A 57,671-nucleotide genomic window follows, 5' to 3' on the forward strand; every position below is an offset into this window, starting at 1 on the left:
GCCCGAGCGATACAGGCGCGCGCCGGCAGGGCCGAACGGATCGGCTACGAAGCGCTCGGCCGTGAGCGCGGGCCGATTCAGGTAGCCGCGCGCCACGCCCGCGCCGCCGATGCAGATTTCGCCGGGCGTGCCGATCGGCACAGGCTTAAGCCGCGCATCGAGCAGATGGATTTGCGTGTTGTCGATGGGCGTGCCGATGGATAGCGCGTGGGCGCCGGCCATGGGTGCGCTCATCGACGCGAGTACGGTGGCCTCGGTGGGGCCGTAGGCGTTGATCATGCAGCGGCCGCGATGCCAGCGCTCGACCAGTGCGGGCGAGACGGCTTCGCCGGCGACGATCAGATAACGCACGCCGGCCAGGCTCTCTTCGGGCATGACGGCGAGCACGGCAGGCGGCAGGGTCAGATGAGTGATGCGCTCGCGCGCGAGCAGGGCGGCCAAAGGCGTGCCGGGCACGAGTTCGTCGGCGCTGGCCATGACCGAGGTGGCGCCGGACAACAGCGGGCGCAGCAGCTCGGAGAGGGCGGCATCGAAGCTGGGCGAAGCGAATTGCAAGACGCGGCAGCCGGGACCGAGCTGGCAGCGGCGCATGTGGGTGGCGACCAAGTGCGGCACGCCGCGGTGGGTCACGATCACGCCCTTGGGCCGCCCGGTGGAGCCGGAGGTATAGATCAGATAAGCCGCGTGCGCGGGCGCGATGGCCAAGCCGGGATCGCGAACGGGCAGGTGCTGCAGATGCTGCGTGGCGAGCCGATCGAGTGCGATGCACGGCAGCCGGGCGGGCGAAAGAGGCAGGCCGGCGCGGGAGGCCTCCGTGCACAGCAGCAACTTGGGCTGGGCATCGTCGAGCATGAGCGCGATGCGCTCGGCGGGGTAGTTCGGATCGACGGGCAGATAGACGGCGCCGGCCTTGAAGATGGCGAGCATGGCGATGGGCAGCTCGATGCATCGGTGCAAGGCGACGGCGATGCGATCTTCTGGCTGCACGCCGAGGCCGAGCAAATGGTGCGCGAGCTGGTTGGCGCGGGCATTGAGCTGAGCGTACGTGAGACATTGCTCGCCGAACACGAGCGCGACGGCATCCGGCTGCTGCGCTACGCGCTGCTCGAACAGCGCGGCGATCGACCGCTCCGGTATCGGTTGCGGCCCCGCCTCGTCGGAACCTGGCTCGAGCAGCGGCTCCTTAGCACCGGTCATCGGAAATGCCCCCGTGACCCGAAACGGCGATTGCATCGAGGATGCGATCGGCGCATGCCATCGCGTCGTGGCCGGCCGTGTCGATCTGCAACGCTCCCTCGAGCGGCGGCTCGTAAGGATCCGTCACACCGGTCATCGCCGGCACCTGCCCGGCGCTTGCCCGCCGATAGAGGCCTTTGGGATCTCGCGCCTGGCAGACGTGCAACGGCGTCGAAACCCAGACTTCGTGCATGGCATCGGCTGCGATGATTTCGCGAGCCAACGCCCGATCGGCCCGGTAGGGCGAGACGAGGGCGACGATTGCGATCACGCCGGCCTCGTTCAACATCCGCGCGACGTAAGCCACCCGGCGAACCTGCTCGCTGCGGTCCGCACGGTCGAAGCCGAGATCGCGGCTCAGGCCGTTGCGCAGGACATCGCCGTCGAGCACGTAACAGGCACGGTCCTGCTCTCGCAAGCGGCGCTCGAGTTGCTCGGCCACGGTCGACTTGCCGGCCCCGGAGAGCCCTGTCAGCCAGATCGTGAAGGGCCGCCAGGCAGTCGCGGCCACGGGTTCGGCGCAATTCCGAATGCTTGTAATGTCTGGTTTAGATGCGCACATGTTGGGTGGCGTGCTGGCTGGATAGGGCGATCGATCGCTGGCCGGAACTGGCCAATCGATTCAGGCCAAGTCGGCCGCTTCGACGTCGCTCGTATCGCGGTCGACGTCTTGCGCGGCGGACCCGATCGCGAGCGGCGCCATATCGTGGCGGTCGCCGGTCGTACCGCCGCCTGGGCCCACGAGGACGCTGGCTTCGCTATAGCCGGGTTGGCGCCAGAAGTTCATTCGTGCGAGCCGGTCGTGCAAATCCGGGGGCAGCACGGTTCGACGAGCGGCGGCCTGCACCGACGGTTTGACGCGATGCAAGCCAGGCGTCGCGATGCCCGCATCGAAACCGGGCTCGTCGTATTGAAGGCTATCGAGACGATGGTCGAAGGCCGGTTCCCCGAGGAACCGATAGATGACCTGCAGGGTTTGCGCCGGGGCGCGGACGAGATGGTCATAGTCGACGACCAGCAACGAGCGCGCGTACTCGCCGTAGAACGCTTCCTTGAGCGAAGCCAGGGCATAGCCGATCGTCCGGTGCGGTAACAGCAAGGCTTCGGCACGCGAGTAGACGGTTGCCCGTTCTTGCTCATCGAGAAACAGGGCCGATCTCTCCAAGGCGTTGCGGCGCACGAGAATCTCGAAACTGTCCATCACGCTTGCGACGTCGCGCACCATGCAGATCATCTTGACTTCGCCGAACAGTTCCGTCAGCAGCGGCAGCCGCGTGCCCCACCCCCGGTTGGTGTCGAAGATGACTTCCCGGGTCCGTCCTTCTTCCGCGTAATAGCTGTCGAACAGGCCGCGCAGCACGCAGCGCCGCTTATCCGCGGAAACGAGCGGCGCATCCTCGCCCGCCATTTCGGCGAGCGTCGCGCCCACGATGCGCGACAGCGGGCTGCTCATCCTCGCGTGGAATCGCGGGTTTTGCCGCAGCAACGCAGCGAGCAATGTCGAGCCGGAGCGCGGCAAGCCGGCGATAAAGTGAAACTTCATAGTTAGGCATCGCGTGAATGGCAGATCGACGGTTGATCCGTGCGTCAGGCCCGGATCAGCGTCTTTGCGCCAATTTCCATTGGATCGGTGCGCCCGATGAGGGTTGCCCTAAGCTTCTCGCGTTTGCCGCGAGCGACCGGGCGACGGCAGCGCAACTTCGTCGCCGCCGGCGAAACGACCGCCGGCCCGAGCGTTGCGCGACCGTCGATCGATGGGCCTAACTATGACGCGTGGGGGTAGATGAGGCGATTGAGCAAATCGCGTACGACGGGCGCCAATTCGCCGGCGGTCAGCCCTGCCGGGCCGCGACCGCAGGCAGTCAACGTGTCGGCAGCCCAGCCATGCAAGTAAACGCCGGCCAAAGCGGCCTCGTAGCTCGGCAGGCGCTCGGCCAACAGTGCGCCGACGATGCCGCCGAGCACATCGCCCGTGCCGCCTGTCGCGAGCGCCGCATTGCCCGTCGGATTGACGGCCGCGCGCCCATCGGGCGAAGCAATGACCGTACCGGCGCCTTTCAGCACGACTACCGCACAAAAGCGCGCCGCCAACGCGCGGGCCGTGCCGATGCGCTCGCGCTGCACGCGGGCGGCGTCGCACCCCATCAGCCGGGCCGCTTCCAGGGGATGCGGTGTCAAGACACAGGTACGGGCTACGCCGACGGTCTCGAGTTCGGGCTCGCCGTTGCCGTCGGCGCGCGATGCGCCGCGTGCGGCAAGCGCATCGGCTAGCGACGTCTCGCGAGCGAGCAAGTTGAGCGCATCGGCATCGAGCAGCAGGGGGAGTTCGGATGCGAGCGCCTGCTCTAGCGACGACACGGCGCGCGGCCCATGCCCCATGCCGCACCCGATCGCCAGCGCATCCATGGCCTCCAGGCCGAATCCGAGCGTGCCGGGCGGATGCAGCATGAGTTCGGGGAAGGGCGGATCGTAGGGCGGTGCGCCTTCGCCGATGAAGGCGACGTGGACCTTGCCCGCGCCCGTTTGCAAGGCCGCGCGCGCCGCTAGGATCGGTGCCCCGCACATGCCCGTATCGCCGCCGACCACCGCCAGGCTGCCGAAGGTCCCCTTATGCGAGGCGAACGAGCGCTGCGGGAAGTGCCCGGCAAACAGGGATGGCGCATTGAGCCGAACAACGTCGTGCGCAACGGGCAGATCGACCCCGAGCGGCGCGACCGCGACACTGCCGGCCAAGTCGCGACCGTGCGTCATATAAAGGCCCGGCTTGGCGCCGAGGAACGTCACGGTGTCGGTGGCACGCACCGCCGCACCGCCTTGCACGACATTGCCGGTATCGCTGTCGAGCCCGCTCGGAACGTCGAGCGCGAGTACGCGTCCGTGGGTGTCCGCGCGCCGGCTCATGCGCTGCGCCAACTCGGCAAAAATCCCTTCGAGCGGTCGAGCCAACCCGATGCCGAATAGGCCGTCGACGATCCACCCGTAGCCGTCGAGCGACGCCGGCGGCACATGCGAGATCGGCACGCCCGCGGCGCGCGCTTCGGAAAGCGCCCAGCGTGCGTCGTCGGACTTGGCCTCGATCGGCATGCAGATTTCGACGGCAATGCCGGCTTGCCTAAGGCGGGCGGCGGCAACGAGCGCGTCGCCGCCATTGTTGCCGGGCCCCGCGGCGATCCAGACGGGATGTGCGCCGAGCGAGCCGTCGTGGGCCGCCCGCTCGACGAGATACTGCGCACATGCGGCACCCGCGCGAGCCATCAGCGTGTGCTCCGGCAAACCGGCGGCGCCGATTGCTTCGAGCCTGCGCAACTGCGCAACGGTGAACAGCGGCAAGGGCCGATCTGCCGGCGAGACGAGCAGCGGCGCAGGGGAGGGCGAGGAGGCGGTATCGGTCATAGCGAGCGCTTTCAAGGGCCATCTCGAGCAGTCGGGAACCACTGGACCTGACGCCTGAAGCACGCCGATGGCGCACAAGCGCGGCGCGGCCTTTCGCCGCTCGACGGCGCTCGATGCACGGTAGCCCGCTTTCGCCGAGCGACTGAACTCAGCTCGAGAAGCGCTCGGCGCGCAACGCGGACAGCGTATCGGGCGGCACGCTCGGCGTCTCGCCCGAGATCAGATCCGCGATCACTTTAGCAGAGCCGCAGGCGAGCCCCCAACCGGCGGGGCCGTGCCCGCAATTGACGAACAGCCGCGGGTGCACGGCATTGCCTACCACGGGCAAGCCGTCGGGCGAGAGCAAGCGCCGTCCTTCCCAGGCGTGAGCGGCCGAAATTTTCGCCGCGCCGGGAATCCAATCGTGCGTCGATTGCGCCAAGAGGGCCGTGCCCGCCTCCACCACCGGCTCGGCCAGCGGTTTGGCCAACTCGCGCTCCGGTTGCAGCACGGCCGCCCCCGCCACGCGAATACGCTGGTTCATGCGCGTCATCGAAATGCGCCGCACCGAATCGACCACGGTCAGATGCGGTGCGCATTCCTCGTACGCGATCGGCGCTGTCAGCGATAGCATGCGAATCGGGTGCAGCGGCAGCGTCAAGCCCAGTCGTTCGAGCAGCGGCAGGCTGCCGGCGCCGGCCGCGACGACGATCGCATCGCATGAGACGACGTCGACTTCGCGCGCGCTCTTGCGTTCGCCTTCCACGGGCGCCAGCTCGACGGCCGCGCGCTGGTTTTCGAGTCGGATCGCCTCGACGGCGCGCCCGAACAGGAATTGGACGCCGCCTTGCTCGTCGAGCGCCTGTTTGACGAGCTTCGTGAACAGCGGGCAGTTCGCTGTGCGCTCCTGCGGGAACAAGACCCCGCCCGCAAACGCGGGATCCGTGGGGATCGAGCGCTCGGCCTCGGCGCATTCGGCCGACGACAGCACGTTGTGCTGCATCTCGAATTCACCGAGCAGGTCGAGCGCCGCTTGCGCCTGGCCCCATTCGCGCGGATCGCGCGTCACGTGCAGCACGCCTTCGCGCTGCTCGAATTCCAGATGGAACCCGGCTTCGATCGATGCGATCGTTTCACGCGAGAGATCGACGAGCGGGCGCAGCCGCTGCCATTGCGCGCGAAAGGCGTCGGGCGCCTGCAGCGCGGCGAGCTGCCGGGCAAAGCGGCGCGCGCTCGAATTCAGGCCCGGCCGATAGACGATGCCACGGCGGGTGCCGAGGAACGTGGGACCGAACCAGGCGTCGAGCGGCGTCGGCAGCACGATGCCGCCATGGCCGTAGGTCGCGCCTTGCGCGACCGTCGCGTGGCGTTCGACAACGCACACGCGGTGGCCGGCAGCACGAAGCTGGTAGGCGGTGGCGACGCCGACGATTCCGCCGCCGATGACGATGACATCCATGAATTTGCGTGGTGAGGCCAGACGATGCACTGCGAACAGCCACGGCGCGTGACGCGGCAAGCGCCGTGCCGAGTGCTGCCCGAGTGCCGCGCGCAACGGCTCAGGCCGCCGCGCTCCGCTTGCCGCTCGTTTGCCGGCGCGACGCCGCACCGGCGAGGCAAACCGCGCATGATAGCGCCAAACGGATCCGGATGGATTGCGAAAATGTGCAAAATCGAGACCCCGCGCCGGGCGCCTCGGCCCGGATGGCCGCAAGGCCGATTGATCGAGGCCGATTCATCGAGGCTGACTCGTGCCGCGCACGAGAACCGGCGTGGGCGCCTATCGGGGACCGAGTTCCGGGTATAATCTCGGTCTTCCTTTCGCCTCACGTCGTGGCATGCGCGCGCGAACCGCGCGATGCGCGACTCATCGACGCCTACGTCCTTTCATGGCCCACTTCTCGTGCTTCCCCGGTGCTTCGGCGCTTTCCGACTTCCGTCAAACCCGCCTGCTCGAAACGCTTGCCCGCATCGACGCCAACATCGTCGGCGTGCGTGGCCAGTACCTGCACTTCGTCAATGCGCTCACCCCGCTCTCGGCGCAGGATAACGAGCGCATCGAAGCGCTGTTGCACTACGGTGAGCCGTTCGCGGCCGGCGAGGCGCGCGGCGCCCAAGAAACGTTCCTGGTGGTGCCGCGCATCGGCACCGTCTCGCCCTGGGCGAGCAAGGCGACCGACATCGCCCATCACTGCGGGCTCGCGCATCTGCGGCGCATCGAGCGCGGCATCGAATTCACGGTCACGCTGAAAACGGGGCTGACGGGCTTGCTGGGCGCCAAAAAGGTACTCTCCGAGCAAACGCGTGCGCTCGTCGCCGCCGCGCTGCACGATCGGATGACCGAAAGCGTCGTGGCCTCGCGCGACGAGGCGTTGCATTTGTTCGACGAATTGCCGGCCAAGCCGCTGGCGAGCGTCGACGTACGCGCACATGGCCGCGCGGCGCTCGAGCGCGCGAACGGCGAACTCGGATTGGCCCTGGCCGATGACGAAATCGACTACCTCGTCGATGCGTTCACGAAGCTCGGCCGCAATCCGACCGACGTCGAACTCATGATGTTCGCGCAGGCGAACAGCGAGCACTGCCGCCATAAGATCTTCAACGCGCAGTGGACGATCGACGGCCAGCCGCAAGACGTCTCGCTGTTCCAAATGATCAAGAACACCGAGAAGTTGCATCCGCAAGGCACGATCGTCGCCTATTCGGACAACTCCGCGATCATGGAAGGCGGCCCGGCGGAGCGGTGGTTCCCGCGCCAGGCCCAAGCGGGCGAGAGCGGCGCGCTCGATGAACGCTACGGCCGTCACGTCGAACTCACGCACACGCTGATGAAGGTGGAAACGCATAACCACCCGACAGCGATTTCGCCGTTCGCCGGCGCGGCCACGGGAGCGGGCGGCGAAATCCGCGACGAAGGCGCGACGGGCCGCGGGGCGCGTCCCAAGGCGGGCCTGACAGGCTTCACGGTGTCGAACCTCGAACTGCCCGGCGCCGTGCAGCCTTGGGAAAACGCGCGCGACGCGGCTCAGCCCGTGTCCCTGCGCAACCCGAACGAGCCGTATGGCCCCTACGGCCGTCCGGACCGGATCGCTTCGCCGCTGCAAATCATGATCGACGGCCCGCTCGGCGGCGCCGCGTTCAACAACGAATTCGGCCGGCCGAACCTGGGCGGCTATTTCCGCGTCTACGAGCAAAACGTCGGCGGACAAGTGCGCGGCTATCACAAGCCGATCATGATCGCGGGCGGCATCGGCAATATCTCCGATGCGCACACGCACAAGCACGATCTGCCGGCCGGCACGCTGCTGATCCAAATCGGCGGCCCCGGCATGCGCATCGGCATGGGCGGCGGCGCGGCCAGCTCGATGGCGACGGGGGCGAACACGGCCGAACTCGATTTCGACTCGGTGCAGCGGGGTAACCCGGAGATCGAGCGGCGCGCGCAGGAAGTCGTCAACGCGTGCTGGCAGCTCGGCGAGAAGAACCCGATTCTGAGCATTCACGACGTCGGCGCGGGCGGTCTGTCGAATGCCTTCCCCGAACTCGTCGACGGTGCCAATAAAGGCGCGCGCTTCGAATTGCGCCAAGTCCAGCTCGAGGAAAGCGGGCTCTCCCCGCGCGAGATCTGGTCGAACGAAGCGCAAGAGCGCTACGTGCTGGCGATCGCCCCGGCCGATTTGCCGGCGTTCGAGGCGATCTGCTCGCGCGAACGTTGCCCGGTTGCCGTCGTGGGCGTGGCGACGCAAGAGCGCCAGCTTCAATTGATCGATGCGCACGCCGAAGGCGAGGCGGCCTATCCGGTGGACATGCCGATGGACGTGCTGCTCGGCAAGCCGCCGCGCATGCACCGCAACGTCGAGCGCGTATCGGCCGAACGCGCGAGCGTCGACGTCACGGGGCTGTCGCTATCGGAGGTCGCTGTGTCGGTGCTCAAGCATCCGACGGTGGCGAGCAAATCGTTCCTGATCACGATCGGCGACCGCTCCGTGGGCGGCACGAGCGTTCGCGACCAGCTCGTCGGCCCGTGGCAAGTGCCGGTGGCCGACTGCGCGATCACGGCCGCCGATTACGCCGGTTTCCGCGGCGAAGCGATGACGATGGCCGAGCGTACGCCGCTCGCCGTGATCGATGCGCCGGCATCGGGCCGCATGGCGGTGGGCGAAGCAATCACGAACATCGCCAGCGCACCGATCGCCTCGCTCGACAAGCTGAAGTTGTCGGCGAACTGGATGGCCGCCTGCGGCACGGCCGGCGAGGACGCGGCGCTGTTCGACACGGTCAAGGCGATCGGCATGGAGCTGTGTCCGGCGCTGGGCATCAGCATCCCGGTCGGCAAAGACTCCTTGTCGATGAAGACGAAGTGGGACGAGCGCGGCGTGGCTAAGGAAGTCGTTGCACCCGTTTCGCTGATCATTTCCGCGTTTGCGCCCGTCGAAGACGTGCGTCGGCATTTGACGCCCCAACTGCGCCGCCACGAAGAAGCCGGCGATTCGGTGCTGATCGCGATCGACCTCGGCCGCGGCAAGCATCGTCTCGGCGGCAGCATCCTCGCGCAAGTCACGCAGCAGGTCGGCGACAGCGTGCCGGACGTCGACGATCCGGAAGATCTGAAGCGCTTTTTCGCGGCGATCCAAGCGCTCAATGCAGCGGGGCAGTTGCTGGCCTACCACGACCGCTCGGACGGCGGGCTGTGGGCGACCGTTTGCGAGATGGCGTTCGCGGGCCGCGTGGGCGTCTCGCTGAACGTCGATATGCTCGCGCTCGACGCCGCACATGAGTCGGATTACGGCGATGCGAAAGACTGGGCCAAGCAAACGAGCGGCCGCCGCGACGACCGCACGTTGCGGGCGCTGTTTTCGGAAGAACTGGGCGCGGTGGTCCAAGTGCGCGCGGCCGAGCGCGACACGGTGCTCGGCGCGCTGCGCGAGCACGGCCTCGGTGCGTGCTCGCACGTTATCGGCAAGCTCAACGAGCGCGACGTCGTCGAGATCTATCGCGATGCGAAGAAGATCTACGAGGCCCCGCGCGCGGAGCTGCAGCGCGCCTGGAGCGAGGTGAGCTGGCGTATCGCGCGCCTGCGCGACAACCCGGCTTGCGCCGACGCCGAGTACGACATGTTGCTCGACGCGCAAGATCCTGGCATTTCGCCGCATCTGACGTTCGATCCGAACGAGGATGTCGCCGCGCCGTTCTTGAACGTGGGTGCGCGTCCTCGCGTGGCGATCTTGCGCGAGCAGGGCGTGAACTCGCATCTGGAAACGGCTTACGCCTTCGATCGGGCGGGCTTCGAGGCCTACGACGTCCATATGAGCGATTTGCTGGCGGGCCGCGCGACGCTGGCGGACTTCAAAGGCGCCGTGGCGTGCGGCGGCTTCTCGTACGGCGACGTGCTCGGGGCCGGAGAGGGCTGGGCCAAGACGATCCGTTTCAACCCGCAGCTCGCCGATATGTTCGCGGCGTTCTTCGGCCGCGCCGATACGTTCGCGCTTGGCATCTGCAACGGCTGCCAGATGATGAGCAGCTTGGCGTCGATGATTCCCGGCGCCGATGCGTGGCCGAAGTTCACGCGTAACAAGTCGGAAAAGTTCGAGGCCCGCTTCTCGTTCGTGCGTATCGAATCCTCGCCGTCGATCTTCTTCGCCGGCATGGAGGGCTCGCGCATTCCGGTGGCGATTGCGCACGGCGAAGGCTATGCCGATTTCTCGCAGCAGGGCGACGCCTCGCGCGTGGCGGTGTCCATGCGCTATGTCGATCACCACGGCGAAGCGACGGAGCGCTATCCGTTCAACCCGAACGGCTCGCCGGCCGGGATTACGTCGGTGACCACGCCCGACGGCCGCTTCTCGGTGCTCATGCCGCACATGGAGCGCGTGCATCGCACCGTCACGATGAGCTGGCACCCCGAAGGCTGGGGTGAGGCGAGCCCGTGGATGCGCGTGTTCCGCAATGCACGGCGCTGGCTGGGGTAAGCCCACAAGCCCGTAAGCCGATAAGCCGATAAGCCGGCTTATCACTTAATCGCTTAGCCTAGAAACGACAATGCCGCCCGAGGGCGGCATTGTTATTCGGTTCGAAGCCAGTCGATTGCCGAGCCAGCGCCGAGCGGCGCCGGGCGGGCTTTACTGAATCTTGGCCTTCGCGCGCAAGCTTTGTTCGAACGCTTGCACCTTTTCCTGCTGGATCTGCTGGACGATCTGCGCTTTCACTTGTTCGAGCGGCGGCGGCGCGATGTTGCGGATGTCGTCGACACGGATGATGTGCCAGCCGAATTGCGTATGCACCGGCGTGTCCGTCATCTGGCCTTTTTGCAGCTTCTCGGCGGCTGCGGCGAATTCGGGCACGTAGGTGTGCGGGTTCGCCCAGTCCAGGTCGCCGCCGTTCTTGCCCGATCCCGGATCCTTCGAGTACTGCTTAGCCAGATCCTCGAACTTCGCGCCGGCCTTGATCTTCGCGATCAGATCCTTCGCTTGCTGCTCGTTGTCGACGAGGATGTGGTGCAGGTGGTATTCCTTACCGCCCGCTTGCTTGACGAGTTCGTCGTAACGCGCCTTCACTTCGGCGTCGGTCGGCTTGCTCTTGTTCGCGTAGTCTTCGATCAGCGCATGCAGCACGACGCTTTGCTGCGCTACCGCGATCTGCGCCTTCACGTCCGCGCGGTTCGGGATGCCTTCACGCACCGCTTCTTGCATCAAGATTTCGCGGTTGATGAGTTCGTCCTTCACGGCTTGGTGCAGTTGCGGCGAATCTTGCTGGCCCTGCTTGACGAGCTGGGCGACGAGCGCATCGGCACGCGATTTCGGAATGGCCGTACCGTTGACGACGGCGATGTTCTGCGCGAAGGCCGGGGCAGCCGCGAATGCGGCCAGCATCACCCAAAGACGGGGCATTTTATGGATCATCGGAAGTTCCTAGCGTTCCTGTCGAAGTGGATCGGTTCAGTCGGCGCGCCCGACTTGCCGTTTGGCGAGATTATCGGAACGGCAAGGGCACTCGAGGTTCAACCTTTGGAGACGTCGGCGACGATGCGAAATTCAAGCGCCAGGCAGCCGAGCGAATTCCTCGGGCGTGTAGGCGACGATCGCCAGCGCATGGATCCCACGTTGCATCACGTCGGCCAGCGCATCATACACTAGGCGATGCCGCGCCACGCGTGGCTTGCCCGCGAACGCACCTGCCACGATCGTGACCGTATAGTGGCCGCCCGCGGCGGCGCCCGCATGGCCCGCATGCTGCGCGCTATCGTCGCGCACCGCGATGGACTGCGGTGCGAGCGCCGAGGCGAGCCTCGACTCGATGAAGGCGATGCGCGCATCGGGGGATGCATCGAAAAAATCGAAGGAATCGCTCATCGCTCACTCTTCCTTCATATACTTCGCCAGCCACAGGCTTTGCACGACGATGAAGACGACCATCGCGCCCGTCGTTCCAAATAGCTTGAAGTTGACCCACTGCGCCTCGGTAAAGTTTCCGACGACATAGAGATTCGCGATGCCGAGCGCGACGAAGAACAGCGCCCATGCGACGTTGAGCTTGTCCCAAATGGCGTGCGGCAACGTCAGTTGCTTGCCCATCATCGATTCGATCACGTTCTTGCGGAACCCGTAGCGAGCCACCATCAGGCCGACGGCGAACAGCCAGTACAACGCCGTGGGCTTCCATTGGATGAATTTTTGGTTGTGCAGCACGAGCGTGGCCCCGCCGAATACGACGATGACGCCCAAGCTGACCCACAGCATCGGATCGACCTTCCGATGGCGAAAGGCCACCCACGCAACCTGCACGAGCGTCGCTGCGATGGCGACGGCCGTGGCCGTGAAGATGCCCCATAGCTTGAATGCAACGAAAAACAGAATGATCGGGAACAGATCGAAAAGAAATTTCATGAAGGCCGAAGAGTCCGAAAGCGTCGATAGGCGGGGCGCGCCTGGCGCGGTAAGGCTCTTCGGTCGCCGCGCCAGGCGGCGACCGAGTGCTTACTTGGGCTCGAATTGTAGCGCAGCCGAATTGATGCAGTAGCGTAGGCCCGTCGGCGCGGGACCGTCCTCGAAGACGTGCCCCAGATGCGCGCCGCACTGCTTGCAGCGCACTTCGATGCGCAGCATGCCGTGCGAGCGGTCGGTCTTCTCTTCGATCACTTCGCCGTCGATCGGCTTGAAATAGCTCGGCCAACCGCAGCCGGCGTCGAATTTGGTCGACGATTCGAACAGCGGTGTGCCGCAGCAGACGCAATCGTAAATACCGCCTTCCCAATGATCCCAGTAGCGCCCGGTGAAGGGACGTTCGGTCGCGGCGTGGCGGGTGACCTGGTATTCGATGTCGGATAGCTGTTCGCGCCAAGCTTCGTCGCTTTTTTTAACCTCGTAGGTCTCGCGCGAAGCATCGGAGGAATCGGAAGAATCGGGCAAACCGGTGGTGCGTTCGTTCATGTCATGCGTCTCCGTGAAGCGGCGCGGCTTGCGGCGCGCCGGTTGATTGGCGTCGGTTGCGATCGGCAAGGCGTGCGAGGCGTCTCGTTGCTCGCCGCACGCATGCAGGCCGGACTGGCTGACCCACGACCCGTCATGCTCGATACGTCTCGATCGACCGATCGGATGCACGGCACGAAAGCACGAGTCGAACCGATAGAATCGGACGAATCGGACGAACCGATAGCACGAGCCGACGGGGCCAACGAGGACGGCGCGCGGGTCACGACGAGCAACTGACCTCGAGCGTGCCGGCCCAATCGGGCGGTAGCGCCGCGTAGGATTCGTGCTCGGGTTGTTCGTCGAACGGGCGGCGCAGCACGCTAGCGAGCCGTTCGACCTCGGAGAAATCCTTCTCCTTGGCGTGCCGTATCGCCGTCTCGGCGAGATGGTTGCGCAGCACGAATTTCGGATTGACGCGGTTCATCGCGGCACGGCGCGCGGCATCGTCGATCGGTTCGGCGGCAAGGCGGGCGCGATAATCGGCCAGCCAGCCGTCGATGCCCGGCAAATCGAGGAACAGGTCGCGCACCGCCGCGTCGCCGCTCGCGTCTTGCTTGGATACGCTCGCGAGGCCCCGGAACGTCAACGTGAAATCGGCGCGGCTCGCGTGCATGAGTGCGAGCAAGCGGTCGGCCAGCGCCGCATCGCCCTCACGCAGCTCGCCCAGGCCGAGCTTGGCTTGGAAGCGAGCTTCGAGCGCCGGGCCGAAGTGGCCCTTGAAGCGTTCGAGCACGCCTTGCGCGTCGGCGACCGCGCGTTCGGCACGCGTCGCTTCGTCGTAGCGTTCGCCGAAGAGCGGCAGCAGTGCCTGCGCGAGACAAAAGCAATTCCAGTACGCAATCTGCGGTTGCATCCGATAGGCGTAACGGCCTTGCGTATCGGAATGATTGCAGATGTGCCCGGCATCGAAACCGTCGACGAAACCGAACGGGCCGTAATCGATCGTGAGCCCGAGAATCGACATGTTGTCGGTATTCATCACGCCATGGCAAAAACCCACCGCTTGCCATTGCGCGACGAGCTGCGCCGTGCGTTCGACCACGATGTCGAGCAGGGCGAGATACGGATCGTCGGCTTCGCGGCAGCTCGGATAAAAGCGCTCGATGACGTGCTCGGCCAGCGCGCGCAGTTCGGCCGGTCGATCCGCCGCGTAAAAGTGCTCGAAGTGCCCGAAGCGCACGAAGCTCGGCGCCACACGCGTCACGACGGCAGCGGTCTCGATCTCTTCGCGGCGCACGCTCTGGTCTGAGCCGACGACGGTCAAGGCGCGAGTTGTGGGAATGCCCAGATGGTGCATCGCTTCGGAACAGAGAAATTCGCGAATAGACGAACGCAGGACCGCACGGCCGTCGCCCATGCGCGAGTAGGGCGTGCGCCCGCTGCCTTTGAGCTGCAACTCGAAACGCGCCGAGCCGTGCTCGAGTTCGCCGAGCGATAGCGCGCGGCCGTCGCCGAGCTGTCCCGCCCAGACGCCGAATTGGTGCCCGGAATAGACAGACGCGTACGGCAACGCCTCGCTCGGCCACTCGCGAGTGGCGTTACCAGCGAACAACTCGGCGAATCCCGGCTCCGATACGATCGCGGGATCGAGCCCGAGCATGCGGGCCGCGTCGACGCTGAAGCCAACGACATAGGGCGCGGGCAGCGGGGCGGCCGGCAGGCGGGTATAGAAGGCGCTGCCTAGGCCGCCGAAGCTCTTTTGGCGGGGGGCGGACAGCGCGTCGGTCAACGACGAAATACGGGCGGAACGTTCGGCGACGCCTGGGGAAAACGACATATTGAGGGCCTCAAAGTTACCCGATATTGTAAGACGCCGCTTCGCGGCGCGCTGAGCGCGGCCTCATCCCCGCGCGAACACGAGACGGGCCGTGCCTGCCGGGCGCCGGCCGTCCCCACATTGGGCGAGGAGACCGCCGTTATGCCAAAGCCGTTGCTGGGTCGAATGATGGACGTGCCGCTGAACGTGTCGACGCTGCTCACGCACGCGGCCCGATACGCGGCGGATACGGAGATCGTGTCGCGTCGGATCGAAGGCGACATTCATCGCTACACCTACCGCGACTGCGAGCGACGCGCGAAGCAGCTCGCGCAAGCGTTGATCCACCTCGGCGTCGTACCCGGAGATCGTATCGGTACGCTCGCATGGAACGGCTATCGGCATCTCGAAGCGTATTACGGGACGACCGGCTTCGGCGCCGTCTGCCACACGATCAATCCGCGGCTCTTTCCCGAGCAGATTGCCTACATCGTCAATCACGCCGACGACCGCTACGTCTTGTTCGATACGACGTTCGCGCCGCTCGTCGCCACGCTCGCGCCGCAATGCCCGAATGTGAAAGCCTGGATCGCGCTGGCCGACGAAGCCGATGTCCCCGCGCTCGATGCGCCGCTGCTCGGCTACGAGGCATTGGTGCGCGCGCAAGACGGCGATTTCGAGTGGCCCGTGCTCGACGAACGGCTCGCCTCCTACCTTTGCTACACCTCGGGCACGACGGGGCATCCGAAGGGCGCTCTCTATTCGCACCGCTCTGTCTATTTACATGCGATGGGCGCGGCGTTGCCCGATGCGATGGGCTTTTCCGCGCACGATTCGGTTCTTCCCGTCGTGCCGATGTTCCATGTCAACGCGTGGGGCATCCCGCACGCCGCGCCGCTCGCGGGCGCCAAACTCGTGTTTCCGGGTAAAGACCTCGACGGCCAATCGTTGTTCGAACTCATGCAAGCCGAGCGGGTGACGTTCTCCGCCGGCGTGCCGACGGTATGGATGAGCCTGCTGGCCCATGTGAAATCGATCGGCGCGCGGTTCTCATCGCTCGAGCGGACGGTCATCGGCGGCTCGTGCTGCCCGCCGTCGATGCTGGAAACATTCGAAGACGAGTACGGCGTGCGCGTCATTCATGCCTGGGGCATGACGGAAATGTCGCCGCTCGGCACGCTGGCTCGGCTCAATTGGGAGCAATCGCAGCGCCCGCTCGGCGAACGCCGTCACCTGTTGCAAAAGCAAGGCACGGTCATTTGCGGAATCGACATGAAGATCGTCGGCCAAGATGGGCGCGAGCTGCCGCGCGACGGCGTCGCATTCGGGGATCTGCACGTGCGCGGGCCTTGGGTCATCGACCGGTACTTTTCGGGCGACGAATCGCGGGACGAGGGTTCGCCGCTCGTCGACGGCTGGTTCCCGACGGGCGATGTGGCCACCATCGATCGGGACGGCTTCTTGCAGATCACCGACCGCAGCAAGGACGTCATCAAGTCGGGCGGCGAATGGATCAGCTCGAGCGAACTCGAAAACGTCGCCGTCGCGCATCCCGCGGTGGCCGAGGCGGCGTGTATCGCTTGCCGTCATCCGAAATGGGACGAACGGCCGTTGCTCGTCGTGGTCAAACGGCCGGGTGCCACGGTGACGCGCGAGGCGCTGCTCGCGTTCTACGAAGGCAAGGTAGCCAAATGGTGGGTTCCCGACGATGTGGTGTTCGTCGACGAACTGCCGCATACGGCGACCGGCAAGCTGCTGAAGCTTAAGCTGCGCGAGCTGTTTCGCGATCATGTCCTGCCGACGGCGGGCGAGGGTGCCTCATCGGCTTGAGGCCCGCCCATCGCATCGCGCCCATCGTGCCCGTCGCGCTTGCCGACCGGATACGGATGCACGAGCACGAGGTTCGCGGCTAATTCGCCTAATAGGAGGCACGCCGATGGTAGACCAGCACATACCTGAGAGCCACGCGTCGCAGTATGTGCGCGACGCCACGCGCAAGGCGGGCGACATCGCGGACGTGCCGCCCGACACGCCGCTGCGTCCAATCGCCCGCGTGGCCGTGATCGGTGCCGGCACGATGGGCGGCGGTATCGCGATGAACTTCATCAAGGCGGCGATTCCCGTCACGCTCGTCGAAACGAATGCGCAAGCGCTCGAGCGCGGCCTCGCCACGATCCGGCGCAACTACGACATCTCCATCGGAAAGGGTAAGCTGACCGAGGCCGAGCGCGATGTGCGCCTGGCTCGCCTCGCGCCGACGCTCGCCTATGAGGCGATCGTCGATGCCGACCTCGTCATCGAAGCCGTATTCGAAGAGATGAGCGTGAAAGAAGCGGTGTTTCATCGCATCGACGCGCTCGCCAAACCGGGGGCGATTCTCGCTTCGAACACCTCCACGCTCGACTTGAACCGCATCGCCGGTTTCACGAAGCGTGCGCCGGACGTCGTCGGCTTGCATTTCTTCAGCCCGGCCAATGTGATGAAGCTGCTCGAAGTCGTACGCGGCGAAGCGACCGCGCACGATGTGCTCGCCACCGTCATGCAGGTAGCCAAGACGATCGGCAAAACAGCCGTCGTATCCGGCGTGTGCGACGGCTTCATCGGTAACCGCATGATCGAGCAATACTTCCGGCAGGCGTTGTTCATGCTGGAAAAGGGGGCGCTGCCCGAACAAATCGACGGGGCCATCGAGCGTTTCGGCTTTGCGATGGGGCCGTTCAGAATGAGCGACCTGGCCGGCAACGACATCAGCTGGGCGATCCGCAAGCGGCGCTATGTCGAACGGCCGTCGTTGCATTACCCGCGCGTGGCCGATCGCCTCTGCGAAGCGGGCCGGTTCGGCCAAAAGACGGGCGCCGGCTGGTACGACTATGAAAGCGGCCAGCGCGAGCCGCACGTGTCACGCGTCGTCACCGACATGATCGTGGCGCATTCGGCGAGCATCGGGTGTGTGCGGCGCCGCGTCGATGACGACGAGATTGTCGAACGGCTGGTCTACTCGCTCGTCAACGAAGGCGCGAATATTCTGGCCGAGGGCATTGCGGCGAAGGCGTCGGACATCGACGTCGTCTATCTGAACGGCTATGGCTTCCCGGCAGCACGCGGCGGCCCGATGTACTACGCGGATACGGTGGGGCTCGCCCGCGTTGCGCAGGCCATTCGCCGATATGCCTCCCAAGCGAACGGCGATGGGTGGGAAATCGCGCCGCGGCTCGTCGAATTGGCGCAAGCCGGGCGACGCTTTACCGAATAATCGAGCCGGCCGATGCACGTTGCGTGCAGGCCGAACGAAGCGAGGCGAACGATGATGAAGGGCCCCCACGACGTCCTGCTGGTGGTGGACGTGCAAAACGATTTCATGCCCGGCGGCGCCCTGGCGGTGCCGCGAGGCGACGAAATCGTACCTGTCGTCAACCGGCTGGCTGCCGCGTTCGAGCATGTGGTGTTGACGCAAGATTGGCATCCGCGCGAGCACCTTTCGTTCGCCGCCAATCATGCGGGCCGGCAGCCGTTCGAGACGATCGCGCTGCCCTACGGCGAGCAGGTGCTGTGGCCCGTCCATTGCGTGCAGGACACAAGCGGCGCGGCGTTGCACGCCGGGCTCGAGGCAGCGCATGCGCGGCTCGTGATTCGCAAAGGCTGCCGGCGCGAGGTCGACAGTTACTCGGCATTCGTGGAAGCCGATCGACGCACCGGCACGGGGCTCACGGGCTACTTGCGCGAACATGGCGTGACGCGAGTGTGGTGCTGCGGACTCGCCACCGACTGCTGCGTGGCATGGTCGGCGCTCGATGCGCGTGCGGCCGGCTTCGATGTGGTCGTGATCGAGGACGCGTGTAGGGCGATCGATCTCGACGGCTCGCTCGAACGGGCACGCGCGCAGCTCGATGCGGCGGACGTTTTGACGATGAACGCCGCAGAGGTTTTGGCTCAGGGCTAGCGGGCGCGCGATCCGTGCGACCGAGTTCGGCGCGACGCAGCCGATTCGCGGGAGCTTGGCGGGCGGTTTGTTGTCCAAGCGCAGGACCGTCGCGACGCCCACTGCGCCGCGACCTTCGTCCGCCCCCCTCAGGAGGATCCACCCCGTGAACTATTTCACCGAACATCGATATGTCGAGCGGCGCGATTTCACCTCCGCCAAAACGCCCGAGCGCTATGGCGCGGTGGTCGGCACCGCCATCCTCGCCACCGAGCACGAAATCACCGGCCGCGACGGCGAGCACTGGCAGTTCTACGTCGATACAGGCAACGGCGTCCGGTACCAGGTGGACGTCAACATTCAATCGAGCAACGGCCAGCCGATCGACATGTACGCGGGTGCCGAGCCGCTCGATCCCACCGGCGTGACGCCCGACGAGCCGTTCGGATCGCCGCAATACGGCCTATTTCCGGCTTCGTTGAGTTATGCGGGAATCGGCCTGAGCGACGCCATGTTCGAGCCTGTCGATTCCGTGCGCATCTATCAGCAACTGCGAGCCGCTCTCGCGCAATCGACCTTCGTTGCCGTGTACGGCTTCGTATTCGACGATGGCGGCCCGAACGGCAAAGGTATTCACGAGACGCATTTGAACGCGGGGCGCACCGCGCAAGACGGCGCGCTCGCCGTCTATAGCCAAGATGCGAACGGCAACCCGCGGCGCACCTGGTTCTTCTTCAAATTCGCCGAGGATCGTATCGCGGCGCGTTAGGCCTGTCTTGAAGCCCCTGCAGCGCGCGTCGACTCGGCTCGTCTCTCATTAACAATCGGTAACAACATCGTCGTCTCTCGCCATTTTCGAGACGATTACAGTTCCTCGCTCGATCCGCGGCGCTTGGCCCATGGGCACGGCGCCGCGCACTTCACCGTCGTTCATCGCCTGTCACCCGCAGCCTGCCGTTGCGGAGGAATGGGCGGAGCGATGTCCGCTGGCTGCGGCACCTACCCACGCATGATCAAACAACGATATCGCCGGCTGCTGGCCGGCACGAGCGCGGTCCTCGCATTGACGGGCGCGATTGCCGGGTACCGTTACTTCGGGGCGGGCGAGACGCCTCCCTATCTCACCGCGCGCGTCGAGCGTGCCGATCTCGAAGATGCCGTTCTGGCGGCCGGAACGCTCTATGCGCATCGCCAGGTCGATGTCGGCGCGCAAGTCTCGGGGCAGATCAAGGCATTGAAAGTGGCGCTCGGCGATCAGGTGAAGCAGGGGCAACTGCTCGCCGAGATCGATCCCACCTTGCTCGACCACGCGCTGGGGCAAGCACAGGCGCAAGAACAGTCGCTTCGTGCGCAACGCGCCGCGACGCAGGCGCGCTTGCGGCGTGCGTCGCTCGTGGCGGCGCGCGAGCGGCAGCTTTGGGAACGAGAGGCGACGTCTCGCGATGCGCTCGAGCGAGCGCAGGCGGATTGGGACATCGAACGCGCCAATCTCGACGATATCGAAGCGAACTGGAAACGTGCTCGCATCGAAGTCGACAAGGCGCGAGCCAACGCCGGATACACGCGCATCCTCGCGCCGATGTCGGGCGAAGTCGTCGCTATCGTCACGCGCCAGGGTCAAACGGTCATCGCCGAGCAGCAAGCCCCGGTCATCCTCAAATTGGCCGATCTCGACACGATGACCGTCAAGGCGCAGGTCTCCGAAGCCGACGTGCTGCGCGTCGTTCCGGGGCAGCGCGTCCATTTCACCGTGCTCGGCGATCCCGATACGCATTACGAAGGCAAGGTCCGCGCGATCGAGCCGGCGCCGCCCGAATTCACCGATCCGTCAGGGGCGGGCGCGGGGATCTCCGGGGGCGGCTCGTCGCGAGGCGGGGCTGCGGTGTTTTATAACGCGTTGTTCGAAGTGCCGAATCCGGGGCATCGCCTTCGCATTTCGATGACCGCGCAAGTCTCGATCGTCCAGGGTACGGCGAAGGGGACACTCGTCGTGCCGTCGTCCGCGCTCGGGGCGAAGTCCGCCGACGGCACGTTTGCGGTGCGCGTGCTGGCCGACAAAGGCCAGGTTCAATCGCGCCAAGTGCGCGTGGGGATGAACAACCAAGTCAAAGCACAAGTGCTGTCGGGTTTGCGCGAGGGCGAGCGCGTGATCGTCGGCGAAGGGGCGGCCGACGGGGACGCGAACAAGACGCGCGTGGAGGTGTGATCGATGAGCGAACCGCTGTTGGCGCTCGAAGGCGTATCGCGCCGCTACCGCTGTGGCGACAAAGAGATCGAAGTGCTTCGCGATATCGATCTGACGATCGAGACGGGGGAATTCGTGGCGATCATGGGCGCGTCCGGGTCGGGAAAATCGACCTTGATGAACGTGCTCGGTTGCCTCGATCGTCCGAGCGCGGGCCGTTTTCGCGTGAGCGGCGTCGATGTCGGCGAGTTGCCGCCCGATGCGCTCGCGCGGCTGCGGCGCGAACGCTTCGGCTTCGTTTTCCAGCGCTATCACTTGCTGCCGCATCTCAGTGCGCTCGACAACGTCCAAGTGCCTTCCATTTATGCGGGTATCGCCAAGCCCGCTCGCGTCCCGCGCGCGCACACGCTGCTCGCGCAACTCGGTTTGGCCGAGCGGGCGGGGCATCGCCCGAACCAGCTTTCCGGTGGGCAGCAGCAGCGCGTCAGTATCGCGCGTGCATTGATGAACGACGCCGACGTGATCTTGGCCGACGAGCCCACGGGGGCGCTCGACAGCCATAGCGGGCGCGAAGTCATGCGCATTCTCGGCGAACTGCACGCGGCAGGGCGCACGGTCGTGCTTGTCACGCACGACGAGCATGTGGCCGCGCACGCCGATCGCATCGTCGAGATGCGAGACGGCGCGATTGTCGGCGATCGCCTTCGAATCCAGCGATCGGATCGGCCCGCCGCCGGCGGGGCGTCGTATGCGACGGCACGCGCGGCCGCCATGTCGTCGCACCGTCTTGCGCGAGCATGGGCCCAAGCGATGCAAGCGCTCGCAAGCGCCTGGGCGGCGTTGTTGGCGCATCGGCTGCGCACCGGGCTGACGATGCTCGGGATCGTTATCGGCATCATGGCGGTCGTGTCGATCGTCGCCATCGGCGAAGGCGCGAAGCGCTACATGCTCGATGAAATCAGCGCGATGGGAACCAATACCATCGACATTTACCCCGGCCGAGACTGGGGCGACAGCGACGCCGACCAAATCAAGACGCTCGTTGCGGCCGATGTACAGGCGCTCGTGAACGAGCCTTATGTCGATAGCGTCACCCCGGGCGTCTACCGCTCGGCCACGGTCCGGCACGGCAACGTCGACGTGCGGGCGGCGGTGAGCGGCGTGGGCGAACGCTTTTTTCAAGTGCGCGGCGTGACCTTGGCGCAGGGCATCGCGTTCGACGCCGACGCCGTCCGTCGCCACGCGCAGGTTGCCGTGCTCGATGCCAATGCGCGTCGCAAGCTGTTCGGGGCGCACACGGATCCGATCGGACAAACGATCCTCGTGGGCAACGTACCGTGCATCGTGATCGGTGTCGCCGCCGAAAAGGACACCCGATGGGGCGGCGGCATGTCGGACTTGTCGGTCTGGGTGCCGTACACCACGGCCGGCGCGAGACTATTCGGCGGGCGCCGGCTCGATGGCATTACCGTGCGGATCAAGGCAGGGCAGCCGGGCGAGGCCGCCGAACGCGGCATCGTCGAATTGCTGACGCGCCGCCACGGCCGAAAGGACTTTTTCACATACAACATGGACAGCGTCGTTAAAACGGTCCGCTCGACAGGCCGAGCGCTCACGCTGCTGCTTTCGTTGGTCGCGGTAGTCTCGCTCATCGTCGGCGGCATCGGCGTGATGAACATCATGCTCGTCTCCGTCACGGAGCGCACGCGCGAAATCGGCATTCGGATGGCCGTCGGCGCTCGGCGGGCAGACGTGATGCTGCAGTTTCTCGTCGAAGCCGTCCTAGTCTGCCTCATGGGCGGCGCGATCGGCATCGCGTTGTCGTTCGGCGCCGGTGCCGTGTTTTCGGCGTTCGTTCATCAATGGAGCATGGTGTTTTCAATGGGGTCGGTCGTCTTCGCGGTGGCCTGTTCGACGGCGATCGGTGTCGCGTTCGGATTCATCCCGGCTCGCAATGCGGCACGTCTCGATCCAGTCGAAGCGCTGGCACGCGATTGAACCGGAGATCGTGTTGAATCCATTTATTCGTTTCTCGCGCGCGGTCGCGACGCCCGCGGTGGCCGCAATAGCGGCGGCATTGACGACATCGCTAACGGGCTGCGTCTCGTCGGCGCGGCATGCGGCGCTGCCTTCGCCGGAAATCCCGGCACGGTGGGTGACAGCGCCCGAGTCGGATGGCGAGGTCCTAGGGTCGCCGCGCTCGGAACAATCCGACGCCGCGCCGGACGAAGCCGCCCTCGCGCCTTCGTTCGATGCGCCTGCCGCTCCGTGGTGGCATGCGTTTAACGACGGTGCGTTAAACGCACTCGTGGAGACAGCGTTGAGGAACAATGCAGACCTGGCTGTGGCGGCGATTCGTGTTCGTCGGGCACAGTTGGAGGCGGGGCTGGTCGGTGCCCGAACGGGGCCGCAAGCGAGCCTGACGGCCGCTGCCGATGCTGCCCGAGCGTTCGATGCCGATCGTGCGCGCGTATCGACCGGTGTCGATGCCACGTTGTCGTTCGAGGTCGACTTGTGGGGCAAACTTGCGGCCCGGAGAGACGAAGCCGCTTGGCGCACGCAGGCCACTAGCGCCGAGCGCGAGGCCGCCGCGCTTCTTTTGATCGGGACAACCGCGAAGCTCTATTGGCGCATCGGCTACTTGAACGAAGCGATCGCATTGGGCGACGCGTCGATTGCCGACGCAGGGCGCACGGTGGACCTGGTTCAAGCTCGCGTTGCGGCGGGCGCCGCCACGCCGGTCGATGCCGCGCAAGCGCGCCAGCAACTCGCCGCGCTGCGAGCGGAGCAAGCCAATTGGCGGATCGAGCGCCAAGCGAAGCGTAACGCGCTGACACGGCTGTTGAACCGGCCGCCCGAAGCGAGCGGCGCGGAACCGCAAGGCGTATCCGGCGCTCGGATACCGGCGGTTCGCGCGGGGCTGCCGGCGCGGGTGCTGGCGCGCCGGCCGGACGTGCGGGCAGCGCAATCGCGGTTGCGAGCGCGCTTGGCGAACGTCGACTTCGCACGTGCCGCGATGTATCCCGACCTCTCGCTGACGGCTGAGCTAGGCACCCGCAGCGAGATGCTCATCCGCACGCTGCAGAACCCCGTGGCGTCCATCGGTGCGGCAATCGCGCTGCCGTTCATTCAGTGGAACGCCGTGCGGCTGAAGGCGGCGCTATCGGAAAACGAATTCGAGGAAGCCACGGTCGACTTCCGTCAGACGCTCTACGGCGCATTGGCCGACGTCGAGACCGCACTGGCCGGCAAGGCGCAACTCGACGCCGAGGCCGAGCACCGCGCGCACGCGTTGGATGACGCCGCGCTCGCCGCACGGTTGGCGCGCACGCGTTTCGAATGGGGCGCCACCGATGCGGCGCCATGGCTCGATGCGCAGCGTGCGCAGCGCTCGGCCCAGCTCGATCGCGTGACGAACCGACTGGCGCGACTCGAAAACCGCATCGATCTGTTCCTCGCGCTCGGAGGCGGTTAGCGCGCTGCCGTTAGCCGTTCGGCGGTCGGTCGGCTTCGAGGAAAAGAGTATCATCCGACGCTACCGCCGAAGTTGCGGTCATCCATGCATCGAGGAGCTACGCAAGTGATTCGTCACATCGTCATGTGGAAGTTGAAGGAGCGTGCCGAAGGCGCCACCCGCGCTGAAAACGCAGTGAAGCTGAAGGAGAAGCTCGAAGGCTGCCGCGATATCGTGCCCGGTATCTTGCACCTGGAAGTGGGCATTGCCGCGCCCGGGCTCGAATCGACGTACGACGTCGTGCTCGTGTCCGACTTCGCCGATAAAGCCGCACTCGATGCATACCAAGTGCATCCCACGCACGAAGCGCTGAAGCAGTTCGTCGTTGCCGTGCGCGAGTCGCGCGAATGCGTCGATTACATCGTTTGACGCGCGTCGCATTGCAAACGAAGAGCATGAGCCTATGACGTCCGAGCGACAGATGCCGCCCCCCGCGCAAACGTCGCGAGCGGCCGAACACGAACGCACGATCGAAAGCCCGTTCGTCGATCATCTCGGCGTGCGCTTGATTTCGGCCGAGAACGGCGAGAGCGAAGTGGCGCTGACGCTGGTCGACACGCAACTGAACACCTGGCAGGTCGCCCATGGCGGCGTGACCATGACGCTGGCCGACGTGGCGCTGGCTACCGCGGCGCGCAGCTTGGCGGCTGACGGCGTAGGCGTCGTCACGGTCGAGATGAAGGTGAACTTCATGCAGCCGGGCCGCGGCGAGTTGCGTGCCTTCGGCCGGGTGTTGCACCGCTCCACCACGATGGCGTACTGCGAAGGCGAGGTACGCGACGACAGCGGCCACTTCGTCGCCAAAGCGCTCGGTACGTTCAAATACATGCGACGGCTGGCGGTGGGGCGCGAAGTCGTCGAGCAAAGAAGACGCCAAGCGCCCGGCGCCAAACCCGGTCCGAGCGACGGCTGAGCGCTCGGGCACCGCGTGTTTTCGTCGCCGTTTTCCCGTCCATTCGCGAATCGGAGAGAAAAATCGCCATGAGCCCAATCAATCGCCGCATCGTTCTGGCGTCGCGCCCGCAAGGCGCCGTCACCGCCGATCATTTCCGGCTCGAGCAAGCACCGCTTGCCGGCCTGGCCGAAGGACGGATCCGCGTCCGCAACCTTTATCTGTCGATCGACCCGTACATGCGTGGCCGGATGAACGACGCCAAGTCGTATGCCCAACCGGTCGCGCTCGGCGATGTGATGATCGGCGCCACGGTGGGCGAGGTCGTCGAATCGAAGCATCCGAACTTCGCTGTCGGCGACAAAGTAACGGGCATGTTCGGCTGGCAAGACTACGGCACGTCCGACGGCGCCGGCGTGCGCAAGCTCGACGACACGAACGTGCCGCTAACAGCCTACCTCGGCGCGGCGGGTATGCCCGGGGTCACCGCGTGGTACGGGTTGAACAAGATTATTGCGCCGCGCTCCGGCCAGACCGTCGTGGTCAGCGCGGCCAGCGGCGCCGTAGGCAGCGTAGTCGGCCAGTTGGCTAAGCTGGCGGGCTGCCGCGCCGTGGGTATCGCGGGCGGCACGGAAAAGTGCCGCTACGTGGTGGAAGAACTTGGCTTCGACGCCTGCGTCGATTACAAGGCCGGCAACTTGTTCGGCGATTTGAAGGCGGCGACGCCCGACGGCGTCGACGGGTATTTCGAGAACGTCGGCGGCGAAGTACTCGATGCGACGCTCTCGCGGATGAACCCGTTTGGCCGCATTGCCCTGTGCGGGATGATTGCGAGTTATGACGGACAACCGCTCCCGCTCAAGCAGCCGTCGATCCTCTTGACGATGCGTTTGCTCGTGCAAGGTTTCATCGTCAGCGAGCATCTCGAGTATTGGCCCGAAGCGCTCGGCACGCTCGCCACGTTGGTCGCGGGCGGGACATTGCGCTACCGGGAGAGCATCGTCGATGGTCTAGAGCACGCGCCCGATGCGCTCATCGGGTTGCTGCACGGCAAGAATTTCGGCAAACAACTCGTCAAGATCGGCTGATTCGGCCGCGCATTGGCCGCAGTCGCATTGGCTGCAGCCGCATTGGCTGATTGCGCACCGCGTTCGTTCGCCCACTACGCTGGCGGCGAGCGCCATCATCTCGCTAGGGGAGGACGCATGGAACGATTCGACGGCAAAGTGGCCGTCATTACCGGTGCCGCGAGTGGATTCGGCCGCGCATTCGCGCAAAAAGGCGCTCGACTGGGGATGAAGCTCGTACTCGCCGATATCGACGGCGATGCGCTCGGCGACGTCGTCGAGACGCTCACCGCGGCGGGTGCGGACGCGATCGCCGTGCCGACCGACGTTTCCGATGGCGGGGCGCTCGAGGCACTCGCGCAGCGGACGCTCGATGCATACGGCAAGGTGCATCTGCTGTTCAACAATGCCGGGGTCGGTGCGAGCGGCTTCGTCTGGGAGATGAGCGCGAGCGACTGGTCGTGGGTGTTCGGCGTGAACGTGATGGGCGTCGCTCACGGCGTGCGCGTTTTCACGCCCATCATGCTGCGGCAGGACGAACCCGCGCATATCGTCAATACCGCATCCGTTGCGGGGCTCATATCGCCACCTGCGATGGGCGTGTACAACGCGTCCAAGCACGCCGTCGTCGCGCTGACCGAAACGCTTTATCACGATCTGCGTCGTGTGAGCGGGCAGGTCGGTTGCTCGCTGCTGTGTCCGGCGTTCGTCCCCACCGGGATCGCCGAGGGCGAGCGGGCGCGCCCTGCGCGCTGGCGCAACGAGGCGCCGCCGTCGGCATCGCAATTGCTGGCTGCAAGAGAGCTGCGCAAGGCCGTGCGTTCCGGCAAGCTCAGCGCGGCCGACATTGCAGAAGCAACGTTCGACGCCGTCCGCGAGAATCGGTTTTACGTCGTCACCCATCCGGCCATCATGGCGAGCGTGCGAGTACGCCATGAGGATATCGAGTACATGCGCGCACCGAGCGATCCTTCGGTGCCGCCGGACAGTGCCGGGTGAGCGTCTACGAGGGCGATGCGCCTTGCGCCCATGGCCCCGGTTCCGAGGTGTCGGCGTCCGACGTCGAGGCCGGTCGGGATCGAGTGAAACGGGAGGGATGATGGCGATGCAGGACGTAACCGTCGAATCGGGCGACTGGCATGGGCTTGGCACGGATGCCGCACGCGTGCGCGAGGCCGTTTTTATCCAAGAGCTTGGCATCGCCGCGCCGCTCGTGTCGGATGACGCGGATCTCGATGCCGTGCATGTGGTGGCGTATCGCCGGGGCGATGCGGTCGCGGCGGCGCGCTTGCTGCCCGACGGCGCGATCGGCCGGCTCGCCGTGCTCTCCGATGCGCGCCGCATGGGTGTCGGATCGTTGGTATTGCATGCGCTGATTGCCCATGCGTCGCGGCGAGGCGATCGCTTCGTCCGGCTTTATGCGCAACGCGATGCCGTCCCGTTTTATCTTCGGCACGCATTTTCTCTCGTGGGGGAGCCGTTTTACGAGGCCGGCGTCGAGCACGTGGAGATGGAACGCCGGCTGCATGCCGGGTAGCCATCAGCGGGTACCGCGCAGAGGGTCGAGCGCACTTCACGCGCGGCCAACGCTCTCGTTTGCCCCCCGCGGCAGGGGAAAATCCGGCCGTTAGCGCGCGTGCCGCTGTGCCAATCGAACAGTCAGGCGCTTTTAGGCGCCGGGCAGTGCCGTCGGCAAAGCGAGCACGTCGATCGTCTTCGCGACGAGCGCCGCGAGTTCGTCCGCTTGCGGGGTCTTGGAAAGGTGCACGCGATCGACAATGTCCTCCCTCAGGTGGTCGCAAAACACATAGGGCATGTCGATCCGATCGCGAAACTCGTAAAGAAGGACCACGCTCCATCCCGTTCTCGGGTCCGGAATGAAACTCGCGCGGTGTATTTCCGGTGCCTCCTGCACATAGCCCTCTCCGGCGTTGAGCACCTCGATCGGTAACGGCGCCAATGCCACGCGGTGAGAGCGAACGATCGGCGGCTCGTCTTTCGACCGGCGCGACTTATCCTTGATGCGATAGGCCCATGTCGTGCCGCCTGCGTCGCTCAACACCATCCGCTGATTGATTACGATGCCTTCGAGCGGAACCGATAGGTAGTCGTAAGTATGGTGGTGGTAGAAAAAGGGCGTCTGCCAATCCGTATGAATGACGTGCCGCTTGCCTGGCGGGACGACGTAAATGCGAAGCTGCAAGCAGGGATCGTCGTATAGAACCAGCTTATGCATGCCAACGATATTGACGTTGAAGCGCGATTTCGCTGTCAGCGTATCGGAGTTCGTTCGTAGCAGCCGGATGACCGACGCTCTCGCACCGCTGAGATTGCCGATCGAGATCGGACTGAGTGCCCTGTTGACCGAGGGCGTTTGCTCCGCAAATCGCGGCCGATAGTTTCCACCGTACATCTGGCAAGCCAGGTCGCGCCACGGCTTGCCCTCGAACAATGCGCCGTCATCGAGATCCGCGGGTATTGCCATCTCGCCGTCCTCCTGTTCGCCATGCACCCATTTGCGCCGAGCGGGATCGATTCGACCTCGATTCGACCTTGCCACCCCATTCGGTGGAAACGATTATCCCTCGCGCGAGGTTGGTGGAACGAGGCGTGTCGAGACGTGGCGACACAACGGTGAGCGCGGTCTCACATGGTGAGCGAATGAAGGATCGACGCGGGGCCGCGCATGGCGGCAATCCCTCGTATTTCACGCCGGAATGCGGCTAGGCGGTGGCATCGACGCGATATCGAACATGAACCGGCGCTCGTAGCCGCCCGGGCGGACGATGCGGTGAGAACCGTCGTCGTCGCTGCGTTCGGCAATGTCGACGCTCAGCATCGAACCGGTCGTCTCGACGCGAAGGGCCGTCGTGCCGCGCGTGCCGTATTCGGGCGTTTCGATGAATGCGGCCGACAACGCCCGCTCGCGTTCGAGCCCGATACCGGTCGAAGGCAGTTCGTCGTCCGGCGCGATGCGCGGATCACGCATCAGTTCGATCAGCGCATCGAGGGCGGGGGCGCGCTCGCGCTGCACCAACGCGCCGATTTCCGCGCGCTTTCGCGCGAGTTTAGGCCACGGCGTGTCGAGCACGGCGTTCGATATCCCGTGGACACCCGCGGGTAGCAGGGAAGGTGGGGCGTCCGCCCGGTTGCAGTACCAGCCGAGTTCGCGGCGAGCGAGATCGCCAACGACCAGATTGAAGCCGTTGTACGCGCTACCGCGTTCGGCAGCCCGCTGCAAATACGCGAGCGGTGCGATCGACGGACCTGCCAGGAAATCGGCCACGAGCGTGCCCCGTGTGGGAGCGTCGGCGCGAAACGCCCGAGGATCGCGATAGTTCGTGAGCGCGGCAAAGCGCCCGTCGCGCGAGATGCCGAGCCAGGTGCCTCCACCCACGAGATCGCGTCCGGCCAACACGTGGGGGGCGTCGGCCCACCAATCGAGCGGCGTGCTCGCACGCGCAAAATATTCGTCGCGGTTGGCCGCAAGCGTCAGCAGCGCGCCTGTTGCGGCATCGGGTCGCCAGTCGAAAACGATGAGGCACATGGGCAGGGCGGGAGAAGACGTCGAAGAGTTCAGGCACCGATCGCCACGCCGCCATGGCGATCGGCACCCCATTCGCCGTTCGTTTCGCACTCGCTGGCGTGGCGGTTACACATCGTATGGCGCGGCGATTGCGGCCCTAGCTCGCCTCGCTCGGCAACGCATAAGGCAGCGGCAGAAATTCGAGCAAGGGCCCATCGGCCGCGCCCAGGTGGACCGTCCCGTTCTCTAGGGAAGCCAGTTTGATTTCGACCAACGAGTCGATGCCGCCCTTCGCCGCGGCGGCAACGTTCACGACCATGCCGCACGGCTGGCTCGGATCTTCCGAATGGAACAGCTCGATGCCGGGGCGCACCGCATCGGCGGCAACGTGCGCCAGCGCCGTGCGCCGTTTGATCGTGCCGCGATACTGACTGCGCGCCACGACTTCTTGCCCCGGGTAGCAACCCTTGCGGAAGTTGATGCCGCCGATCACGTCGAAGTTGACCATCTGCGGGACGAACTGCTCGAGCACGCCTTGCGTAATACGCGGCTCCCCCGCGTGAATGTCGAGCCAATCCCATACTGCGGGCGATACGCGCGCCAACTGCCCTTCGAGGCTGGCCAAGCCTTCCAGCACGAGCGCTTTCGGTCCAACCCACAGATAACGCGGCTGTGCCACCGAGTCCGGTACGCGAATCAGCGAGCCGGCAGGCCCGGCCACGTGCACATGCACGCCGTCGGGCAAGGCGTCGAACAGTTTCGCAAGCGGCGCTCGCACGTCGCCGGCAAAGCCGACGACGGCCACCGAATCGGTGGCGTCGACAAGCTTCGCCTTCGCGCGCAAGACGAACATCGACAGCCGCTTTTGCACGGACGGTGTCAGTTCCTTCGATACGAGCAGACGGATCGTATCGGCCGCGCGCCAGATCAGCATCGACGCGAGCAGCCGCCCCTTGGGCGAGCAGTAACCCGCCAGCCGCGCGCTGGCCGCGTCCAAGTGCTGAACGTCGTTCGTGAGTTGACCGTGCAGAAAGCTAGCGGCGTCGTCTCCGGCCGCGTCGATCACGCCGAACTGGTCGAGCACCATGAAAGCGCCGCGCGAGAAGACCGCGTCGAACTCGGCGGCGGCAGGGGGCGTCGCGGTAAGGGACGGCGCCGGGACGGGGGAGACGGGGGCTTTCTGTTCGTTCATGGAATTCGTGACTAGTCAATCCTGACTTCGGCTTAGGCGAACAAGTATTATATGGGGTCCTTCCGAGCCTTGTTCCGCATGTCCCTGCTGAAGAAATGCCTTGCCTTCGGGTTAGTCGTCGCCGTCTTGCTTGCCCTCGCTGCCGCCGCGGGCGGCTATTACTGGGCTACGCGGCCGCTCGCACTGCCCGCCGCCACTGTCGATGTGACGATCCAGCCGCGCAGCACCGTGCGCGGCGTCACGGCGCAGCTCGATCGCGGCGGCGTGCCGGTCGAGCCCGATCTATTCGTGCTGATGACGCGTCTGCTCGGCCTGCAAAGCCGGCTGAAGTCGGGCAACTACGAGTTCAAAACCGGGGTCACGCCCTACGAGGTGCTGCAAAAGCTCGCCTTGGGCGACGTCAACGAATCGGTCGTCACGATCATCGAAGGCTGGACGTTCAAGCGGATGCGGGCGGAACTCGACGCGAACCCGGCCCTGCGGCACGATACGGCCGGCATGAACGACGCCGAACTGCTCGCGGCGATCGGTGCGAGCGATTCGCCGGCGGCCAGCGCGGAAGGCTTGTTCTTCCCCGACACCTACTTGTTCGACAAGGGCGCGAGCGATGTCGATGTTTATCGGCGCGCCTATCGGCAGATGCAGAAGCGACTCGGCGCGGCCTGGGCGGCCCGAGCCCCGGGCTTGCCGTATCGCTCGCCGTACGAAGCCCTGACGGTCGCCTCGCTGATCGAAAAGGAGACCGGCAAGGCGAGCGATCGCCCGCGCGTCGCGGCCGTGTTCGCGAATCGTCTGCGCATCGGCATGCCGCTGCAGACCGATCCGGCCGTCATCTACGGCCTTGGCGAAAGTTACGACGGGCACCTGCGCAAGCGCGATCTGCAGCAAGATACGCCGTACAACACCTATACCCGCCGGGGTTTGCCGCCTAGCCCGATCGCGCTGCCCGGCGCGGCGTCGCTGCAAGCGGCGCTGAACCCGGCGCCGACGACCGCGTTGTACTTCGTGTCGCGCGGCGACGGCAGCAGCATCTTTTCCGATACGCTCGGCGACCACAACCGAGCCGTCGACAAATACATCCGAGGACAGGAATAAATGGCGCGTGGCAAGTTCATCACGTTCGAAGGCATCGACGGAGCGGGCAAGACGACGCATTTGTCCTGGTTTCGCGAATGTCTCGAAGAGAAAGTCGCGGCCGCCGGCCGCTCCGTCGTCTCGACGCGCGAGCCCGGCGGCACGCCGCTTGGCGAAGCGTTGCGCGAGTTGCTGCTGCACGAACGGATGGATCTCGAAACGGAAGCGCTGCTGATGTTCGCGGCCCGTCGTGAGCATCTCGCGCAAGTCATCGAGCCGGCGCTCGCGCGCGGCGATTGGGTTCTGTCCGATCGCTTCACCGACGCCACCTTCGCCTACCAGGGCGGCGGCCGCGGTTTGCCGCGCGACAAACTCGAGACGCTCGAGCGTTGGGTCCAAGGCGGCTTTCAGCCGGACCTGACCGTCCTGTTCGATTTGCCGCCCGAAACGGCGAGCGAACGCCGCGGCGCCGCACGCGCGCCCGACAAGTTCGAAAGCGAGACCGACGCGTTCTTCGCGCGCACGCGGGCCGAGTACCTGCGCCGGGCGCAAGAGGCGCCTTATCGCTTCGCGATCGTCGATGCGTCGCAAAGCATCGAGCACATCCGAAAGACGCTCGGCGACGTGCTCGACACCCTTTGATCGAACGACACGAAGAACGCAGAGAACGCATTTCCTTGCACGAAGGCTCGACGATGATCTACCCGTGGCAGCACGACGATTGGAACCGCCTACAGCGCTTGCGCGCGCAGTGGCCGCACGCCTTGTTGCTGTACGGCCAGGCGGGTATCGGCAAGCTGAAGTTCGCGCAACATTTGGCGCAGGGCATGCTGTGCGAGGCCCCGGCGGCTAACGGGGAGCCGTGCGGGCAGTGCGTCGCGTGCAATTGGTTCGTCCAAGGCAACCATCCCGACTACCGAGCCCTGCTGCCGGAAGCGCTTGCCGGCGAAGCGATCGGTGCCTCGGCAGCCGGCACCGACGAGAAAGCCGAGGGCGACGAAGGCAAGAAAACGCGCGCGCCGAGCAAGGAAATCAAGATCGAGCAGGTGCGCGCTTTGCTCGATTTTTGCGGCATCGGCGCCCATCGCGGCGGGGCGCGCGTCGTGCTCGTCTATCCGGCCGATGCGCTCAACGCGGCATCGGCCAATGCGCTGCTCAAGACGCTCGAAGAACCGCCGGCCGGCGTGATCTTCCTGCTGGTCTCGGCGCGCGTCGATCGCTTGCTGCCCACCATTATCAGCCGCTGCCGGCAATGGCCGATGTCGACGCCCTCGACCGATCAGGCGCGCGACTGGCTTGCGGAGCAAGGCGTAGCCGACGCCGCCGCGCTGCTGGCCGAGGCGGGCGGAGCGCCGCTCGGGGCGTTGGCGCTGGCGGCCGACGAGCATCGTCCGCTGCGAGACTTCACGCTAAAACAATTAGCCGCGGGCCCGCAATGCGACGCCTTCGCGTGCGCCGAAGCGTTGCAGAAGCTACCGGTGCCCGTGGTGCTCGGCTGGCTCCAGCGTTGGCTCTACGACCTCGTGGCCGAACGCGCGGCGCAGCGGCCGCGGTACTTCCCGGGGGCGCAGCGCGAACTGGCTCGATGCGCCGCGCGCATCGACGCCAACGCATTCGCGCGCTTCATGAAGACGGTGACGCGCGAGCGCGCGGTCGAGAACCATCCGCTCAACGCACGGCTCGTGTTCGAAGCGCTGTTTCTCGGCTACCGAGATTTGTTCGTCTGAGGGCGATGCGTCCTCGCTATCTGTCCCACGGAACGTTCGCCTGCGCCGCACCTATACGAGAACGAGAGCACTCGAAATGCATGTGAGTTACCGCGATGCCACACTCGACGATCTGCCCGAGATCGTCGCCATCTACAACGCCACGATCGCTTCGCGGGAGGTGACAGCCGATCTCGCGCCCGTCTCGGTGGAAAGCCGTCTGCCGTGGTTTCACGCGCATGGGCCTAGCACTCGGCCGCTCTGGGTGGTCGAGCGCGACGGGCCGGCGCAAGCCGCCGGCGGCAAGCGCATCGCCGCATGGCTGAGCTTCTCGGATTTCTACGGGCGCCCAGCTTATGCGCGCACGGCGGAACTCAGTATCTATCTCGACGAAAGCGCGCGTGGGCGCGGCCTCGGCACTCGGCTCGTCGCGCAGGCCCTCGAAGCGGCGCCCGCGCTCGGCATCGATACGCTGTTGGGGTTTATTTTCGGGCACAACGCGCCGAGCCTCGCCTTGTTCCGCCGGTGCGGTTTTCACGATTGGGGGCGGCTGCCGCGCGTGGCCGTGCTCGACGGTATCGAGCGCGACCTCGTCATTCTCGGGCGGCGCGTCAGCGAAGCCTGAGCCTAGACCAAGCGAGCCGAGCCGAGCCCAGCCCATACTGAACGAAGGTGTAGATATACGATGTTCGTCGATTCCCATTGCCACATCAATTTCGAAGGCCTGATCGAGCGGCTGCCGCAGGTGCTCGAGAACATGCGTTCGCACGACGTCACCCACGCGCTGTGCGTCAGCGTCGATTTCGAAAGCCTGCCGAGCGTGCTCGAGGTGGCGTCCGCCTACGAAAACGTCTATGCGTCGGTGGGCGTCCATCCCGATCACGAGGACGCGCGCGAGCCGAGCGTCGCCGAGTTGATCGAGCTGGCGGCCCACCCGAAGGTCGTGGCCATCGGTGAAACGGGACTCGACTACTACCGTCTCGAAGGGCGATCGATCGACGACATGGAGTGGCAGCGCGAGCGTTTTCGCACGCATATCCGGGCCGCAAAGGCCGTGATGAAGCCGCTCATCGTCCACACGCGGGCATCGAGCGACGATACGCTGCGCATCATGGCCGAGGAGCAGGCGCAGGTGCCGGGCGGCGTCATGCACTGCTTCACGGAACCCTGGCCCGTGGCGGAGCGCGCGTTGGCGCTCAATTTTTACATTTCCCTTTCAGGCATCGTCACATTCAAGAGCGCGACCGACGTCCAGGACGTCGCGCGCCGCGTACCGCTCGAGCGGCTGTTGATCGAAACCGATTCGCCCTACCTCGCGCCGGTGCCGTACCGCGGCAAACCCAATGAACCTGCGTACGTAAGTTATGTCGGACGCTACATTGCTCAGGCGCGCGGGATGTCGGATGCCGACCTCGGGGCCGCGACCACGCGCAATTTCTTTCGTTTGTTCGGCATCCCGGCGCCCCAGGGCGCCTGATACGAACGGCAATCCCCATACGACAACCAAAGGAAGACCACTTGACTATGCATACCGATCCGTCGCTCCCGGCCGTTACCCGGCGCTTTGCACGCCGCTTGTCGCTCGTTTGCGCCGGTGCCTTGGCTTCGATCGCCGTGTCGGCGCACGCCTCGGATCTCGACTCCCTCGTGAAGGCGGTCAAGTTCGACGACGTGAAGGCGGTGCAAAAAGCCCTTGCGCAGGGCGCGGACCCGAACGCGACCGACCCGCAAGGCATGCCGTTGCTCGTGTTGGCGGCCAGAGAGAAATCGGATAAGGTCGCCACGGCATTGATCGCCGATTCGAAGACGGATATCGAGAAGCTCGACACCGCCGGCGAAAATGCGATGATGCTCGCGGCCCTCAATGGCGACATCGATATCGTCAAGGCGTTGATCGACAAGGGCGCCGAAGTCAACAAGAAGGGCTGGGCGCCGCTGCACTACGCCTGTGCGAACGGTCATGACGATATCGTCAAGCTGCTGCTGGACAACTCCGCCTACGTCGATGCCGGTTCGCCCAACGGCACCACGCCGCTCATGATGGCCGCACGCGGCAATCATCTGTCGACGGTCAAGCTGCTGCTCGACGCGGGCGCCGATTCGCGCGTGAAGAACCAGCTTGGCTTGACGGCGCTCGATTTTGCGAAGCGTTACCACGCCAAGGACGTCGCCGAGGCCATGCAGGACATGTACGCGCGCGAGGCGGCAGCCGCATCGAGCGCGACCGGGGCGTCTGCTCCCGCTCAAAACGGTGCAAAATGAGCGTTTTTGGCCCCGGCTCGCAATGGCGGGGGCATTGCAGACAATACCCGTTCACCGCTCGGAGAAAAGGAAGATTATGTTGCGGGCTTTGATATGCGTCGGCACGTTGGCCATGCCGGTCGCCGCGATGGCGGCGGTGTCGCTCGGGGGAGGGAAGTTTACGGCCGGCGAATTGCACCGTCTGTGCACCCAAACCGACGCCATCTCGCGCTCTGCCTGCGTGGCCTATATCAAGGGGGCCGCCGACGGCGTATTCAATACGATCGACGCCATCGGCGGCACCACCGGCCCGCGGGTGGGCCAATATTTCTGTTTGCCCGACCGGGTCGATAACCAGCGCCTGGTCGATGCGGTGCGCCGCTATGTCGCCGAGAATCCCGACGCCGCGGAGTACAACGCCAGCACGGCGGTGTCGCTCGGGCTCGAGAAGGCTTTCCCGTGCAAGGGAGAATGACCGGGCAATAGACCGATCGAACCATTCAGCCATCCATTCGCCCACTTAGGAACCGAACACACGCCCATGGGTCGACTCATCGCCGTATCGAATCGCGTCGCCACCCCCACCGAGACCAAGAACTCGGCGGGCGGACTTGCCGTCGGCATTTACAGCGCGCTCAAGGACATGGGGGGTGTTTGGTTCGGTTGGAGCGGCGATGTCGTCAGCGAGGCGGTCGCCAACGCGGGGCCGACGCTCGAGCAGGAAGGAGCGGTGACCTTTGCTACCGTCGGCTTGACCCGGCGCGACTACGATCAGTACTACCGCGGCTTCTCGAATGCGACGCTGTGGCCGGTGTTCCACTACCGTAACGATCTGGCCGCGTACGAGCGCGAGGAGTATGCGGGATACCGCCGCGTCAATGCGTGGCTCGCGCACAAGCTCGTGAAGCTGATCGAGCCCGACGACGTGGTGTGGGTGCACGATTACCACCTCATCCCGTTCGCCGAGGCATTGCGGCGCGAGGGCGTCGCCAATCGGATGGGTTTTTTCCTGCACACGCCGTTCCCTTCGCCGCAGGTGCTGCTGAATGTGCCGCCGCACCAGGAACTGATCAAATCGCTGTGCTGTTACGACTTGCTCGGGTTTCAGACGGACACGGATCGCGGCGCGTTTGTCGATTACATCGAACGGCATGCCGGTGGCCACGTGACCGCCGAAGGCGAGGTCCAGGCCTATGGGCGCAGCTTGCGCACGGGGGTCTACCGCATCGGCGTGTTTCCCGACGAGATCGCGGCCGAAGCCGCCCGCAACGAGAGCCGGCAACAGGTGCTGGAACTGAAGCATAGCCTCGAAGGACGCAAGCTCATCATGAGCGTGGACCGCCTCGATTATTCGAAGGGGCTCATCGAGCGATTCCGCGCCTTCGAGCAGTTGCTCGAGCACGCACCGCAGTGGCGGGAAAACGTCACGTTCGTCCAGGTGGCCCCGCCGACGCGAAGCGACGTCGAGAGCTATCGGCAGATCCGGCAAAAGCTCGAATACGAGGCGGGGCGTATCAACGGCCGCTACTCCGGGCTCGACTACACGCCGATTCGCTACCTGAATCAACGGTACGCGCGCTCGCAACTGATGTCGATGTGCCGCGAGTCGCAGGTCGGGTTCGTCACGCCGCTTCGCGACGGGATGAACCTGGTCGCCAAGGAGTACATTGCGGCGCAAAACCCCGAGGATCCGGGCGTGCTGGTGCTATCCGAGTTCGCGGGTGCGGCGGCCGAACTGTGTGCAGCGTTGATCGTCAATCCGCACGACATCGTCGGCATGTCGGAAGCGCTCGAACGTGCGCTCTCGATGCCGTTGGCGGAACGCAAGCAACGCCACGAAGTGAACATGGCCGTCCTCAGGCGCAACGATCTCGGCGTGTGGCGCGACACGTTCCTGAACGATTTAAGCGCGGCGTAACCGCTCGCTCGCGCTGTTTCGCGTCTGTAACAGCGCTCAGCAAATGCAAGCGGCGCAGCGCTGGTAGGCAGTCGTACCGAATAATGGAAGCCATGGCGCCGCCTGTTCGCGCGTTCAAACGCACCGCGACGCGCGCAGCGCCCCCGAGTAACCGCCCGGACCGGGGATGAAGGGCTGCTGGGCCTTAGGTCCACTTGCATGGAGTCGATCGAATGAAAATCGCGCAAATCGCGCCGCTGACCGAATCGGTGCCCCCCAAACTGTACGGCGGCACCGAGCGTGTCGTCTCGTACATCACCGAAGCCCTTGTCGATTTGGGGCACGACGTAACGCTCTTCGCGAGCGGCGACTCGAAAACGAGCGCCAAACTCGAAGCGGTGTGGCCGCGCGCGCTACGGCTCGATCCCGCTATTCGCGACCGGATCGCACCGCACATGCTGCTGATGGAACTCGTGCGCCGCCGTGCCGAAGAGTTCGATGTGCTGCATTTCCACATGGACTACTACTCGTTCTCGCTGTTCAAGCGACAGGACACGCCGTTCGTCACGACGCTGCACGGGCGCCTCGATCTGCCCGAGCAGCAGCCCGTGTTCGACACGTTCGATACCGCGCCCGTCATTTCGATCTCGAACGCCCAACGCCACCCGATGCCGCAGGCGAAATGGCTCAGCACCGTGTATCACGGGTTGCCGGAAACGCTGTACACGCCGCAGCCGGTCGAGCAGAAATACCTCGCGTTCCTCGGCCGTATTTCGCCCGAAAAGCGCGTCGATACGGCTATTCGGATCGCCGCTCATTGCGGGCTGCCCATTCGCGTCGCCGCCAAGATCGACGCGGCCGATCGCGAATATTTCGATCGCGAGATCAAGCCGCTGTTCGATTTGCCTCACGTCGAGTTCATCGGCGAGATTCCCGACGAAAAGAAAGCCGATTTTCTGTCGGGCGCCCATGCATTGCTGTTCCCGGTCGATTGGCCCGAGCCGTTCGGGCTCGTCATGATCGAGGCGATGGCGTGCGGCACGCCCGTGATTGCGGTCAATCGCGGCTCGGTGCCGGAGGTGGTCGACGAAGGGATTTCGGGCTTCATCGTCGAAGACGAAATCAGTGCCGTGGCCGCGGTCAATCGCTTGCACACGCTGTCGCGCACACGCGTGCGGCAACGGTTCGAGGAGCGGTTCACCTCGCACCACATGGCGCGCCAGTATATCGCCGCCTACCAAGCCGTCATCCGCGCGCAAAAGCGCTCGCGCTTCAAGGTGATCGATTCGGTGTCGGGATCCGGCGCGACGGGCGCCTAAAACGACGCGACGCGGCGCTCGTTACGGGCGTCGCGTCGCCATGCCGGCCGCCGCGCGCGAGGCAGGGCGGCCGAGTAAGCCCTCAATCGGGCTAGATATTGAGCCGGGTGATCTTCGTGCCTTCGAGCGAGAGATCGCCCATGATCCCGGCGTTCGTCATCACGATGACTTCGACAGGTTTGGTGGCCGTCGTCGTATCGATGGCGCCGTTCGCGCCCATCTTCAGCACGGCGACCGAGGCGTCGCCGCCCACCGACCACCCGTCGCGCGAGCGGAACGAGTTCAACGCGTCGTCCGTCATGAACAGGAACACCACCGCCTTCGATTGCGCCCCGGCTTGCAGCCCGAACGACCCTGACACGGTGTTGTAGTAGCCGACTGTCTGGCCGCCTACGCGCAATGAGCCTTCGCCGTACTGGCCGCCCACCACGAAGCCCGCTTGCAGCACCTTCGGGAACACGAGTACGCCATGCGCCTTCTGCACTAGCTCGCGCGAACCGGGCACCTGGGCGTACAAGCGCGAGAGAGTCGCGTCGACGCTCGAGTTGATTTCCTGGCGTTTCGACATGTTGCTGCCCGGCGCTGCGCCTACCGGGTTGCCGTTGTTCGTGGTCGCGGTGCAGCCGGCGAGCGCGAATGCGCCGACCACGACAGCCGCTGTCGCCTTGCGCATCAAGTATCGTTTCTGCATGGACTCTCTCCGTTATGTTCCGTCGGTCAAACCGCTCGACGGCGGGTTCGGACGAAGCGTGATTTCACACAACGCAAGGAGAGTCGAGCATGAGCCATGCCAGGGGCCGGGCCCGATTTTGCCGATCAATGCTGCACGGTGCGCTTGACGACAGGGGGACGCCGCAGCGCGCGGCGGATGCCGGCCACGACGAGGCCCACGGCGAAGATAAAGGCGGCGGGCACCACCCAGTAGCCCACGAAGGCATGCCACAGGTAAAGAAACAGCGTACGGCGGCGCAGCGCATATTCGGCAAGCGCGTCTTGCTGGCGCGGCGCGTTCGCCTTCAGGACGTCGACGGGACAACCGGCCGCGCGCGCTTCGTCGGGTTTGCCCCGGCAGCGCGCGGCATCGCCCGCGGCGCGCTGGGCGTCCGATAGCTGCCAGGTCGTCAGCGCGCGGTCGCGGTCCACGACGTTATACGACATTTCGTCTTGGATTTCGCGTACCGCGACGATTGCCACTGGGACGGCCCAGAAGACGATGACGACGAGCCAGCGTCTTACCCAGCGGTTGTGTCTCCATGCCATTTATGCCTCCGCAATGCATTGCGCATCTACGACGAGACGGCGGTCCGATGGCTTGAATTCGTGTGCTTTCGCGGACCGTCTTGGCAGCCATCATAGAAGAAATGCGACGAATCGTCGCTCCCTTGTCATGGCGTATGCCGGGATTTCGTCACACGATCGACTGCAAACCGGTAATTTCTTCAATCTTCGCGGCATTTCGGACTTCTCCCTCAGGGCGAGGCCGCGCCGGAGGCGCAATGGCGAAAGGGAACGGCTTTTGCATCGAGGAAAACGACCGCAGACGGTCATTTCACGCCGTATAAACCCGAAGCCGCGGGTGGCGTTCGGGGAGCACGGCCCTTTCCGACGGAGCGTCAGCTATGGCCGTACCGTTTTCCGAGCAATACAAGGGGTTTGCGATCGGGGTGCAGGCACTGAGGCGCGCAAAGGAGCCCGACGAGTCGATCGACGCGCCTCGCCGTTTCGATATCGTCGTGACCATTTCGCGGCGCTCGAGCGGCGATCGGGGGAAGGCCGAGATGTTCGGCGTGCCGGAGCACGCACCGCTCGACGACCAACTCGAAGCGCATCGAATCGGCGTCCAATACGCGCGCGACATCATCGACGGCAAGGTGGAGGGCACGACGGTCGATCATCTTTGAGGCTTCGCGCCGGGGCTCAGGAGCTTCGCTCGTGCTCCCATCGTCCCCCGATCTGTCGCCCCGCACTCGCCGCGTCTATCGCGCGGCGAGTGCGGCATCCTTGCGCGTTCGCGCAGAACGGTCCAGCATAGGCAATCCCCAGCCCACGCCGGGGCCCGCAGTCGGTCGTCGCATGATGACGCACTGCGGCAATTCGCAAGCGTTCAGGCCGAAAAATCAGGGCTCGCCCCGAGCCGAATAAGAAAGGAGAACCGTATGCTGCATCGCACCCGTCGCCGTCTGCTCGTTGCCGTCGCCGCGCTGGCTTGCACGGCCCTTGCCCCGTTCACCGCGACCGAAGCATTCGCGCAGAGCGCGAAAAAGCCAAGGGTGGCCCTCGTCATGAAGTCGCTCGCGAACGAGTTCTTTCTGACGATGGAAAACGGCGCGAAGGATTATCAATCGCACAACACCGCGAAGTTCGACCTCATCACGAACGGCATCAAAAACGAGACCGATACGGCGGCGCAAATCAACATCGTCGAGCAGATGATCGACAGCCACGTCGACGCGATCGTGCTGGCGCCGGCCGATTCGAAGGCGCTCGTACCGGTCGTCAAGAAGGCGGTCGATGCCGGGATCATCGTCGTCAATATCGACAATCGGCTCGACCCCGACGTCCTCAAATCCAAGAGCTTGAACGTGCCGTTCGTGGGGCCCGACAACCGCAAGGGCGCCGAGAAGGTGGGCGATTACCTGGCCAAGAAGCTGAAAGCGGGCGACGAAGTGGGCATCGTCGAAGGGGTGTCCACGACCACGAACGCACAGGAGCGCACGGCCGGCTTCAAGGACGCGATGGCCAAGGTGCACGCGAAGATCGACTCCGTCCAATCCGGCGAATGGGAGATCGACAAGGGCAACGCGATCGCATCGGCCATGCTCAATCAATACCCTAACCTCAAGGCGCTGCTGTGCGGCAACGACAACATGGCGATCGGCGCCGTGTCGGCCGTGCGCGCAGCGGGCAAGCAAGGCAAGGTGTACGTGGTCGGTTACGACGATATCAATGCGATCAAGCCGATGCTCAAGGACGGCCGCGTACTCGCCACGGCCAATCAGTATGCCGCGAAGCAAGCCGTGTTCGGGATCGACACGGCGCTCAAAGCGATCGAAGAGCACAAAAAGCAATCGGACCTGTCGCAAGTGGTCGAAACGCCGGTCGACCTCGTCACGAAGGCTTCGAAGTAATTTTCGAGCCCACGCAAGGGTGGTGCGCGGCCCGGGACCCATGGGCCGTGCACGCGTTTCGTCCACGGGCCGAACCGGCGCGCTCAAGAAAGCGCGCGACGCTGCCGTTATCCTCCGATAGATGCGTCATGGCGGTGTGCCGGCGCGCGACGGCTGTGGATCCGGCCGCCCCGACAACGGAAACCCGATGGATTTGACCGACCACGACGAATCGACCACCGTGCTGAGCGTGACCGGGATCGGCAAGGTCTACGCCGAGCCCGTGCTCGCCGACGTCACGCTCGCCTTGCACGCGGGCGAGGTCCTCGCGTTGACCGGCGAAAACGGCGCCGGCAAGAGCACGCTGTCGAAGATCATCGGCGGGCTTGTCGCACCGAGCGCAGGCAGCATGCGGCTAGCGGGAGCCGACTACGCACCGAAGAGCCGGCGCGACGCCGAGGCGCTCGGCGTGCGCATGGTCATGCAAGAGCTGAACCTGTTGCCGACGCTCACCGTCGCGGAGAACCTGTTTTTCGATCGGCTGCCGCGCCGCGGCCTTCGGGTCGCCGGTTGGATCGACCGCGCGCGTTTGCGCGAGGACGCTCGGCGCGCCATGGCGCGCGTGGGGCTGGACGCGATCGATCCCGATACGCCCGTCGGTGCGCTCGGCATCGGCCATCAACAAATGGTCGAAATCGCGCGCAATCTCATCGACGACACGCGCGTTTTGATCTTCGACGAGCCGACGGCCATGCTGACGGCGCGCGAAGTCGACCTGCTGTTCGAACAAATCGACCGGCTCAAAGCGAGCGGTGTTGCCATCGTCTACATTTCGCATCGGCTCGAGGAGCTGGCGCGCGTGGCGCAGCGCGTCGCCGTGTTGCGCGACGGACGCCTCGTCGAAGTGAACCGGATGCAAAACGTCACGAGCGAGCGCCTGGTGACGCTGATGGTCGGCCGCGAACTCGGCGAGCGCATCGATCTGGGCGAACGCAGAATCGGGGCGCCGCTGCTGAAGGTCGAGGGCCTCGTACGCGGCAGCGCCGTGCGCGATGTGTCGTTCGAAGTGAGGGAGGGCGAGATCTTCGGCTTGAGCGGTTTGATTGGGGCCGGGCGGACCGAACTCATGCGGCTCATCTACGGTGCCGACCGCGCGCAGCGCGGCACGGTGTCCGTTGGCCGCCCGCTTGCGCAGGCCGCGATCGCCTCGCCGGCCGACGCCGTACGGCACGGCATTGCCCTCATCACCGAAGACCGTAAAGGCGAGGGCCTCTTGCTGCCGCATTCGATCAGCGCGAACGTCTCGCTCGGCAACATGGGCAGCGTGGCGCGGTGGGGCGTCGTCGAGGCGCGCCGGGAGCGCGCGCTCGCTCGCCGGCAAATGGATGCGTTGCGGGTCCGGGCTCATAGCCCCGAGCAACCGGTGGGCGAACTCTCGGGCGGCAACCAGCAAAAGGTCGTCATCGGGCGCTGGCTCGCGCGCCGAGCCGACGTGCTGTTGTTCGACGAACCCACCCGCGGTATCGACGTCGGGGCGAAATTCGACATCTATATGCTGCTCGGGGCGCTCGCGCGCGAAGGGCGTGCGATTGTCGTCGTTTCGAGCGATCTGCGCGAATTGATGCTGATTTGCGATCGGATCGGCGTCATGTCGGCGGGTCGGCTGACCGGTATCTTCGCGCGCGACGCGTGGACGCAAGACGCGCTGCTCGCCGCGGCATTCGCGGGCCATATGAACGGCAGCGGCCGGCGCGGGCCCGCGCCCGGCTCGCCAGACGCACGGAGCCTGTCATGAACGATCCGACCGCGCGCCCCGATGGGGGATCCCCCGTTCTCGACGACGCGCCGAGCGTCCGTCCTGTCGGTACCCGGCTCGGCTTGTCGAACTACCTGGGCCTCGCGGGCGCGCTCGCCGCGATGATTGGGCTATTTTCGGCGCTCAGTACCCATTTTTTGACGTACGAGACGTTCAGCACGATCGCCAACCAAATTCCCGATCTGGTCGTCATGTCGGTCGGCATGACCTTCGTCCTCATCATCGCCGGGATCGACCTGTCGGTCGGCTCGGTTCTGGCGTTGGCGGCGTCGGTCGTCAGCGTGGCCGCGCTCAAATGGGGCTGGGGCCCCGTGCCGTCGGCGCTGGTCGGGATGGCGGCGGCCGCGCTGACCGGGACGGTGACGGGTGGCGTGACGGTCGGTTGGCGCATTCCGTCGTTCATCGTCTCGCTGGGCGTGCTCGAGGCGGCTCGCGGGCTCGCCTATCAGTTGACGAATTCCCGCACCGCCTACATCGGCGACGCGTTCGATTTTCTGTCGAATCCGATTGCGGTCGGCATCTCCCCGGCCTTCGCGATCGCCGTCGTCGTCATGATCGTCGCGCAACTCGTGCTGACGCGCACGGTCTTCGGCCGGCACTTGGTCGGCATCGGCACCAACGAGGAAGCCGTCAGGCTCGCGGGCGTCGATCCGCGGCCGTACAAGGTCGCCGTGTTCGCGCTGATGGGTGCGCTTTCCGGACTGGCGGCACTTTTCCAGGTGTCGCGGCTCGAAGCCGCAGATCCGAACGCCGGCGTCGGGCTGGAGCTGCAGGTCATCGCCGCCGTCGTGATCGGCGGCACGAGCCTCATGGGCGGGCGGGGATCCGTGATCAGCACGTTTTTCGGCGTGCTCATCATCTCGGTGCTGGCAGCCGGACTCGCGCAAATCGGCGCGAACGAGCCGACGAAGCGGATCATCACGGGTGCGGTCATCGTAGTGGCCGTCGTGCTCGATACGTATCGAAGCCGGCGCAAGCGAGGTTGAGTGAAGAGCGGACGTAAGACGTCCGGCCCGCCGCGCGGGGAGTCGCGGCGGAACGGCGCTCAGAGCGAAATGTACGGGGAATATGCCGAGCCCGTCGGGCCGGCACGAGAAAAACAAGCGAGAGAGAATCGGTAATGGCGACGATCAAGGATGTGGCGGCCATGGCCGGCGTGTCGTTCACCACCGTGTCGCACGTGGTGAACAACACCCGCCCGGTGTCGGCGGACGTGCGTGCGAAAGTCGAGCGAGCGATCGCCCAACTCAATTACGTGCCGTCCGCGGTGGCGCGTTCGCTGAAGGCGCGCTCGACGGCGACCATCGGGCTCGTCGTGCCCAACAGCACGAATCCGTATTTCGCGGAGCTGGCGCGCGGGATCGAAGACGGGTGTGCGCGCCAAGGCTTTTGCATGTTCTTTTGCAATTCGGACGACGATCCGGCGAAACAGCGCAACTACCTGCGGATCTTGCAGGAAAAGCGGATCGACGGCCTCATTATCGCCTCGGCCGGCGACGACGCCGTGCTCGCGAGCAGCTTGACCGACACGCGCGAGCCGCTCGTGGTGGTCGATCGCAACATCGAAGGGCTGGCGGCGGACCTCGTGCAAATCGATCACGAGCGGGGCGCCTATTTGGCCACCCGGCATTTGCTCGAACTCGGCCACGTGCGCATCGGCTGCATTACGGGGCCGGTCGCAACGGCCGTCAGCGCGATGCGCGTGCACGGGTTTATCCGCGCGATGACCGAGCGTGGAATCGACATCGAACCGAGCGCCATCGTCGAGAGCGATTTTTCGGGCGAAGGCGGGCAAGAAGCGGCTGGACGCCTGTTCGACACCGTGCGGCCGACTGCTATTTTTGCCTGCAACGACATGATGGGCATCGGCGCGCTGCGCGTGGCCGCCGAACGCGGTATCCGCGTGCCGCAGCACTGCTCGATCATCGGATTCGACGACATCGAACTGAGCAGCTATACGTATCCCGCGCTGTCGACGGTAGGACAATCGGTGCGCGCGCTCGGCGAGGCCGCCGCGCAGATGTTGATCGAGCGCATCAGCGGCGTGGTGAGCGGGCCGACGCGCCGCCGGGTCATCACGCCGCGGCTCGTGCTGCGCGAATCGACCGCGGTATTTGCGGGCCCGATGGACGCCGCGCTATGCGCATGAGGCGGCTAATAACTTAGGGTGAACTTAAGGTGCGCGGCGCCTTCATTTATCACATCAATCAATCCTCCTCAAGTCCCTTCGTCGGCCGGCCGTAAACCGGGGATGGAGTGGAGCTTTCGCGGCAATGTGCCGTGACGGTTGCGCTCGAACCTGGAATCCGAACGGAAGGACTTCGAATGTTGAAAAACGGGATGACGATCAAGACGCGCATCGCCTTGGCGATGGCGTTCTTATCCGCACTGCTGCTGGCGGTCGGCGTGCTCGGATTGTCCGGCATGGGCAAAGCGAGCAGGGCGACAAGCGACATCTATCGGAACCAGATGCCGAGTGCGGTAGCGATCGGTATGGCGGAGAGCTATGCGGCACGCGAGCGCCTTGCCTTGGATCGCGCGGCCATGCATGCGGGGCAGGCCGACGATACGAAAAAGAACTTCGATCGCGCGGCCGTGCTTCGCTCGACCTCGGACGAGTGGTGGAAGAAATACATGGCATTGCCGCGCGATGCCGACGAGGACAAGCTCGCGCAAGACGTCGTGGCGAAACGCGAGGCGCTGCGATCGGTCATATCGGCCTATATGGATGCGATCAACGCGAACGATCACGACAAGATCCTTAGCACTGCCGACGAACTGCAGACGGCATTCGTCGCTTTGTCGAAGAGCGACGACACGTTGAGCCAATTGCAGTTCGCTCAATCCAGCGCGCAATTCGAAGAATCGCAATCGAGTTACGAGACGTTCCGCACGGTCACGATCGTGCTGCTCGCGCTCGCCCTTGCGGCGGCGTGCTTGGCCTATCTGAAGCTGCGGGCCGCGATCGCCGGTCCGCTGGCAGAAACCTTGGGCCATTTCGAGGCCATCGCATCGGGCGACCTGCGACGCCCGATCGTCGCGCGCACACGCGACGAAATGGGCCTCATGCTCGACGGCTTGGCAAAAATGCAACGCAGCTTGATCGACACGGTCCGCACGGTTCGCGGCGGCAGCGAGTCGATCGCGTCGGCCACGAAGCAAATCGCCGCCGGCAACCTAGACTTGTCGGCGCGCACCGAAGAGCAGGCCGCTTCTCTGCAACAAACGACTTCCAGCATGGATCAACTGACGGGCACCGTGCGGCAAAACGCCGACAATGCCCGCCAGGCGAGCGCGCTGGCCGCGAACGCATCGGAGATCGCCAACAAGGGCAACGAAGTTGTCGGCCAGGTCGTCGGGACGATGGGCGAGATCAACGACAGCTCGGCCAAGATCGCGGACATCATCACGATTATCGAAGGCATCGCTTTCCAGACGAACATCCTCGCGCTGAACGCGGCCGTCGAAGCGGCACGCGCGGGCGAGCAAGGGCGCGGCTTTGCCGTCGTGGCCGGCGAAGTGCGGGCGCTCGCGCAGCGCTCGTCGGGCGCGGCGAAGGAAATCAAAGCGCTGATCGACACCTCGGTCGAGCGGGTGCGCTCGGGTTCGGCGCTGGTCGGCGAGGCGGGACGCACGATGCAAGAGATCATCGCCGCCGTGCAGCGCGTGACCGATATCATGGGCGAAATTGCCGCGGCATCGGAAGAACAAAGCAGCGGGATCGGCGATGTGGCCCGGACCGTCACGCAGATGGACGAAGTGACGCAGCAAAACGCCGCGCTCGTGGAAGAAGCCTCGGCGGCGGCGCAATCGCTGCAGGAGCAGGCGGAGCGGCTGCGCACGGCCGTCGGCGTGTTCCAGCTTGCCGACGACGGCAGCGCGGGCCGCATGGCAGTGTTGCCGGGGCCATCGACGCATAGGCCGGCGACCGCCCCCACCGGTCCCGCCGGTACGAAGGCGATAGTCGCATCAACGGTGCGCAAACCTGCCGCATCGCCTCTCAAGCGACCGGCACCGCCGCGTGCGCCGAGTGCGTCGCGTGCGCCGCGTGCCGAGCCGGCCTTGGCGGCCGCAGCGACAAGCCCGTCCAAACCGATGGCGGCCGAAGCGCCGCGAACGCGCGCCGTAGCTGGAGTAAAACCCGCATCGCCCGCTCAGCGCACGACGCCCGCCACCGCACCGGTTTCGGCTCCTGCCTCCGCACGCAAGCTTGCGGCAACGAATGCGTCGTCCGCCGCGCATTCGGAAGACGACTGGGAAACCTTCTGAGGAGCGCGGCTTAGCACGCGCTCGCTTTTCCTCGCGCTTTTCCTCGCACGTCCCGCTCGGGACGCGGCGGGGCCGGCTGCCTCGCTTTCGATGCGGCCGGTCCAGCCCACGGCCTCGATCCGCCCCTTAATAATCGCTCCCGTTCGACTGGTCGATCCGGGCGGCCGCGTCCGCCGTTCTCCGGTTCTCCGATTCTCCATGCGTCACGGGGCGGCGAAAAAAACTTGTAACCGATGCGCACGGCTGTCGTCGAAAACGCGCTCCGATGCGTATACGGGTTAGGACGCGAACCAAGCGCGGCGCCACGAGCAGACGCAATCGTCGAGCAGGCATTGCGTGTGCGAGGAGGGCGAGGGACCGGCCCTACGCCGTGCGATCGATGCGACCGCCAAGACATCCATGCAACGGCGGCGTTGCGCACAAGCACGAAAGCCCATGCCGGTATGTGAGACGTCTTCGCGGGTGGTTGCGTTTGCGAACTCGGCCGCATCGGCGATGCACGCGCTGCGCGCGCGATTGGTCTACGGTCGAGGGTGACGGCAGCAGCAACGAGCAGCAACGCGATGGAGGCGAGCAAGCAGGCGGGAGCGTTTCGGCGCGGTGTCGATGCAGCAGCAAAGACGAAAGCCGGCACAAGATTGTAGGCGAGTGTGCTCGCTTATCCAAGTTAGGGCACACGTGTAGCGCTTCAGACCACGTAGGTCGTGAAAAATAATTTAAAAGGGTTTAGGATGATTTCGAGCGAGGTCGTTTCGGTATAGCCACCAAGTAGACGACATCGTCCGCAGACATAGGCGAGGAGGTAGCATGGATATTTACAGCAGCTTCGCGAACCGCTTCGAGAAAACCCGAGAGGAGGAATTCTCGCTCGAAGAGTATCTCGCGCTCTGCAAAAACGATCCCGCCGCGTACGCGTCGGCCAGCGAGCGCATGTTGACGGCTATCGGGGAGCCTGAGCAAGTCGACACGCGCCACGACCCCCGCTTGTCGCGAATCTTCGCGAACAAGGTCATCAAGGTTTACCCCGCGTTCCGAGAGTTCTACGGCATGGAGGACGTGATCGAGCAGGTGGTCGCGTACTTCCGCCATGCCGCGCAAGGGCTCGAAGAGAAAAAGCAAATTCTCTATTTACTGGGCCCTGTCGGCGGCGGTAAGTCGTCGATCGCGGAACGGCTCAAGCAGTTGATGGAGCGCGTGCCGTTCTACTCGCTCAAGGGCTCGCCGGTCAACGAATCGCCGCTCGGGCTCTTCGATTACGACGAAGACGGTCCGATCCTCGAGGAGCAGTACGGCATTCCGCGCCGCTACCTGAAGAGTATCCTGAGCCCATGGGCGGTCAAGCGTCTGCACGAGTACAACGGCGACATCCGTAAGTTCCGCGTGGTGCGCCGCTACCCGTCCATTCTGCGGCAAATCGGGATCGCCAAAACCGAGCCGGGCGACGAGAACAATCAAGACATCTCTTCGCTCGTCGGTAAGGTCGACATCCGCAAGCTCGAGCAGTATGCGCAGGACGACGCGGACGCCTACAGCTATTCCGGCGGCCTGTGCCTCGCGAATCAAGGCTTGCTCGAGTTCGTCGAAATGTTCAAGGCGCCGATCAAGGTGCTGCACCCGCTGCTCACGGCAACGCAGGAAGGCAACTTCAAAGGCACCGAAGGGTTCGGGGCGATTCCGTTCGACGGCATCATCCTCGCGCACTCGAACGAATCGGAATGGAAAGCCTTCCGCAATAACCGCAACAACGAAGCATTGCTCGACCGGATCTTCGTGGTGAAGGTGCCTTATTGCCTGCGGGTGTCGGAAGAGATCAAGATCTACGAGAAACTCATTCGCAACTCGTCGCTCGCGCAGGCCGTGTGCGCGCCCGGCACGTTGAAGATGATGGCGCAGTTCTCCGCGCTCACGCGGTTGCAAGAGCCCGAGAATTCGAACCTTTTCTCGAAGATGCAGGTGTACGACGGCGAGAACCTGAAAGACACCGATCCGAAAGCGAAGTCGTATCAGGAGTATCGCGACTACGCGGGGGTCGACGAAGGCATGACCGGCGTTTCGACGCGCTTCGCCTTCAAGATTTTGTCGCGCGTGTTCAACTTCGATTCGAGCGAAGTGGCTGCGAACCCCGTGCACCTCATGTATGTGCTCGAGCAGCAGATCGAACGCGAGCAGTTCCCGCCCGAAACCGAGCAGAAATATCTCTCGTTCGTGAAAGATCTATTGGCTTCTCGCTATGCCGAATTCATCGGCAAGGAGATACAAACCGCTTACCTCGAATCGTATTCGGAGTATGGGCAAAACATTTTCGATCGGTACGTCACGTATGCCGATTTCTGGATCCAGGACCAGGAGTTCCGCGATCACGACACGGGCGAGAGCTTCGACCGCGCCGCGCTGAACGCTGAGTTGGAGAAGATCGAGAAGCCGGCGGGTATCAGCAACCCGAAGGATTTCCGCAACGAGATCGTGAACTTCGTGTTGCGTGCCCGTGCCGCCAACGGGGGGAAGAACCCGGCATGGATCAGCTACGAGAAGCTGCGCGTCGTCATCGAAAAGAAGATGTTCTCGAACACGGAGGAACTGTTGCCCGTCGTCTCGTTCAATGCCAAGGGTTCGGCCGAAGAGCAGCGTAAGCACGAAGATTTCGTCAATCGCATGGTGGCCAAAGGCTACACGCCGAAGCAGGTGCGCTTGCTGTGCGACTGGTATCTGCGTGTGCGCAAGTCGTCGTGATTGTCGTCGTCGCAATCGCAGCGATGAAATAGGTAGCCGTAGTAGTGGTAGTCGTAGGGATAGACGCGACGCGCTCGCGGGCTCCAAGCCCGCGAGCTTCGACGTAGCGCTGTAGCCGCAAGCGATGCGCGGTGCGTGGGCACAGTGCCTGCGTCAGGGCTCGGCGGGTCGCTTTCGGCAACTAGAAGCGGGAGACTGGATGTGCTTCACCAAATCATCGACCGCAGGCTGGCTGGCAAGAACAAGAGCATTGCGAATCGCGAGCGCTTTTTGCGCCGTGTAAAAAGCTATATTCGGCGCGCCGTCTCGGAGGCGGTGCGCGATCGCAGCATCAAGGACATCCAAAACACGCAGAGCATCACGATTCCGCGCAAGGACATTGCCGAGCCGCAGTTTCATCACGGTCCGGGGGGCCGGCGCGAACTGGTTCACCCGGGCAACGCCGATTACGTGCGCGGCGATAAAATTCCGCGGCCGAACGGCGGCAGCGGCGGTGGCGGCAGCCAGGCGAGCAACGAGGGCGAGGGGCAGGACGATTTCGTCTTCGAGCTGAGCCGGGACGAGTTCATGCAGTACTTCTTCGATGATCTCGAACTGCCACGCCTCGTCAAAACGCATTTGCTGGCGGTGCCCACTTGGAAGAATATTCGCGCGGGCTGGGCGGCCGAGGGCACGCCGAATAACATCGACGTCGTCCGTTCGCTGCGCAGTGCGCTAGGCCGGCGGATCGCGCTCGGCGCACCGCTCGTGAACGAACTGCACGAACTCGAACGCCAATACGAAGCGCTCTCGAGCGAGCCGGGCGATCACGGCGACGAATTGAAGCGGCTCGAGGAAGCGTTGCATCATCTACGCGGCCGCATCTGGCGGATCCCGTTCATCGACCCATTCGATCTGCGCTACATCAACCGCGTGAAGCAGCCGCAGCCGTCGAGCCAAGCGGTCATGTTTTGCCTGATGGACGTATCGGGTTCGATGGACGAGCAGCGCAAGGATCTGGCGAAGCGCTTTTTCATCCTTCTGTATCTATTCCTGAAGCGGAACTACGAAAAGATCGAAGTCGTCTTCATCCGCCACCACACCCGGGCCGAAGAGGTGGACGAGGACACATTCTTTCATTCGACGGAAAGCGGCGGGACGGTGGTATCGAGTGCGTTGGAACTGATGCGCAAGATCCAGAACGAGCGCTATTCGCCGAGTGAATGGAACATTTACGGCGCTCAAGCGTCGGACGGGGACAACTGGACCGACGATTCGCCTAAGTGTCGCCGGATCTTGCAGGACGACATCCTGACAAAGGTACGGTACTTCGCCTATATTCAAGTCGCGCCCGAAGAGCAGAATTTGTGGCTCGAGTATGCGCAGCTCGCCATGACGGAGCCTCATCTGGCGATGAAGAAGGTGGAGGCCGCAGCCGATATTTACCCCGTTTTCCGGGAGCTGTTCGAAAAGCAAGTGGCGGCCTCATGAGTACTAAGCATCTGCATAACGAGTCGCGCGGCTATGAGCCGGAGCGCCGCGGCAAGGGCGCGCACGAGCCCGGATCGCGCCCGAAGCGCAGCGCCAAGCCCGAGCCGGCCGACACCGAAAAGACGCCAGGCCAGACAGAAGCCGTTGCCCCCGTGGTGGCGCAAAGGGAACCCCGTATGAACGTCGCCGACCGCAGACCTTTACCGTGGCCGTCCGATTGGACCTTCGAGTTGATCGAAGAATACGACACGCACATCGCCCAAGTCGCCGAGCAGTACGAACTCGACGTCTATCCGATCCAACTCGAACTCATCAGCGCCGAGCAGATGATGGATGCCTATGCGTCCGTCGGCATGCCCGTCAACTATCGGCACTGGTCCTTCGGCAAGCATTTCCTATCGACTGAAAAAAGCTACCGGCGAGGCCAGATGGGGCTCGCCTACGAAATCGTCATCAATTCGAATCCTTGCATCGCGTACTTGATGGAAGAGAACACGATGACGATGCAGGCGCTCGTCATCGCGCACGCAGCCTACGGCCATAACTCGTTCTTCAAGGGCAATTATCTCTTCCGGCTGTGGACCGACGCGCATGCCATCGTCGATTACCTCGTGTACGGCAAGAACTATATCGCCGAATGCGAGGAGCGTTATGGCATGGACCGCGTGGAAGAACTGCTCGACTCTTGCCATGCGCTGATGAATTACGGCGTCGACCGCTACAAGCGGCCGCAGAAACTCTCGTTGTCCAAGGAAGCCGCGTTGCGCCGCGAGCGCGAAGCGTATCTGCAATCGCAGGTGAACGAGCTATGGCGCACGCTGCCTACTCACCAGACGCCGTTCGCCGAGGAGGAAGAGGAGCGTTTTCCGCCCGAGCCGCAAGAAAATCTGCTTTATTTCGCGGAAAAGAATGCGCCGCTCCTGGAGCCTTGGGAGCGCGAGGTGATCCGCATCGTGCGCAAGATCGGCCAGTACTTCTATCCGCAACGGCAAACGCAAGTCATGAACGAGGGTTGGGCAACGTTTTGGCACTACACGCTGCTCAATACGCTCTATAACCAGGGGCTGCTCGAAGACGGTTTCATGATGGAGTTCTTGCACTCGCACAGCAACGTCATCTATCAGCCGCCCGTGACCAAGCCGTACTACAGCGGCATGAATCCGTACGCGCTCGGGTTCTCGATGATGAGCGACATTCGTCGTATCTGCGAGGCGCCGACCGAAGAAGATCGCCGGTGGTTCCCCGATATCGCGGGCTCGCCTTGGCTGCAAACGATGCACTACGCGATGCGCAACTTCAAGGACGAGAGCTTTATCGCTCAATACTTGTCGCCGCATCTGATTCGCGACATGCGCTTGTTCTCGGTGCTCGACGACGATACGCGCGATGCGCTCGAAGTGTCCGCGATCCATGACGACAGCGGCTACCAACACGTGCGTCAGGCCCTGTCGCGCCAATACGACATGCATCATCGCGAGCCGAACATTCAGGTCTGGTCGGTCAATACGCGCGGAGACCGCAGTTTGACACTACGTCATTTCATGAGCGACAACCGGCACTTGGCGAACGACAGCGACGAAGTGCTCAAGCACATGGCGCGGCTGTGGCAATTCGACGTGTATCTGGAAAGCGTCGACGAAAACGGTACGGTCAGGAAGCGCTACGACTGCCGCTATACGCCCCCGGCAGTGAGGCTGTAACGGTCACGACGAGGGCAGCGAGGCGAACGCCCGCGCTGCCCGTTACGCTCAACGGTTCCAAGCGCGCTCGAGTAGGGCGCGCACCTCGTCGTCGGTCGTCTCTCCGAAGTCCTCGTAATGTTGGCCGACGCTGAAGAATAGTGCCGGTTGCGCGACGCATACGAAGGCATCTACCGTGTCGGCGAAATCCGCTTCGATGCCGGCCGGCGCGACCGGCAAGGCAGCGACGATACGGGCTGGGCGGCAGGCGCGCACGGCCAGGACGGCTGCCTTCATGGTGGCCCCGGTGGCAATGCCGTCGTCGACGAGTATCACCGTCCGACCTTCGACGCGAGCCGGAGGCCGATTTCCTCGATAAAGCCCCTCTCGTCGGCCGAGTTCGGCGCGTTCTTGTGCCAGCACTGCGTCGAATTGGGCTTGCGAAACCTGCGCGGCCTTCAAGGTGTCGCGCTCGACCTGCAGCGCGCCGCCCGTTGCGATGGCGCCCATCGCCAACTCCTTGTGGCCGGGCACACCGATTTTGCGTACCGGAAGCACGTCGAGTTCGGCGCCGAGTGCCATCGCCACTTCGAATGCAACGGGAACGCCCCCGCGCGGGAGCGCCAATACGAGTGCGCTCGCATCGGCTTCGTCGCGCAAACGTTCGGCGAGCATGCGGCCCGCTTCCTGGCGATCTTTGAAAAGGGCATACATAACGTGCCTAGGCGGATCGAGATCGGCGAGCGGCCGTCGTACGGGCCGGCCAACGATCGTCGCGACACGTTTATTTTAGGACGGACATCGCCGCCCGGCGTATCGGCTTATGCACGTTCGGCGGCGCGGCACGGCCTGCGCACTCGGCGCGACTAAAGCGCGTCGTGAAAGATGATGCCTAACGTGTGGCGCAGGCCGGAACGGACGCGACTCACGCCATGGCGCAGATTGACGCGATAGGGCCCGCGCGTTCCCTGCACGGGACGATGGCTGACCGCGAAAATCACCGCATCGCCCTGTTCCAGCGCGACCACTTCCGCTCGCGATTGCATGCGAGGCCGTTGCTCGGTCAAAACGAATTCGCCGCCGGTAAAGTCGCGACCCGGCTGCGACAGCAAGATCGCCACTTGGATCGGAAACGCATGTTCCCCGTACAAATCTTGGTGCAGGCAGTTGTAATCGTCTTGCCGGTATCGAAGGATAAGCGGGGTGGGCCGTCGCTGGCCGGCCGCATGGCATCGGTCGATGAAGGCCCGATGTGTTCTCGGGTAGCGAACGTCGATCGCCATCGCTTGATTCCACCGGTTGGCAATCGGCACGAGGCGCGGATAAAGGGCCGAACGCAGCGCCGCGACGAGCGGCGGCAACGGGTAGGCGAAATACTGATACTCGCCTTGCCCGAAGCCATGACGGCTCATGACCACCCGGCTCCGATAGAGCGATTGCGCATCGTAAAGCGCCGCCAGCGCACGACACTCGGCCGCCGGCAACAGCGCCGGAACGACGGCCGATCCGCGCGTATCGAGCGTTTGCAAGACGCTGGGCCAGTCGATCGCATCGAGATTGGCAACGGCCGCGCGAACGGCATCGGATTCGTCCGAAACACGGCCGGTGTCGGGTAGGAGAAGGGTGGGGGCGGACATGCTCGAAAAACGCTCCATGCAGGTCGAGGGCGTACTCGATTGTGCGCGTGCGATTTCTCCGCTACTTTCGAAATCTTGCGATTTGATTCGGAGGACGGCCGCCGCAGCTAGCCCTTGTAGCCGAATTCACGCAACAGCGCCTTGCGTGCGGAGATATCCTCGTCCGTCTCGATGCCGAGCGGGGGGAAACCGTCGACCACCCCGAGGATGCTGCGGCCTTGGCCCGTTTCGGCCACCACCGCTTCAACCGGATTGGCCGTCGCGCAAAAGATGCGGCACACCTCCGGCACGTTGCGAATCTTCGGCAGCACATTAACCGGGAAGTAGCCCTGGCCGAGAAAGACGATGAAACTGTGACCCGCGCCGATGGCTTGCGCGTTGCGGCAGGCAAGCTCCGTCAGGGCAGCGTCGGTGCCGGAGCGACGCACGAGGCGCTTGCCCGACGCCTCGCAAAAGGCCAAGCCGAACGAGATGCCCGGCACGGCTTCGAACAGCGCTTCGTGGATATCTTCCACGGATTTGATGAAATGGGTCTGGCCCAGAATGACATTGAGGTTGTCCGGATTCGAGACGGTCACGGTAAGGAGTTGAAGCATGGCGACCTCGCAAAAGGGCGGGTCCGAGGCGGGCTCGCATTCAACTCATTCTAGGCGTTCGACGTACCGCTCTCAGCTTGTCGCAACGGCAACCGAGAGCGAGTCCGGCCGGGTAGGCGCACTGGGCGTTCGGGAACGCGCCAGAATCATTTCCCGCGCACGGGCCCAGGCAACGGTGGCGGCGTCGGTTCGTCCGGTGACCTGAACCGACAGCGTAGCGCCATCGAGCAACATCACGATAACAGGCGCCAACGCTTGGGCTTCGTCCGCTTCCATCATCTCTAACAGAATGTGTTCGATTCGCCGAGTCAACGCGGCTTTTTGCTCGACCGCTGCGTTATGAATCGGGTAGCCCTTGGACGGAAATTCGGCTGCGGCGTGCGCAAACATGCAGCCGGCGAAGTGCTCGCCATTGAACCAATCGTGGTGCCAATCGAACACCTTTTTCATGCATTCGAGCGGCGAGCGCGCTTGCGAAAGCGCCGCTTCCAGGGAGATCGCATGCGCTTGCGCGCGTTGCTGCAGCACCTCGACGATCAGATCTGTCTTAAGAGGAAAATGACGGTACATCGTCGTCTTGGTAACGTGCGCCTCCGCAATGACCCAATCGATCCCCACGCTGTGGTATCCGTAGAGACCGAATAGACGGGTCGCAGCGTTCACGATCTGCTGACGTTTTGCTGACATATCGATATGACGGTTTTAAATGACCTGCATTATCGTCGCACTGAATGGTGCGTCAATAGGGAGACGCTCGAATTCATCGATTTTCGACCGCCGATACTCGTCATCGTTGACATCGCATCTCGCTTTTATGCCGTATCGAGACACCACCGACGAAGTCGAAAAATATTAATCGAATTTCCGCGCGGCGATACTGTCAACGTTGACAGGATTGGCGGCGACTTGAAAAATTGCAACGAAAACCAATGCCAATCTCAATTGTGCGCGATATCTCAAAACCAGGCTCCAGACGCGTGGACAGGGCGAGCGCGTCGCCGAT

Annotated in this window: 49 protein-coding genes and 1 pseudogene; 31 read left to right on the forward strand and 19 right to left on the reverse strand. The window is 64.5% G+C overall.

Translation table 11 applies throughout. The annotated features are described in order from the left end of the window. The 5 genes from ACTHN9_RS20765 to ACTHN9_RS20785 form a co-directional block, all read right to left on the reverse strand. Positions 1-1,197: amino acid adenylation domain-containing protein (locus ACTHN9_RS20765; RefSeq protein WP_440538661.1), on the reverse strand; the 1,197-nt coding region annotated here is incomplete at its 3' end. Next, a complete protein-coding gene (cysC, locus tag ACTHN9_RS20770; RefSeq protein ID WP_440538662.1) occupies positions 1,184-1,747 on the reverse strand; it encodes an adenylyl-sulfate kinase in 564 nt (187 codons plus the stop codon). The genes cysC and ACTHN9_RS20765, both read right to left, overlap by 14 nt. A gap of 111 nt (positions 1,748-1,858) precedes the next feature. Beyond that, a complete protein-coding gene (locus ACTHN9_RS20775) occupies positions 1,859-2,779 on the reverse strand; it encodes a sulfotransferase family protein (protein ID WP_440538663.1) in 921 nt (306 codons plus the stop codon). A 221-nt stretch (positions 2,780-3,000) separates the two neighbouring features. Beyond that, a complete protein-coding gene (locus tag ACTHN9_RS20780; protein WP_440538748.1) occupies positions 3,001-4,629 on the reverse strand; it encodes an NAD(P)H-hydrate dehydratase in 1,629 nt (542 codons plus the stop codon). A gap of 148 nt (positions 4,630-4,777) precedes the next feature. Further along, positions 4,778-6,067 carry an FAD-dependent oxidoreductase gene (locus ACTHN9_RS20785; RefSeq protein ID WP_440538664.1) on the reverse strand — a complete coding sequence of 430 codons (1,290 nt, stop codon included), beginning with the start codon at positions 6,065-6,067 and terminating at the stop codon, positions 4,778-4,780. 430 nt (positions 6,068-6,497) lie between these two features. Between ACTHN9_RS20785 and purL the strand changes: the two genes are divergently transcribed. Next, positions 6,498-10,577 carry a phosphoribosylformylglycinamidine synthase gene (gene purL, locus ACTHN9_RS20790; RefSeq protein WP_440538665.1) on the forward strand — a complete coding sequence of 1,360 codons (4,080 nt, stop codon included), beginning with the start codon at positions 6,498-6,500 and terminating at the stop codon, positions 10,575-10,577. 150 nt (positions 10,578-10,727) lie between these two features. On the opposite strand, the gene ACTHN9_RS20795 is transcribed toward purL, so the two are convergent. From ACTHN9_RS20795 to ACTHN9_RS20815, 5 genes are all read right to left on the reverse strand, one after another. Beyond that, positions 10,728-11,507 (reverse strand): peptidylprolyl isomerase, encoded by a 780-nt coding sequence (locus ACTHN9_RS20795; protein WP_440538666.1) that lies wholly within the window; start codon positions 11,505-11,507, stop codon positions 10,728-10,730. A gap of 132 nt (positions 11,508-11,639) precedes the next feature. Continuing rightward, positions 11,640-11,957, reverse strand: a complete 318-nt coding sequence (locus ACTHN9_RS20800) for a BolA family protein (protein WP_440538667.1) — start codon at positions 11,955-11,957, stop codon at positions 11,640-11,642. A gap of 3 nt (positions 11,958-11,960) precedes the next feature. Further along, a complete protein-coding gene (locus tag ACTHN9_RS20805; RefSeq protein WP_440538668.1) occupies positions 11,961-12,491 on the reverse strand; it encodes a septation protein A in 531 nt (176 codons plus the stop codon). A 90-nt stretch (positions 12,492-12,581) separates the two neighbouring features. Beyond that, complete coding sequence (gene msrB, locus ACTHN9_RS20810; protein WP_440538669.1) at positions 12,582-13,034, reverse strand: peptide-methionine (R)-S-oxide reductase MsrB; 453 nt, start codon at positions 13,032-13,034, stop codon at positions 12,582-12,584. Positions 13,035-13,296: 262 nt separating this feature from the next. Next, positions 13,297-14,853 (reverse strand): protein adenylyltransferase SelO, encoded by a 1,557-nt coding sequence (locus ACTHN9_RS20815; protein ID WP_440538670.1) that lies wholly within the window; start codon positions 14,851-14,853, stop codon positions 13,297-13,299. Between the two features lie 141 nt (positions 14,854-14,994). Between ACTHN9_RS20815 and ACTHN9_RS20820 the strand changes: the two genes are divergently transcribed. From ACTHN9_RS20820 to ACTHN9_RS20875, 12 genes and pseudogenes are all read left to right on the forward strand, one after another. Continuing rightward, positions 14,995-16,662, forward strand: a complete 1,668-nt coding sequence (locus ACTHN9_RS20820) for a 3-(methylthio)propionyl-CoA ligase (RefSeq protein WP_440538671.1) — start codon at positions 14,995-14,997, stop codon at positions 16,660-16,662. Positions 16,663-16,786: 124 nt separating this feature from the next. Continuing rightward, positions 16,787-18,085: pseudogene (locus ACTHN9_RS20825) on the forward strand (3-hydroxyacyl-CoA dehydrogenase NAD-binding domain-containing protein); the annotation flags it as partial. A 54-nt stretch (positions 18,086-18,139) separates the two neighbouring features. Next, entirely contained in the window at positions 18,140-18,772 is a 633-nt protein-coding gene (gene pncA / locus ACTHN9_RS20830) for a bifunctional nicotinamidase/pyrazinamidase (RefSeq protein WP_440538749.1), read from the forward strand. Positions 18,773-18,917: 145 nt separating this feature from the next. Continuing rightward, positions 18,918-19,520, forward strand: a complete 603-nt coding sequence (locus ACTHN9_RS20835) for a hypothetical protein (RefSeq protein WP_440538672.1) — start codon at positions 18,918-18,920, stop codon at positions 19,518-19,520. A gap of 243 nt (positions 19,521-19,763) precedes the next feature. Then, the gene (locus tag ACTHN9_RS20840) at positions 19,764-20,957 is read left to right on the forward strand and encodes an efflux RND transporter periplasmic adaptor subunit (RefSeq protein WP_440538750.1); all 1,194 of its coding nucleotides are present in this window, start codon (positions 19,764-19,766) and stop codon (positions 20,955-20,957) included. Between the two features lie 3 nt (positions 20,958-20,960). Continuing rightward, positions 20,961-22,934, forward strand: a complete 1,974-nt coding sequence (locus ACTHN9_RS20845) for a MacB family efflux pump subunit (RefSeq protein WP_440538673.1) — start codon at positions 20,961-20,963, stop codon at positions 22,932-22,934. Positions 22,935-22,941: 7 nt separating this feature from the next. After that, positions 22,942-24,411 (forward strand): TolC family protein, encoded by a 1,470-nt coding sequence (locus ACTHN9_RS20850; protein ID WP_440538751.1) that lies wholly within the window; start codon positions 22,942-22,944, stop codon positions 24,409-24,411. Positions 24,412-24,516: 105 nt separating this feature from the next. Continuing rightward, positions 24,517-24,819, forward strand: coding sequence for a Dabb family protein (locus ACTHN9_RS20855; RefSeq protein WP_440538674.1), 303 nt, complete (start codon positions 24,517-24,519; stop codon positions 24,817-24,819). A gap of 52 nt (positions 24,820-24,871) precedes the next feature. Beyond that, positions 24,872-25,363 carry a PaaI family thioesterase gene (locus ACTHN9_RS20860; RefSeq protein ID WP_440538752.1) on the forward strand — a complete coding sequence of 164 codons (492 nt, stop codon included), beginning with the start codon at positions 24,872-24,874 and terminating at the stop codon, positions 25,361-25,363. A 68-nt stretch (positions 25,364-25,431) separates the two neighbouring features. Continuing rightward, the gene (locus tag ACTHN9_RS20865) at positions 25,432-26,430 is read left to right on the forward strand and encodes an NADP-dependent oxidoreductase (protein WP_440538675.1); all 999 of its coding nucleotides are present in this window, start codon (positions 25,432-25,434) and stop codon (positions 26,428-26,430) included. 117 nt (positions 26,431-26,547) lie between these two features. After that, positions 26,548-27,408: an SDR family oxidoreductase gene (locus ACTHN9_RS20870; RefSeq protein ID WP_440538676.1), complete on the forward strand. Its 861-nt coding sequence runs from the start codon at positions 26,548-26,550 to the stop codon at positions 27,406-27,408. 106 nt (positions 27,409-27,514) lie between these two features. After that, positions 27,515-27,946 (forward strand): GNAT family N-acetyltransferase, encoded by a 432-nt coding sequence (locus ACTHN9_RS20875; RefSeq protein WP_440538677.1) that lies wholly within the window; start codon positions 27,515-27,517, stop codon positions 27,944-27,946. A gap of 132 nt (positions 27,947-28,078) precedes the next feature. Here ACTHN9_RS20875 and ACTHN9_RS20880 read toward each other — a convergent pair whose 3' ends face one another. The 3 genes from ACTHN9_RS20880 to ygfZ form a co-directional block, all read right to left on the reverse strand. After that, positions 28,079-28,894 carry a hypothetical protein gene (locus ACTHN9_RS20880; protein ID WP_440538678.1) on the reverse strand — a complete coding sequence of 272 codons (816 nt, stop codon included), beginning with the start codon at positions 28,892-28,894 and terminating at the stop codon, positions 28,079-28,081. A gap of 222 nt (positions 28,895-29,116) precedes the next feature. After that, the gene (locus ACTHN9_RS20885; RefSeq protein ID WP_440538679.1) at positions 29,117-29,956 is read right to left on the reverse strand and encodes an NRDE family protein; all 840 of its coding nucleotides are present in this window, start codon (positions 29,954-29,956) and stop codon (positions 29,117-29,119) included. 136 nt (positions 29,957-30,092) lie between these two features. Then, the gene (ygfZ, locus tag ACTHN9_RS20890; RefSeq protein WP_440538680.1) at positions 30,093-31,127 is read right to left on the reverse strand and encodes a CAF17-like 4Fe-4S cluster assembly/insertion protein YgfZ; all 1,035 of its coding nucleotides are present in this window, start codon (positions 31,125-31,127) and stop codon (positions 30,093-30,095) included. Positions 31,128-31,205: 78 nt separating this feature from the next. On the opposite strand from ygfZ, the gene mltG reads away from it, so the two are divergent. From mltG to ACTHN9_RS20935, 9 genes are all read left to right on the forward strand, one after another. Next, positions 31,206-32,222 (forward strand): endolytic transglycosylase MltG, encoded by a 1,017-nt coding sequence (gene mltG / locus ACTHN9_RS20895; protein ID WP_440538681.1) that lies wholly within the window; start codon positions 31,206-31,208, stop codon positions 32,220-32,222. Further along, positions 32,223-32,843, forward strand: a complete 621-nt coding sequence (tmk, locus tag ACTHN9_RS20900) for a dTMP kinase (RefSeq protein ID WP_440538682.1) — start codon at positions 32,223-32,225, stop codon at positions 32,841-32,843. A gap of 53 nt (positions 32,844-32,896) precedes the next feature. After that, positions 32,897-33,928 carry a DNA polymerase III subunit delta' gene (locus ACTHN9_RS20905; RefSeq protein ID WP_440538683.1) on the forward strand — a complete coding sequence of 344 codons (1,032 nt, stop codon included), beginning with the start codon at positions 32,897-32,899 and terminating at the stop codon, positions 33,926-33,928. 76 nt (positions 33,929-34,004) lie between these two features. Beyond that, positions 34,005-34,532 carry an N-acetyltransferase family protein gene (locus ACTHN9_RS20910; protein WP_440538684.1) on the forward strand — a complete coding sequence of 176 codons (528 nt, stop codon included), beginning with the start codon at positions 34,005-34,007 and terminating at the stop codon, positions 34,530-34,532. Positions 34,533-34,592: 60 nt separating this feature from the next. Beyond that, positions 34,593-35,384: a TatD family hydrolase gene (locus tag ACTHN9_RS20915; RefSeq protein WP_440538685.1), complete on the forward strand. Its 792-nt coding sequence runs from the start codon at positions 34,593-34,595 to the stop codon at positions 35,382-35,384. A gap of 47 nt (positions 35,385-35,431) precedes the next feature. Continuing rightward, the gene (locus tag ACTHN9_RS20920) at positions 35,432-36,169 is read left to right on the forward strand and encodes an ankyrin repeat domain-containing protein (protein ID WP_440538753.1); all 738 of its coding nucleotides are present in this window, start codon (positions 35,432-35,434) and stop codon (positions 36,167-36,169) included. A 76-nt stretch (positions 36,170-36,245) separates the two neighbouring features. Continuing rightward, on the forward strand, positions 36,246-36,623 hold the full coding sequence (locus tag ACTHN9_RS20925; protein WP_440538754.1) for a Rap1a/Tai family immunity protein: 378 nt from the start codon (positions 36,246-36,248) through the stop codon (positions 36,621-36,623). A gap of 66 nt (positions 36,624-36,689) precedes the next feature. Next, positions 36,690-38,066, forward strand: a complete 1,377-nt coding sequence (gene otsA, locus ACTHN9_RS20930; RefSeq protein ID WP_440538686.1) for an alpha,alpha-trehalose-phosphate synthase (UDP-forming) — start codon at positions 36,690-36,692, stop codon at positions 38,064-38,066. A 212-nt stretch (positions 38,067-38,278) separates the two neighbouring features. Then, positions 38,279-39,364 (forward strand): glycosyltransferase family 4 protein, encoded by a 1,086-nt coding sequence (locus ACTHN9_RS20935; RefSeq protein ID WP_440538687.1) that lies wholly within the window; start codon positions 38,279-38,281, stop codon positions 39,362-39,364. A gap of 91 nt (positions 39,365-39,455) precedes the next feature. Here the strand turns inward: ACTHN9_RS20935 and ACTHN9_RS20940 are convergent, their stop codons facing one another. Further along, on the reverse strand, positions 39,456-40,055 hold the full coding sequence (locus ACTHN9_RS20940; RefSeq protein WP_440538688.1) for a BPSL1445 family SYLF domain-containing lipoprotein: 600 nt from the start codon (positions 40,053-40,055) through the stop codon (positions 39,456-39,458). A gap of 125 nt (positions 40,056-40,180) precedes the next feature. Next, on the reverse strand, positions 40,181-40,624 hold the full coding sequence (locus tag ACTHN9_RS20945) for a hypothetical protein (RefSeq protein ID WP_440538689.1): 444 nt from the start codon (positions 40,622-40,624) through the stop codon (positions 40,181-40,183). 359 nt (positions 40,625-40,983) lie between these two features. On the opposite strand from ACTHN9_RS20945, the gene ACTHN9_RS20950 reads away from it, so the two are divergent. From ACTHN9_RS20950 to ACTHN9_RS20990, 9 genes are all read left to right on the forward strand, one after another. Next, the gene (locus ACTHN9_RS20950; protein WP_440538690.1) at positions 40,984-41,265 is read left to right on the forward strand and encodes a hypothetical protein; all 282 of its coding nucleotides are present in this window, start codon (positions 40,984-40,986) and stop codon (positions 41,263-41,265) included. 255 nt (positions 41,266-41,520) lie between these two features. After that, entirely contained in the window at positions 41,521-42,492 is a 972-nt protein-coding gene (locus tag ACTHN9_RS20955; protein ID WP_440538691.1) for a sugar ABC transporter substrate-binding protein, read from the forward strand. 187 nt (positions 42,493-42,679) lie between these two features. After that, entirely contained in the window at positions 42,680-44,266 is a 1,587-nt protein-coding gene (locus ACTHN9_RS20960; RefSeq protein WP_440538692.1) for a sugar ABC transporter ATP-binding protein, read from the forward strand. Further along, complete coding sequence (locus ACTHN9_RS20965) at positions 44,263-45,273, forward strand: ABC transporter permease (protein ID WP_440538693.1); 1,011 nt, start codon at positions 44,263-44,265, stop codon at positions 45,271-45,273. Before ACTHN9_RS20960 ends, ACTHN9_RS20965 begins: the two co-directional genes overlap by 4 nt. A gap of 134 nt (positions 45,274-45,407) precedes the next feature. Beyond that, positions 45,408-46,436, forward strand: coding sequence for a LacI family DNA-binding transcriptional regulator (locus ACTHN9_RS20970; protein ID WP_440538694.1), 1,029 nt, complete (start codon positions 45,408-45,410; stop codon positions 46,434-46,436). 176 nt (positions 46,437-46,612) lie between these two features. Beyond that, the gene (locus ACTHN9_RS20975; protein ID WP_440538695.1) at positions 46,613-48,556 is read left to right on the forward strand and encodes a methyl-accepting chemotaxis protein; all 1,944 of its coding nucleotides are present in this window, start codon (positions 46,613-46,615) and stop codon (positions 48,554-48,556) included. 807 nt (positions 48,557-49,363) lie between these two features. Continuing rightward, on the forward strand, positions 49,364-51,286 hold the full coding sequence (locus tag ACTHN9_RS20980) for a PrkA family serine protein kinase (protein ID WP_440538696.1): 1,923 nt from the start codon (positions 49,364-49,366) through the stop codon (positions 51,284-51,286). A gap of 201 nt (positions 51,287-51,487) precedes the next feature. Beyond that, positions 51,488-52,756 (forward strand): YeaH/YhbH family protein, encoded by a 1,269-nt coding sequence (locus tag ACTHN9_RS20985; protein WP_440538697.1) that lies wholly within the window; start codon positions 51,488-51,490, stop codon positions 52,754-52,756. Beyond that, positions 52,753-54,456 carry a SpoVR family protein gene (locus tag ACTHN9_RS20990; protein ID WP_440538698.1) on the forward strand — a complete coding sequence of 568 codons (1,704 nt, stop codon included), beginning with the start codon at positions 52,753-52,755 and terminating at the stop codon, positions 54,454-54,456. The genes ACTHN9_RS20985 and ACTHN9_RS20990 overlap by 4 nt, the downstream gene beginning before the upstream one ends. 48 nt (positions 54,457-54,504) lie before the next feature. Here ACTHN9_RS20990 and ACTHN9_RS20995 read toward each other — a convergent pair whose 3' ends face one another. The 4 genes from ACTHN9_RS20995 to ACTHN9_RS21010 all read right to left on the reverse strand — a co-directional run bounded on the left by ACTHN9_RS20995 (position 54,505) and on the right by ACTHN9_RS21010 (position 57,355). Further along, the gene (locus ACTHN9_RS20995) at positions 54,505-55,110 is read right to left on the reverse strand and encodes a phosphoribosyltransferase (RefSeq protein ID WP_440538699.1); all 606 of its coding nucleotides are present in this window, start codon (positions 55,108-55,110) and stop codon (positions 54,505-54,507) included. Between the two features lie 191 nt (positions 55,111-55,301). After that, positions 55,302-56,072 (reverse strand): 2OG-Fe(II) oxygenase, encoded by a 771-nt coding sequence (locus tag ACTHN9_RS21000; RefSeq protein ID WP_440538700.1) that lies wholly within the window; start codon positions 56,070-56,072, stop codon positions 55,302-55,304. Positions 56,073-56,179: 107 nt separating this feature from the next. Beyond that, on the reverse strand, positions 56,180-56,668 hold the full coding sequence (locus ACTHN9_RS21005) for an adenosine-specific kinase (protein WP_440538701.1): 489 nt from the start codon (positions 56,666-56,668) through the stop codon (positions 56,180-56,182). A gap of 72 nt (positions 56,669-56,740) precedes the next feature. Beyond that, positions 56,741-57,355, reverse strand: a complete 615-nt coding sequence (locus ACTHN9_RS21010; RefSeq protein ID WP_440538702.1) for a TetR/AcrR family transcriptional regulator — start codon at positions 57,353-57,355, stop codon at positions 56,741-56,743. Positions 57,356-57,671 lie beyond the last annotated feature (316 nt).

The organism is Trinickia sp. (assembly GCF_051953405.1).
Lineage (GTDB): Bacteria > Pseudomonadota > Gammaproteobacteria > Burkholderiales > Burkholderiaceae > Trinickia.

Excerpts from the sequence above, each read along its gene's own strand:
- ACTHN9_RS20775 (WP_440538663.1), bottom strand. The coding sequence starts at position 2,779 with ATGAAGTTTCACTTTATCGCCGGCTTGCCGCGCTCCGGCTCGACATTG.
- ACTHN9_RS20780 (WP_440538748.1), bottom strand. The coding sequence starts at position 4,629 with ATGACCGATACCGCCTCCTCGCCCTCCCCTGCGCCGCTGCTCGTCTCG.
- ACTHN9_RS20785 (WP_440538664.1), bottom strand. The coding sequence starts at position 6,067 with ATGGATGTCATCGTCATCGGCGGCGGAATCGTCGGCGTCGCCACCGCC.
- purL (WP_440538665.1), top strand. The coding sequence starts at position 6,498 with ATGGCCCACTTCTCGTGCTTCCCCGGTGCTTCGGCGCTTTCCGACTTC.
- ACTHN9_RS20795 (WP_440538666.1), bottom strand. The coding sequence starts at position 11,507 with ATGATCCATAAAATGCCCCGTCTTTGGGTGATGCTGGCCGCATTCGCG.
- ACTHN9_RS20800 (WP_440538667.1), bottom strand. The coding sequence starts at position 11,957 with ATGAGCGATTCCTTCGATTTTTTCGATGCATCCCCCGATGCGCGCATC.
- ACTHN9_RS20805 (WP_440538668.1), bottom strand. The coding sequence starts at position 12,491 with ATGAAATTTCTTTTCGATCTGTTCCCGATCATTCTGTTTTTCGTTGCA.
- msrB (WP_440538669.1), bottom strand. The coding sequence starts at position 13,034 with ATGAACGAACGCACCACCGGTTTGCCCGATTCTTCCGATTCCTCCGAT.
- ACTHN9_RS20815 (WP_440538670.1), bottom strand. The coding sequence starts at position 14,853 with ATGTCGTTTTCCCCAGGCGTCGCCGAACGTTCCGCCCGTATTTCGTCG.
- ACTHN9_RS20820 (WP_440538671.1), top strand. The coding sequence starts at position 14,995 with ATGCCAAAGCCGTTGCTGGGTCGAATGATGGACGTGCCGCTGAACGTG.
- pncA (WP_440538749.1), top strand. The coding sequence starts at position 18,140 with ATGAAGGGCCCCCACGACGTCCTGCTGGTGGTGGACGTGCAAAACGAT.
- ACTHN9_RS20845 (WP_440538673.1), top strand. The coding sequence starts at position 20,961 with ATGAGCGAACCGCTGTTGGCGCTCGAAGGCGTATCGCGCCGCTACCGC.
- ACTHN9_RS20860 (WP_440538752.1), top strand. The coding sequence starts at position 24,872 with ATGCCGCCCCCCGCGCAAACGTCGCGAGCGGCCGAACACGAACGCACG.
- ACTHN9_RS20865 (WP_440538675.1), top strand. The coding sequence starts at position 25,432 with ATGAGCCCAATCAATCGCCGCATCGTTCTGGCGTCGCGCCCGCAAGGC.
- ACTHN9_RS20870 (WP_440538676.1), top strand. The coding sequence starts at position 26,548 with ATGGAACGATTCGACGGCAAAGTGGCCGTCATTACCGGTGCCGCGAGT.
- ACTHN9_RS20875 (WP_440538677.1), top strand. The coding sequence starts at position 27,515 with ATGCAGGACGTAACCGTCGAATCGGGCGACTGGCATGGGCTTGGCACG.
- ACTHN9_RS20880 (WP_440538678.1), bottom strand. The coding sequence starts at position 28,894 with ATGGCAATACCCGCGGATCTCGATGACGGCGCATTGTTCGAGGGCAAG.
- ACTHN9_RS20885 (WP_440538679.1), bottom strand. The coding sequence starts at position 29,956 with ATGTGCCTCATCGTTTTCGACTGGCGACCCGATGCCGCAACAGGCGCG.
- ygfZ (WP_440538680.1), bottom strand. The coding sequence starts at position 31,127 with ATGAACGAACAGAAAGCCCCCGTCTCCCCCGTCCCGGCGCCGTCCCTT.
- mltG (WP_440538681.1), top strand. The coding sequence starts at position 31,206 with ATGTCCCTGCTGAAGAAATGCCTTGCCTTCGGGTTAGTCGTCGCCGTC.
- tmk (WP_440538682.1), top strand. The coding sequence starts at position 32,223 with ATGGCGCGTGGCAAGTTCATCACGTTCGAAGGCATCGACGGAGCGGGC.
- ACTHN9_RS20905 (WP_440538683.1), top strand. The coding sequence starts at position 32,897 with ATGATCTACCCGTGGCAGCACGACGATTGGAACCGCCTACAGCGCTTG.
- ACTHN9_RS20910 (WP_440538684.1), top strand. The coding sequence starts at position 34,005 with ATGCATGTGAGTTACCGCGATGCCACACTCGACGATCTGCCCGAGATC.
- ACTHN9_RS20915 (WP_440538685.1), top strand. The coding sequence starts at position 34,593 with ATGTTCGTCGATTCCCATTGCCACATCAATTTCGAAGGCCTGATCGAG.
- ACTHN9_RS20920 (WP_440538753.1), top strand. The coding sequence starts at position 35,432 with ATGCATACCGATCCGTCGCTCCCGGCCGTTACCCGGCGCTTTGCACGC.
- ACTHN9_RS20925 (WP_440538754.1), top strand. The coding sequence starts at position 36,246 with ATGTTGCGGGCTTTGATATGCGTCGGCACGTTGGCCATGCCGGTCGCC.
- otsA (WP_440538686.1), top strand. The coding sequence starts at position 36,690 with ATGGGTCGACTCATCGCCGTATCGAATCGCGTCGCCACCCCCACCGAG.
- ACTHN9_RS20935 (WP_440538687.1), top strand. The coding sequence starts at position 38,279 with ATGAAAATCGCGCAAATCGCGCCGCTGACCGAATCGGTGCCCCCCAAA.
- ACTHN9_RS20940 (WP_440538688.1), bottom strand. The coding sequence starts at position 40,055 with ATGCAGAAACGATACTTGATGCGCAAGGCGACAGCGGCTGTCGTGGTC.
- ACTHN9_RS20945 (WP_440538689.1), bottom strand. The coding sequence starts at position 40,624 with ATGGCATGGAGACACAACCGCTGGGTAAGACGCTGGCTCGTCGTCATC.
- ACTHN9_RS20950 (WP_440538690.1), top strand. The coding sequence starts at position 40,984 with ATGGCCGTACCGTTTTCCGAGCAATACAAGGGGTTTGCGATCGGGGTG.
- ACTHN9_RS20955 (WP_440538691.1), top strand. The coding sequence starts at position 41,521 with ATGCTGCATCGCACCCGTCGCCGTCTGCTCGTTGCCGTCGCCGCGCTG.
- ACTHN9_RS20960 (WP_440538692.1), top strand. The coding sequence starts at position 42,680 with ATGGATTTGACCGACCACGACGAATCGACCACCGTGCTGAGCGTGACC.
- ACTHN9_RS20965 (WP_440538693.1), top strand. The coding sequence starts at position 44,263 with ATGAACGATCCGACCGCGCGCCCCGATGGGGGATCCCCCGTTCTCGAC.
- ACTHN9_RS20970 (WP_440538694.1), top strand. The coding sequence starts at position 45,408 with ATGGCGACGATCAAGGATGTGGCGGCCATGGCCGGCGTGTCGTTCACC.
- ACTHN9_RS20975 (WP_440538695.1), top strand. The coding sequence starts at position 46,613 with ATGTTGAAAAACGGGATGACGATCAAGACGCGCATCGCCTTGGCGATG.
- ACTHN9_RS20980 (WP_440538696.1), top strand. The coding sequence starts at position 49,364 with ATGGATATTTACAGCAGCTTCGCGAACCGCTTCGAGAAAACCCGAGAG.
- ACTHN9_RS20990 (WP_440538698.1), top strand. The coding sequence starts at position 52,753 with ATGAGTACTAAGCATCTGCATAACGAGTCGCGCGGCTATGAGCCGGAG.
- ACTHN9_RS20995 (WP_440538699.1), bottom strand. The coding sequence starts at position 55,110 with ATGCTCGCCGAACGTTTGCGCGACGAAGCCGATGCGAGCGCACTCGTA.
- ACTHN9_RS21000 (WP_440538700.1), bottom strand. The coding sequence starts at position 56,072 with ATGTCCGCCCCCACCCTTCTCCTACCCGACACCGGCCGTGTTTCGGAC.
- ACTHN9_RS21005 (WP_440538701.1), bottom strand. The coding sequence starts at position 56,668 with ATGCTTCAACTCCTTACCGTGACCGTCTCGAATCCGGACAACCTCAAT.
- ACTHN9_RS21010 (WP_440538702.1), bottom strand. The coding sequence starts at position 57,355 with ATGTCAGCAAAACGTCAGCAGATCGTGAACGCTGCGACCCGTCTATTC.